Source organism: Gemmatimonadota bacterium (assembly GCA_040882465.1).
Classification (GTDB): domain Bacteria; phylum Gemmatimonadota; class Gemmatimonadetes; order Longimicrobiales; family Gaopeijiaceae; genus JBBEBG01.
The window spans coordinates 57,075-114,745 of the sequence record JBBEBG010000001.1; the positions used below are offsets into that span (position 1 = coordinate 57,075).

46 protein-coding genes (1 of these 46 only partly in view) are annotated in these 57,671 nt (G+C 65.4%); 21 read left to right on the forward strand and 25 right to left on the reverse strand.

The features are described 5' to 3' along the window. Positions 1 to 258: 258 nt before the first annotated feature. Positions 259 to 1,209, forward strand: coding sequence for a hypothetical protein (locus tag WEG36_00275; protein ID MEX1256030.1), 951 nt, complete (start codon positions 259 to 261; stop codon positions 1,207 to 1,209). A 91-nt stretch (positions 1,210 to 1,300) separates the two neighbouring features. Next, complete coding sequence (locus tag WEG36_00280) at positions 1,301 to 1,750, forward strand: hypothetical protein (GenBank protein ID MEX1256031.1); 450 nt, start codon at positions 1,301 to 1,303, stop codon at positions 1,748 to 1,750. Positions 1,751 to 1,772: 22 nt separating this feature from the next. On the opposite strand, the gene WEG36_00285 is transcribed toward WEG36_00280, so the two are convergent. Further along, complete coding sequence (locus tag WEG36_00285; protein MEX1256032.1) at positions 1,773 to 2,528, reverse strand: polysaccharide biosynthesis/export family protein; 756 nt, start codon at positions 2,526 to 2,528, stop codon at positions 1,773 to 1,775. Positions 2,529 to 3,026: 498 nt separating this feature from the next. Here WEG36_00285 and WEG36_00290 point away from each other — a divergent pair, with 498 nt between their 5' ends. Further along, a complete protein-coding gene (locus WEG36_00290; protein MEX1256033.1) occupies positions 3,027 to 3,998 on the forward strand; it encodes a response regulator in 972 nt (323 codons plus the stop codon). Between the two features lie 182 nt (positions 3,999 to 4,180). Here WEG36_00290 and WEG36_00295 read toward each other — a convergent pair whose 3' ends face one another. Beyond that, the gene (locus WEG36_00295; protein ID MEX1256034.1) at positions 4,181 to 6,637 is read right to left on the reverse strand and encodes a polysaccharide biosynthesis tyrosine autokinase; all 2,457 of its coding nucleotides are present in this window, start codon (positions 6,635 to 6,637) and stop codon (positions 4,181 to 4,183) included. A 386-nt stretch (positions 6,638 to 7,023) separates the two neighbouring features. On the opposite strand from WEG36_00295, the gene WEG36_00300 reads away from it, so the two are divergent. The 3 genes from WEG36_00300 to WEG36_00310 all read left to right on the forward strand — a co-directional run bounded on the left by WEG36_00300 (position 7,024) and on the right by WEG36_00310 (position 10,730). Next, positions 7,024 to 8,556: a sigma-54 dependent transcriptional regulator gene (locus WEG36_00300; GenBank protein MEX1256035.1), complete on the forward strand. Its 1,533-nt coding sequence runs from the start codon at positions 7,024 to 7,026 to the stop codon at positions 8,554 to 8,556. A gap of 5 nt (positions 8,557 to 8,561) precedes the next feature. Next, entirely contained in the window at positions 8,562 to 9,704 is a 1,143-nt protein-coding gene (locus WEG36_00305; GenBank protein ID MEX1256036.1) for a HAMP domain-containing sensor histidine kinase, read from the forward strand. 252 nt (positions 9,705 to 9,956) lie between these two features. After that, on the forward strand, positions 9,957 to 10,730 hold the full coding sequence (locus WEG36_00310) for a sugar transferase (protein ID MEX1256037.1): 774 nt from the start codon (positions 9,957 to 9,959) through the stop codon (positions 10,728 to 10,730). A 5-nt stretch (positions 10,731 to 10,735) separates the two neighbouring features. Here the strand turns inward: WEG36_00310 and WEG36_00315 are convergent, their stop codons facing one another. Both WEG36_00315 and WEG36_00320 read right to left on the reverse strand, forming a co-directional pair. Beyond that, entirely contained in the window at positions 10,736 to 11,920 is a 1,185-nt protein-coding gene (locus WEG36_00315) for a glycosyltransferase (GenBank protein MEX1256038.1), read from the reverse strand. A 4-nt stretch (positions 11,921 to 11,924) separates the two neighbouring features. Continuing rightward, positions 11,925 to 13,034, reverse strand: a complete 1,110-nt coding sequence (locus tag WEG36_00320) for a glycosyltransferase family 4 protein (GenBank protein MEX1256039.1) — start codon at positions 13,032 to 13,034, stop codon at positions 11,925 to 11,927. Between the two features lie 65 nt (positions 13,035 to 13,099). On the opposite strand from WEG36_00320, the gene WEG36_00325 reads away from it, so the two are divergent. After that, the gene (locus tag WEG36_00325; protein MEX1256040.1) at positions 13,100 to 13,663 is read left to right on the forward strand and encodes a hypothetical protein; all 564 of its coding nucleotides are present in this window, start codon (positions 13,100 to 13,102) and stop codon (positions 13,661 to 13,663) included. 19 nt (positions 13,664 to 13,682) lie between these two features. Beyond that, entirely contained in the window at positions 13,683 to 14,891 is a 1,209-nt protein-coding gene (locus WEG36_00330; GenBank protein MEX1256041.1) for an ATP-grasp domain-containing protein, read from the forward strand. 164 nt (positions 14,892 to 15,055) lie between these two features. On the opposite strand, the gene WEG36_00335 is transcribed toward WEG36_00330, so the two are convergent. Genes WEG36_00335 through WEG36_00355 form a run of 5 tightly spaced genes read right to left on the reverse strand, consistent with a single transcriptional unit; the run spans position 15,056 to position 20,302 of the window. Further along, positions 15,056 to 16,294 carry a DegT/DnrJ/EryC1/StrS family aminotransferase gene (locus WEG36_00335; GenBank protein ID MEX1256042.1) on the reverse strand — a complete coding sequence of 413 codons (1,239 nt, stop codon included), beginning with the start codon at positions 16,292 to 16,294 and terminating at the stop codon, positions 15,056 to 15,058. A 55-nt stretch (positions 16,295 to 16,349) separates the two neighbouring features. Beyond that, positions 16,350 to 17,414 carry a FemAB family XrtA/PEP-CTERM system-associated protein gene (locus WEG36_00340; GenBank protein ID MEX1256043.1) on the reverse strand — a complete coding sequence of 355 codons (1,065 nt, stop codon included), beginning with the start codon at positions 17,412 to 17,414 and terminating at the stop codon, positions 16,350 to 16,352. Positions 17,415 to 17,463: 49 nt separating this feature from the next. After that, positions 17,464 to 18,474, reverse strand: a complete 1,011-nt coding sequence (locus tag WEG36_00345; protein ID MEX1256044.1) for a hypothetical protein — start codon at positions 18,472 to 18,474, stop codon at positions 17,464 to 17,466. Then, positions 18,471 to 19,424, reverse strand: coding sequence for a glycosyltransferase family 2 protein (locus tag WEG36_00350; protein ID MEX1256045.1), 954 nt, complete (start codon positions 19,422 to 19,424; stop codon positions 18,471 to 18,473). Before WEG36_00350 ends, WEG36_00345 begins: the two co-directional genes overlap by 4 nt. Further along, the gene (locus WEG36_00355) at positions 19,421 to 20,302 is read right to left on the reverse strand and encodes an XrtA system polysaccharide deacetylase (GenBank protein MEX1256046.1); all 882 of its coding nucleotides are present in this window, start codon (positions 20,300 to 20,302) and stop codon (positions 19,421 to 19,423) included. Before WEG36_00355 ends, WEG36_00350 begins: the two co-directional genes overlap by 4 nt. 564 nt (positions 20,303 to 20,866) lie before the next feature. Here WEG36_00355 and WEG36_00360 point away from each other — a divergent pair. Together WEG36_00360 and WEG36_00365 are read left to right on the forward strand one after the other, a co-directional pair. Beyond that, positions 20,867 to 21,697 carry a hypothetical protein gene (locus WEG36_00360; protein MEX1256047.1) on the forward strand — a complete coding sequence of 277 codons (831 nt, stop codon included), beginning with the start codon at positions 20,867 to 20,869 and terminating at the stop codon, positions 21,695 to 21,697. Further along, positions 21,694 to 23,196, forward strand: coding sequence for an FAD-dependent oxidoreductase (locus WEG36_00365; GenBank protein MEX1256048.1), 1,503 nt, complete (start codon positions 21,694 to 21,696; stop codon positions 23,194 to 23,196). Before WEG36_00360 ends, WEG36_00365 begins: the two co-directional genes overlap by 4 nt. Here WEG36_00365 and WEG36_00370 read toward each other — a convergent pair. Beyond that, a complete protein-coding gene (locus tag WEG36_00370) occupies positions 23,193 to 24,779 on the reverse strand; it encodes a GMC family oxidoreductase (protein ID MEX1256049.1) in 1,587 nt (528 codons plus the stop codon). The two genes, WEG36_00365 and WEG36_00370, sit on opposite strands and share 4 nt — an antisense overlap. Before the next feature lie 68 nt (positions 24,780 to 24,847). On the opposite strand from WEG36_00370, the gene WEG36_00375 reads away from it, so the two are divergent. Both WEG36_00375 and WEG36_00380 read left to right on the forward strand, forming a co-directional pair. Beyond that, positions 24,848 to 25,951 (forward strand): glycosyltransferase family 2 protein, encoded by a 1,104-nt coding sequence (locus tag WEG36_00375; protein MEX1256050.1) that lies wholly within the window; start codon positions 24,848 to 24,850, stop codon positions 25,949 to 25,951. Next, positions 25,951 to 27,123 (forward strand): glycosyltransferase family 4 protein, encoded by a 1,173-nt coding sequence (locus WEG36_00380; GenBank protein ID MEX1256051.1) that lies wholly within the window; start codon positions 25,951 to 25,953, stop codon positions 27,121 to 27,123. The genes WEG36_00375 and WEG36_00380 overlap by 1 nt, the downstream gene beginning before the upstream one ends. Here the strand turns inward: WEG36_00380 and WEG36_00385 are convergent. Beyond that, positions 27,090 to 28,676, reverse strand: coding sequence for an alkaline phosphatase family protein (locus WEG36_00385; protein ID MEX1256052.1), 1,587 nt, complete (start codon positions 28,674 to 28,676; stop codon positions 27,090 to 27,092). The two genes, WEG36_00380 and WEG36_00385, sit on opposite strands and share 34 nt — an antisense overlap. 332 nt (positions 28,677 to 29,008) lie before the next feature. Between WEG36_00385 and WEG36_00390 the strand changes: the two genes are divergently transcribed. Continuing rightward, positions 29,009 to 30,484, forward strand: coding sequence for a flippase (locus WEG36_00390; GenBank protein MEX1256053.1), 1,476 nt, complete (start codon positions 29,009 to 29,011; stop codon positions 30,482 to 30,484). A gap of 39 nt (positions 30,485 to 30,523) precedes the next feature. Here WEG36_00390 and WEG36_00395 read toward each other — a convergent pair whose 3' ends face one another. Then, positions 30,524 to 30,892 carry a cupin gene (locus WEG36_00395; protein MEX1256054.1) on the reverse strand — a complete coding sequence of 123 codons (369 nt, stop codon included), beginning with the start codon at positions 30,890 to 30,892 and terminating at the stop codon, positions 30,524 to 30,526. 639 nt (positions 30,893 to 31,531) lie between these two features. On the opposite strand from WEG36_00395, the gene WEG36_00400 reads away from it, so the two are divergent. The 5 genes from WEG36_00400 (at position 31,532) to WEG36_00420 (ending at position 39,204) form a co-directional block, all read left to right on the forward strand. After that, positions 31,532 to 32,776, forward strand: coding sequence for a glycosyltransferase family 4 protein (locus WEG36_00400; GenBank protein MEX1256055.1), 1,245 nt, complete (start codon positions 31,532 to 31,534; stop codon positions 32,774 to 32,776). Beyond that, a complete protein-coding gene (locus tag WEG36_00405) occupies positions 32,766 to 34,037 on the forward strand; it encodes a VanZ family protein (protein MEX1256056.1) in 1,272 nt (423 codons plus the stop codon). Before WEG36_00400 ends, WEG36_00405 begins: the two co-directional genes overlap by 11 nt. 130 nt (positions 34,038 to 34,167) lie before the next feature. Beyond that, positions 34,168 to 37,173: a carboxypeptidase-like regulatory domain-containing protein gene (locus WEG36_00410; GenBank protein MEX1256057.1), complete on the forward strand. Its 3,006-nt coding sequence runs from the start codon at positions 34,168 to 34,170 to the stop codon at positions 37,171 to 37,173. Beyond that, positions 37,170 to 38,210 (forward strand): hypothetical protein, encoded by a 1,041-nt coding sequence (locus WEG36_00415; GenBank protein MEX1256058.1) that lies wholly within the window; start codon positions 37,170 to 37,172, stop codon positions 38,208 to 38,210. The genes WEG36_00410 and WEG36_00415 overlap by 4 nt, the downstream gene beginning before the upstream one ends. Positions 38,211 to 38,220: 10 nt before the next feature. Continuing rightward, positions 38,221 to 39,204: a GDP-mannose 4,6-dehydratase gene (locus WEG36_00420; protein ID MEX1256059.1), complete on the forward strand. Its 984-nt coding sequence runs from the start codon at positions 38,221 to 38,223 to the stop codon at positions 39,202 to 39,204. A gap of 15 nt (positions 39,205 to 39,219) precedes the next feature. Here the strand turns inward: WEG36_00420 and WEG36_00425 are convergent, their stop codons facing one another. Beyond that, positions 39,220 to 39,648, reverse strand: a complete 429-nt coding sequence (locus tag WEG36_00425) for a response regulator (protein MEX1256060.1) — start codon at positions 39,646 to 39,648, stop codon at positions 39,220 to 39,222. A 363-nt stretch (positions 39,649 to 40,011) separates the two neighbouring features. Here WEG36_00425 and WEG36_00430 point away from each other — a divergent pair, with 363 nt between their 5' ends. Beyond that, positions 40,012 to 43,248, forward strand: coding sequence for an EAL domain-containing protein (locus tag WEG36_00430; GenBank protein ID MEX1256061.1), 3,237 nt, complete (start codon positions 40,012 to 40,014; stop codon positions 43,246 to 43,248). A 281-nt stretch (positions 43,249 to 43,529) separates the two neighbouring features. Beyond that, a complete protein-coding gene (locus tag WEG36_00435) occupies positions 43,530 to 44,726 on the forward strand; it encodes a glycosyltransferase family 4 protein (protein ID MEX1256062.1) in 1,197 nt (398 codons plus the stop codon). Positions 44,727 to 44,754: 28 nt separating this feature from the next. Here the strand turns inward: WEG36_00435 and asnB are convergent, their stop codons facing one another. From asnB to dusB, 7 genes are all read right to left on the reverse strand, one after another. Continuing rightward, positions 44,755 to 46,674, reverse strand: coding sequence for an asparagine synthase (glutamine-hydrolyzing) (gene asnB / locus WEG36_00440; protein ID MEX1256063.1), 1,920 nt, complete (start codon positions 46,672 to 46,674; stop codon positions 44,755 to 44,757). A 3-nt stretch (positions 46,675 to 46,677) separates the two neighbouring features. Beyond that, positions 46,678 to 48,114: an oligosaccharide flippase family protein gene (locus WEG36_00445; protein ID MEX1256064.1), complete on the reverse strand. Its 1,437-nt coding sequence runs from the start codon at positions 48,112 to 48,114 to the stop codon at positions 46,678 to 46,680. A 13-nt stretch (positions 48,115 to 48,127) separates the two neighbouring features. Then, entirely contained in the window at positions 48,128 to 48,655 is a 528-nt protein-coding gene (locus tag WEG36_00450; protein ID MEX1256065.1) for an acyltransferase, read from the reverse strand. Beyond that, complete coding sequence (locus tag WEG36_00455; GenBank protein ID MEX1256066.1) at positions 48,655 to 48,879, reverse strand: acyl carrier protein; 225 nt, start codon at positions 48,877 to 48,879, stop codon at positions 48,655 to 48,657. The genes WEG36_00450 and WEG36_00455 overlap by 1 nt, the downstream gene beginning before the upstream one ends. Beyond that, the gene (locus tag WEG36_00460) at positions 48,876 to 50,732 is read right to left on the reverse strand and encodes an HAD-IIIC family phosphatase (protein MEX1256067.1); all 1,857 of its coding nucleotides are present in this window, start codon (positions 50,730 to 50,732) and stop codon (positions 48,876 to 48,878) included. The genes WEG36_00455 and WEG36_00460 overlap by 4 nt, the downstream gene beginning before the upstream one ends. After that, positions 50,729 to 51,733, reverse strand: a complete 1,005-nt coding sequence (locus WEG36_00465) for an NAD-dependent epimerase/dehydratase family protein (GenBank protein MEX1256068.1) — start codon at positions 51,731 to 51,733, stop codon at positions 50,729 to 50,731. The genes WEG36_00460 and WEG36_00465 overlap by 4 nt, the downstream gene beginning before the upstream one ends. A 305-nt stretch (positions 51,734 to 52,038) precedes the next feature. After that, positions 52,039 to 53,070, reverse strand: a complete 1,032-nt coding sequence (dusB, locus tag WEG36_00470) for a tRNA dihydrouridine synthase DusB (protein ID MEX1256069.1) — start codon at positions 53,068 to 53,070, stop codon at positions 52,039 to 52,041. A 187-nt stretch (positions 53,071 to 53,257) separates the two neighbouring features. On the opposite strand from dusB, the gene WEG36_00475 reads away from it, so the two are divergent. Further along, positions 53,258 to 53,710 (forward strand): PTS sugar transporter subunit IIA, encoded by a 453-nt coding sequence (locus WEG36_00475; GenBank protein ID MEX1256070.1) that lies wholly within the window; start codon positions 53,258 to 53,260, stop codon positions 53,708 to 53,710. A gap of 148 nt (positions 53,711 to 53,858) precedes the next feature. Here WEG36_00475 and WEG36_00480 read toward each other — a convergent pair whose 3' ends face one another. The 5 genes from WEG36_00480 to ahcY form a co-directional block, all read right to left on the reverse strand. Next, positions 53,859 to 54,314, reverse strand: coding sequence for a hypothetical protein (locus WEG36_00480; protein ID MEX1256071.1), 456 nt, complete (start codon positions 54,312 to 54,314; stop codon positions 53,859 to 53,861). Between the two features lie 153 nt (positions 54,315 to 54,467). After that, on the reverse strand, positions 54,468 to 55,238 hold the full coding sequence (gene recO, locus WEG36_00485) for a DNA repair protein RecO (GenBank protein ID MEX1256072.1): 771 nt from the start codon (positions 55,236 to 55,238) through the stop codon (positions 54,468 to 54,470). Further along, the gene (locus WEG36_00490) at positions 55,235 to 56,398 is read right to left on the reverse strand and encodes a hypothetical protein (protein ID MEX1256073.1); all 1,164 of its coding nucleotides are present in this window, start codon (positions 56,396 to 56,398) and stop codon (positions 55,235 to 55,237) included. The genes recO and WEG36_00490 overlap by 4 nt, the downstream gene beginning before the upstream one ends. A gap of 23 nt (positions 56,399 to 56,421) precedes the next feature. Beyond that, entirely contained in the window at positions 56,422 to 56,955 is a 534-nt protein-coding gene (locus tag WEG36_00495) for a bifunctional nuclease family protein (protein MEX1256074.1), read from the reverse strand. Positions 56,956 to 56,981: 26 nt separating this feature from the next. Further along, on the reverse strand, positions 56,982 to 57,671 hold the 3' portion of the coding sequence (gene ahcY / locus WEG36_00500) for an adenosylhomocysteinase (protein ID MEX1256075.1). It continues 654 nt past the right edge of the window; only the last 690 of its 1,344 coding nucleotides appear in the window; its start codon lies beyond the right edge, outside the window; its stop codon occupies positions 56,982 to 56,984.

Below are 57,671 nucleotides of genomic sequence, written 5' to 3' on the forward strand. Positions count from 1 at the left end.
ACTCCCGTACGCGCCCCCTGGGGGCGGTGCGGGAGTCCGGTCTTTCCTTCTCTTGAGGATGTCCACGGAGCTTGTGCGCCCTGGAGGGAGCCTTGCCCTAAGTCATCCGGGGTCGAGATGGGCTCTGTATTTTCGAGTTGACCAAGTGGTGAAACGACCGCCCAGGGTCCGACAGGTCTCCCCGCGACCGATCCGGGCCCAGCTCCAACTCCCCGTCCCCGAGGGGACGGGGGCCCACCCGTCCGACTGAGCTTCCCGGTGCCCGATTACGAGGTCTTTGGCCGCCTATTTCGCTCCGAGCTCCCCTTCCCCGAAGTCGCCCCCGCTCCCGCCGGTGCGGCCCACCCTCCTCTTACGCTTCGCGTGGCCCCCCCCGAAAGGTTTCCCGAGATGCCCGCCGCGCCCCCCATCGGAGAAACAACCGTGGGCAAGGGCGCGACCGTCCGTCTCTTCCGCGACGCTTCCGGTTTCCTCCTTCAGTTCTCCGACACGGGCACCTTCCGGATTTCGGAAAAGGAAATCGTCTGGTGGCCGGGTTCCGACGGTGCCTCGGAAGCGGCTCGCGTGGATGTCAAGGGACGGGTCATTCCTCTGGCCCTTCACCTTGGAGGCACCCTTTGCCTTCATGCGGGAGCGGTCATGATCGCCGGAAGTGTCATCGCCCTCACGGGTCCGAAGAGGGTCGGCAAGTCCACTCTGACCGCTTCGCTCGTGGCGGCCGGCGCGGAATTCGTGACGGATGACGTGCTCGCCCTGTCAGGCCCTCCGGAACCGAAGGCAGTCTCGGGCTTCGGTTCCTTTCGCCTCTGGGTGGATTCTGCCAAACAGGTCTCCCTTTCCTCGGCGTACAGTGAACCCGGCCTCGGAGGAAAGTTGAACGTGCGCGCCGCCGAGCCGACGGGCCTCCTCGCCCGCGAAGGTGTGCCTCTCGCGGCGGTATACCTCCTCCGTCCGGCCGATCCGAAGATCATGGAAACGCCGAAGCGCCAAAGGCTCTCCGAGCGGGACGCGGCAGTCGCGCTCCTCGGGAGCGTGAAAAACGGTGAGATCCTCGGGGGCGATGAACAGACTCGTGTCTTCGAGCTCGCCTCGGCGTGCGCCCGTGCGGTCGCCTGTTACGAGTTGGCCGTGCCTCGCGACCTCGATCTCCTCTCACATGCGGCCGAGGAGATCTTCGCCTGGCACTCCGGGTCAGGGGATCGCAAATAACCTCAGGACGATGCCATTGCCCTCGAACACAATCCCCCGGGTGGGCGTCGGAAGTCCCCTGCGGGCCCGCCGTACGAGCAGGAGAACGCGGGTGACCGCGCTCCGCCTTGCCCCATCTCGGCACGCGGCTCTAAGCTTAGCCATCATCATCCCCAAGTTCGTTCGCTCCGCCCCGACGACCGTCGGCACCGCGGGACGATTTCTGCCGACGCCCCGCATGCCAGACGACCCTGACCTTCGCAACCGTGCGCTCGAGCTGGAAATTCAAGCCCGCACGACCCTGACACAGCTTGCGATCGCGCCCGACGGTGCGATGGCCGAAGAGCTTTCGGCGCTCGACCACAAGCTCGAAGAGCTCGATCGGCTTCGAATCGAAAGCGAGGGAAGGCTCCGCTGGCCCCCGGATGCCGCACAACGTCTGGCCGTCTGCCGACTCGAGACGCGAAAGTTGCGGGAGGGGAAGACCCGCAGGCGGGACGCCGTCGGGAAGATCCGCCTCCTCATCCCGAGATTCGGGGGCGAGACTTCGGACCGGAAGTGACGAAGTCGGCGCGAGCGCGCCGCTAGAAGAGCGAAAACCCGAAAGCGACGCTCGTCGCGACGGCGACCCCCCACCGGAGGACCGAACCCCAGACGGACCCTGTCTGCTCGGGAATGACGACCTGGTCGCCCCCGCGTAGGTTCATCTGATCGAGCGTTCTCCCCTGGGCGAGGACGACTCTCAACTCGTCCCCGGTCCAGAACTCCTGACCCATCCGTTCGATGCTAATGTCCTCGAGATTCGCGTTCGATCCGGGGCCGCCCGCAAGCTGGATGAACTCGCTCAGGAGCATGTCCGACGGGGCCGTATAGAAGCCCGGAGCCCCGACGGCGCCCAGGATCGACAGCCGAATCTGGGAACTCGCCTGTACCTGGGGGTTCGTGATGAAGCGGCCGAGCTCCTGCGTGAGGTGGGGAATCACCTCGGAGCGGAGGACCCCACGCAGCGAAATGGGGCCGAGCTGCGGAAGGGTGATCCGCGGCCCACCCTCCACGGGGACGGTGACGGCCTGGAGTGCGGGTTCTCCGAAAACGGTCAGGGTGACCTGGTCCCCGATCTGGAAGTCGCCCTCCGAGAGACGCTGCTGAATCAGCGCGGCGTCTCGCCTTGCCGCGTCTCTTTCCCGTCCGCTGTACACCGTGGACGACGCTACGGCTTCGGTTCGCTCGAGGAGGTCGAGGAGTTCGGTGCGTCCGGCCTGGAGGCCGGAAGGGTCCCAGGAAGCCGCTGCCTGGCCCGAGAGACCCCCGGGAAGTGCCGCGAAACTCGCGATCGCCATGGCCGTCATCCATTTCATCATAGTCCCACCTTACCGTTGGTCGTCTCCCCAGGTTCCAAAGGGGCCTCTCGCGGTCCCGAGGTCGGAACCGCCCTCTACTTTTCCATGTTCAGCAACAAAGAAGCCAGCGCCGCTAAGCCGGCCAGGCGACTTCACATCCTCCTTAGAATGTGGACATTTCGGACCGGATGGCCAATCTTGTCCCCTTGCGAGGGACGATTTTCCCCAAAAGGACGTTGCGTACGTCCTACGAGGGCGTGGCGCCGCGCATCACCTCGGTGTACGGCGCGCGGGGGTGTCACCCGCCCCGAATCCCAAGACGCCACCCGCACCAAGCGGCCCAGATGGCTCCAAAGCCGCCGTGCGAAGCCCTTTTTACAATGTTGGCGGAGTAATGAGCACGTTTCCTGCATACCGTGGTGAGATGATCCGGTGCGCCAATTCGCCCACTCTAAAGTGACTCCCGCCGGAGACGTGCCCCCGGGAGCCGGAGCCTAGATGCAAGACCCCTCGAAGTCGGCGGGAACCCCCCTCGTCCTCCTGATCAACGACGAGGAGTGGACCACGCGTTCCATCGAGAGCATCCTCAAGCCCGAAGGGTACGCCGTCCTTCGGGCCTACACCGGACGCCAGGGACTCGAGCTCGCCTCCAAGATGCGCCTAGATCTCCTTCTGATCGATCTTCGCCTCCCCGATATCACGGGAATCGATTTGTGCGCGCAGATGCGCCGACTTCCCACCGTGCGGCCGAGCACTCCGATCCTCATCTTCAGCTCGGGATCGGTGCGCCGGAGCGACCGGCTTGCGGGGTTTCAGGCAGGTGCCTGGAGCGTCATCGAACCCCCGCTCGACCCTCAGGAGCTACTCGCTCTGCTCCATCCGTTCATCGCGGCCAAAAGAGACGCGGACGCGGCACTCGAGATGTCTTACGTGGACCCCCTGACCGGATTCTACAACGTGCAGGGACTCATTCGGCGGGTGACCGAGATGAGCGGGGACACGACACGCAGCCGGCGACCTCTGGCCTGTGTCGTTCTTGGCCCCTCGGGGCCGGGCGCCCTGGGTCCGGAAGCGAGGGACTTCCCGCCCGACACGGCGACACACCCCGCCAATCCGGACGTTACGCGGAGCCTCGGGAACATGATTCTCTCCGCCACGCGGCTCTCCGACGCGGTTGGACGCGTAGGGGAAAATGACTTCGTGATCATGGCTCCGGGAACGGATCAGGAAGGTGCGCTCCGGCTCGCCGAGCGCGTCATGGAGGCGGTGGATCGGGCATCGGCCCAAAACGCCGACCTGCGGGACATCGAGCTCAAGGCCGGGTTCTACGTGGTCTCGGGGTCGGAGCCGGACACCCTGATTCCCGAGGAGTTTCTCCGGCGGGCTACCTCCGCGCTGCGAGGGGCTCAGGCGGCGGGAGGCAAGAGTGGAAACGGCCTCTCTCGGATTCGTCCCTTCCAGCCCAACTGATCCGCGCTCCCCAAGACCGACACCGTGGCGACCCGCTCGAGCGCGGTTGGCTATCGGGCGCAGCGCGCCAGTCGTGACTCTCGGGCAGGCGCCGATGAGCGGGAGCCAATGCAAGCGAAGGGGGTGGGACCCACACCGCGTGGGTCCCGCCCCCTTCGCATTCCTCTCCCGGCCCCGTCCGGTCAGCTCTGCGAGCCTGCCCCCACGCCCGCAATGATCCGTTCCTCGCGGGGCTCGGCCTCTGCCTCGCTACTCACATCGTATCCGGGGAGGTAGGAGCCGTAGTACCGGTAGGCACCGATCTTGTCGGGGACGTAGTCGTTCAGGACCACACCCATGACACGGATCGGGAGACGGTCGAGGGGCTCCAGCTTCGCCATCGCGAAGTCCTTCTCGGTAGTCCCGCTCCGGACCACAAAGAGCATATGGCCGGTGATGGACCCCAGAACCAGAGGATCCGCTCCGGCCCCGAGCGGCGGACTGTCCACAAGAATCACGTCGTACATCTTTCGAAGGGCCGCGAGCAGATCCCCCATTCGGCGCGATGACAAGAGCTCCGGCGAGTGCGGAACGCGTGCCCCCGACCCGATGAAGTCGAGTCCGGGGTGGCTTGTGCTTTGGATGACCTCTTCGCCGGACGCGGACGACTGGAGGAACTCGGTGAGCCCAGGGGTCCTCGTCCCGCCCAGGAAGTGATGCACGTCGCCGCGGCGGGTATCGGCATCGAGGATCACGGTGCGCAGCCCCAGCTCGGCAAAGGAGACGCCAAGGTTCGTCGAGACGAGCGTCTTCCCTTCTTCCATGCTCGAGCTGGACACGGTGAGAAGCATCGGCCCGGCGGTTCCGTATGCATATTCGAGGCTCGTCCGCAGCTGGCGGAAGGCCTCCCGGATCTGCCCGAGGTTTCGGATCTGTCCGCTCCCTCCCCTGCCGTTGCGAGCGCCCTGGATTCGGGGGATCGCACCCAGGACCGGAAGCCCGAAGGCGCTCATCACCTGATCGGGCGTCCGAATCCGAGAATCGAACCGGTCGTACAGGAGCACGCCGGCCACGGCGAGCCCAATGACGCCAAAGAAGATCAGGAGGCCGATGCTGATCGGCGCACCGTCGACAGGATCGTTCGGCGGCACTGCACGGTCGAGCACGCTCACGTCGGGGATGCTGCTCCGCCGCGCGAGCTCGGCCGCCATGTACCGAGTCTGAAGGTCCGCATAGAGCTCCTCGGTGATGGCCACCGTTCGGCCCAATTGCGCCTCCTGAATCGTCCTCGGTGGGATGCTGCTGAGGCTGGCGCCGGATGCAGACCGTCTTGTGGCCAGCTGCTGCTCATACGCTCCGAGCTGTTGCACAAGTTCGGTCAAGATGCCAGGAATCATGGTCTCTTCGAGCCGATTGATCCTCGTCGAGACCTCCTGGACCAACGGATGCTCCATCGTATAGCGGTCCAGGAGCCCGTCCCGCTCGACTTGGGCATCGAGGAGGGCATCCACCATGGGGCGCAACTGAGGAGAGGCATCCGCGGCGGGAACAAACGCCAAGGCTTCGACCTCCAGTCCGCCCGTCGGTATCGAGGTCAGAATTTCCTGCAGTCGTTCGCGATCACGCCGGGCGGCGTCCGCCGCGGCTGTAAGGTCGAAATATTCTTGGAACGCCGGATTCCGCGTCATCTCCGTTCCGCCCTGCACGCTGTAGGGACGATCAGAGGGCAATGTGACGGTCTGGATCTGATGGGCTTCGAGGGCCTGCTCGGCGGCGGTCAACTCCGCCTCGGTCGCACGGAGCTGACCCAGCAACACTTCCGCTTCGGCATCGAGGTTGCTGCTCTTCAGGTCTGCGGCCACCGCAACGAACTGATCCATGACCGCATTCACGACATCGGCGGTTCGCTCCGGATCCGGCCCCTGGAAGTCGATGGTGAGGAAACTTCCGCGCGGGTCGATCGTCGGCACGAGTTCTTCGCGGAGATCGCGCGCGGCGTCCCTGAGGGTCATGAGTGTGAACGCGATGTCGCGGCCTTCCCGGAACGCTTCGGAGGGAGGGGCCCAGATGAAGCCCATTCCGGTGCCCAGCACGGTTCCGGGACTCACACCTCGAGTGACCGTCTCGTTGTCGCGAACGAGGATCCATCCCTCACCCGTGGGGGATGTGAGCCGGTAGCTCCCGGCCCGCACGGGACCGTCGAGCGTCAGATCTTCGAGGAGACCTGCATCCGCAGGATCGTGTGCCCGCACGTACAGCCTTTGGTCCGTGACGACCGGATCGAGAACGGCGTAGGTCTGAAGGAGATCGAGCCAGGAGCTCTGCTGAAGGAGCTCGTCGGTGACGATGGGTCCCTGATCCCCGCGTCCACTTCCCTGGATCCAGATCCGCCCCTGGGCCGCGTATTGCGGAACCGCCGCCATGAAAGTGGAATAGCCGTACCATGCGGCCGCCCCGATCAGTGCGGCAGTCAGAATCACCCACTTTCCGCGGTAAAGGGCAGAGAGATACGCCCGAATTCCCGGACCCGCCTCCTCATCCATCGGTGCGGCGAATTCCGTCGGAGCACCGGCATAAGGGGAGGTCACCGCCCCCGACGGGCGAGATTCCTCAGAGGGGACGTATCCCCGGGAAAGGGGGGAGAGGTGGTGATCGCTCATGTCGAAAACGTCCGCCTTAGTGAGGGTTCGGGCTCCTCGTCCAGACTCCGGTCCCGTCTCAAAAGTTCGGGAAATCGGAGGCCCACTCGGAAACAACGTTGCACAAGAGATACCGCTTCTGCGTTCCCCAGGGCAAGGTTTCTCTCCGGGGTCTCACCGGCCCCTTCCGACCTTGCCCCGCATCAATTTTTCCCCCGACCGGCCCCGAGAATCGGTTTCGGGACCCCTTCGAGCCAACCCCTTGCAAGTGTCGTTCCAAGACGTCAGGTGATGCATCCGCGCAAATTTGAGCCTTGCGTGCCGGCGCGCCGGGTGGAGATTTAGGCGTCAGGCGCCGCAATTCCACAATTCCCGGCCGCAAGGCCGGCCGGCCGAGAGGGGTAAGGGTGGGCGACGCAAATCCAGGAATGCTGGAACGCACGGCAGCGGGAACCTGGAGCGATCAGGGCTCGCCCGTCGAGGTGGATCCCAAGGACAAGGAGACGATTCGAATCCTCGTCGTGGACGACGAACGCACGCTCCGCGAGAGTTGCGCATCGATCCTCGGCGCGGAGGGATTCCCGGTCACGGTGACGGGGAAGGCCGACGAGGCCCTCCAGATCCTGCGCAGATCGCGTCCCGAAATCGTCCTCGTGGACCTGTACATGCCCGAAATCTCGGGCATGGACCTCCTCCAGGAAGCCCTCAAGCACAATCCCGATGCGCTCGTCATCGTGATGACGGGGAAGGCCTCGGTCGAGTCCTCGATCCAGGCCCTCCGGGCAGGGGCGTGGAGCTATATCCCCAAGCCCTTCTCCGCCACCCACCTGAGCATCCTCATCGGCCGGGCCGCGCACGCCATCATGATCGGGCGCGAGAGCAAACAGCAGCGCGCCGAGGAGGAAAGCTCCGGTGGCCACAGCGACAAGATCACCCTTCTCGGAGTATCTGCCGCTTTTAATCGAGTGATCCAGTCGGCCCGCCAGGTCGCGCACACGGATGCATCGGTCTTTATCAGCGGCGAAAGTGGAACCGGGAAGGAGATGATCGCCCAGTTCATCCACCACAATAGCCGCCGCAGCAGCCGCGAGATGGTGTCCATCAACAGCGCGGCCATCCCGGAGAACTTACTCGAGTCCGAGATGTTCGGGCACGTGGAGGGCGCGTTCACCGGGGCAATCCGGGACAAAAAAGGGCTCCTCGAGGCCGCAAATGGCGGGACCCTCTTCCTGGACGAAGTGAACGAAATGCCACACCCGATTCAGGCCAAGCTCCTCCGCGTGATCCAGGACGGTGTCGTGCGGCGCGTCGGGAGCGTCTCGGTGGATGCGGTCGTGGACGTCCGGTTCATCGCGGCCACGAATCAGGATCCTGGGGATGCGGTGCGATCCGGAAAACTTCGGGCGGACCTTCATTACCGTCTCCGCGTTTTCCCGATCGAGATCCCTCCCCTCCGCGAGCGCCCCGAGGACATTCCCGTCCTCGCGAGGCACTACCTGGAGAAGTTCTGGAAGGCGCATCGGCCGAAGGAGGCTACCGCGCCCGAGATCAGTGACGACGCGATGGCGGCGCTGCAAGAGCGCCCCTGGCACGGAAACGTGCGCGAGCTCCGCAACGTGATCGAGCACACGGTTGTCGTTCTTCCTCAGGGTGCCCGTCGGGTCGAGGCGGACGTCCTCCCCTTCCTCGAGCACGACGGTCCGATGCACGGCACTCCGTCTCGGCTCGGGGGGTTCCCTCTCGGCCTCGGTTATCACGCGGCGCGCGACCACGTCCTTGCCGACTTCGAGAAGGACTACCTCCGCCACGTGGTGCGGCGGGCCAACGGAAACCTCTCGGACGCGGCGCGCTTCGCGGGAGTGGACCGGACGACCCTTTACCGGCTCATGGATAAGCACGACCTCCGGAAGGAGGACCTCATGAGGACCGACGGCGGCTGAGTCGGATGGCCGTTCGCCTTCCGTCCCGGCGTGAACCGGATACGCACGGTGCCTCGGGCGACGCAGGTCCCCTATCGTCCGACAACGCCGATCCGCATCCCCTCCGGACGATCGCCGAGGGCATCGTCGCCCACTGGGACGACCGATCGTCGGGCTGGATGGCGCAAAAGGAGGAGGTGCAGGAGGCCCTTACGCGCATCGAGGTGGAGATCGAGCGAATCCGCGCCGGACGGGGACTTCCTTCGATCGGGGAACCCCCCGCGCGCCCCCTCCTCGATCACCGCCTTTGCGAGGCGATCCGGATCGAGCTCCTTCGCGACTGGGCCGGGACACAAAAGGGTTGCGGGCAGTGGCCTCCTCAGACCATCCTAGAGATCCTCGCCGCGTTGGAGGAGTATCGCGGGCTCCTGCGGCCGGGAGGGACCGAGGAGCTCGCCGCGCGCCTCGCGGAACCGGACGCCTTCGAGCTCGTGGTCGAGTTGGCGCACGATCTCCGATCTCCGCTCAACTCGATCCTCTTCCTTTCCGAGGTGCTTCGATCCGGGCACAGCGGCCCGGTCACGGACCACCAATGGAAGCAGCTCGGGTTAGTCTACAGCGCAACGTTGGGGATTGTGTCGGTCGTGAGCGACGTGATGGATCTCGCGAGCGAGCAGAAGGGCACGGTGATCGAGGACCCGAGCCCGTTTTCGATCGGGTCCGTCTTCGACTCGGTTCAGAAAATGGTGGGGCCCATGGCGGAAGAGAAGGGAATCTCACTCGAGTTCCGACTTCCGGATTACGACCGCTGTCTCGGAACCCCGGGGCCGCTTGGCCGCATCTTGCTCAATCTCACCACCAACGCCCTCAAGTTCACCGACGACGGATGGGTTCGGGTCTCCGCGGAGAAGCTCGGGCGCTCCATCGTGGAATTCTCGGTGCAGGACACGGGGCGGGGAATCCGTGAGGAGGAAATCGGACGGCTCTTCCAGCCCTTCAGGAAGTCCCCTCACCGGAGCGGCTACTTCTTTTCGGGGAGCGGACTCGGCCTGTCGATCGTGAAGCGGCTACTCGCGGCTCTCGGATCAGAGCTCAAAATCGAGAGCACCATGGGCGAAGGGAGCCGCTTCTCCTTCCGGGTGGAGCTTCCCACGGTGCCTGCTGTATGAGAGATTCATCGCATTGTGGCGCCATCGCATCAGACGTTGGCTCACCACGCCAGATTTTGGGCTCGACACGAGAAGACCAATCAATGGAAGTTTTGCCGATAAATGACTTACAGATGGTTAGGGTCCATGCGTAGGCCTGAGAACGGCCCTTGCATGGATGGGTCGACGTCCGGAGGAACGCGTCCCGCGCCACCACCGGAGGACCGGCCCCAGAGGGGGCCGATCCATGTCCGACTCGGCCAAGTGAACTCCATGTCCAACTCCTCGTCCAGCCCCGAAGACGCGATTCGGTCCGCCACCTTGCCCGAAGGCGACCTCCCGATCGCTTCCACCGCGGCGATGCGGGAGTTTCGGCGCGATCGCCGCGCACGCAACCGTTGGAACAGCGTGGGCGACCGGAACATTCGGCGGCTGAACGTGCTTGTGGCCGCAGTGGGGCTCGTCCTGGCGATCCCGCTCATCACGATCATCGCGATGGCTGTGAAGCTCACGTCGAGAGGCCCCGTGCTCTACCGGCAGCAGCGGGTCGGACACGACCGGCGCGAGTACCGCGGCCCCGGGTGGGAGAACGGACGACGCCAGTCGGACACGGGTGGGAAGATCTTCACGATGTACAAGTTCCGAACCATGTACACCCGCGCGGTGGATCAACAGGTCTGGGCGCGCCCGGACGATCCCCGGATCACGCCCGTCGGGCGGATCCTGCGGAAGTACCGGCTTGACGAGCTCCCGCAGCTCGTCAACGTGATTCGCGGCGAGATGAACATCGTGGGGCCCCGTCCAGAGCAGCCCGAGATCTTCCAAAAACTTCGGAGCCACGTGGAAGGATACGCGGAACGGCAGGCGGTTCTCCCCGGAATCACAGGGTGGGCACAGGTCAACCACCACTACGATCAGTGCCTCGACGACGTGCGGAGGAAGGTGGGGCTCGACCTGGAATACATCCGGAAGCGCTCTCCCGCCGAAGATCTCCGTATCATGGCCCGAACGCTTCCGGTCATGGTCCGCCGGAAGGGCTCGGTTTGAGGCGGTCAGGCTGACGCCGGCCCCTTTTCCCTTCGCGTAGGCTCCCAGACGGCGTCTCTCCGTCCGCCGAGTGCACGTAGCGCGGCATGCATCGCCGCTACGTTGCCCGCGAGACCGAACGCCGGAACCTGAAGGAGTTTTGGCAGGGGCCGCCCGTCCCCGAGTCGCCAACCCACCGCTCCCAGCGCGACCCCGAGGACCCCCGCGGCCAGAACCCCCCACAGTACGGGAAATTCCGGCGCAAGGAGGGCTACACCCACCGCCCCCATCAGCGCCACCCACGGGACGCCCCAGCGGCACACTTTGTGGCTGAAGAGCATCCAGGCGAAGGCTCCGTGACGGATCGGGTTCAAGAGGGCCCGCCGGTCCAGGAGCGTGGTCATCCCTCGCGTCATCGTCCTGACCTTGCGCCCGTACTCCCGGCGGAGCGACGAAGTGCGAGGGACGAGGCAGACCGCACGCGGGACGGAAACGGCGCGGTACCCGTTTTCACGACACTTGAGTGCCGCCGCGAAGTCCCGGCTCAGATGAGGTGCGACCGGGATTTTGTGAAGATGGGTCCGGATGGCGTAGAAACATCCGGACGCCCCCACGATTCCCGACACTTCGGTTTCGAGGTCGCGGATCCACATTTCGTACCCGACGTAGCCCGATTCCCCGAGGTTGGCGGGCTCGTCCGTGCGGCTCACGCTCAGGTCTCGCCCCGATGCGAGCCCGACCGACGGGTCGGAAAGGGCTGCGATCAGCGGCTTGAGAGCGTCCGGAAGGATCCGTGTGGACGCGTCCGTGTTCACTACGATCTCGGCCCGGATGCAGCCGGAGGCCGCGTTCTCGGCCGCCGTCTTTCCGCCTCGTTCGGGAAGGCGGAGGAACTCGACGCCGCGGTCAAGGTACCGGCTCACGATCTCGTCGGTTCGATCCGTCGAGCCGTCCGACACAATCAGGACCTGCCGCTTGCCGGGGGGATAGTCGAGCGCCGCGAGGCTCTCGAGGAGCCCTTCCGCCTGGCTCTCTTCGTTGTACATCGCGACCGTGATCGTCACGTCCGGCCAACTCCCGGGAGGCGCTTGGAGGAGCCCCTTCCCTCGACCCAATGCGGAGAGGATCTTCAGGGCCAAGGGATACCCGAGATAGGTATAGGCGACGAAGGCCGTCGCGAAGACCACGGCGGCCGCGCCGAGTAAGGTCATGACATCAGCGGGGTGCAGGATGAGTCCGGAGGAGCGAAGAATACAGGGCCTCGTACCGATCCAGCCAGGGTCCGGGAGCGAAGTCCAGGTCGAGGCGACGGCGGGCGCGGGCCGCGCGCACCTTCGCGGCCTCCGGTTCATTTCGGACCGTCTGGATTGCGGCGGCGAGCCCTTCCGGATCGTCGGACGAGACGAGAAGGGCTTCCTTCCTCACCACATCGGGGACCCCGCCCACGGCCGTCGCGACGATCGGAACCGAGGCCTCCATCGCCTCGAAAAGCGCGATCGGCGTCCCCTCGGTCCGGGAGCTGAGAACGAAGAGATCGAAGGCGGTGAAGAGCCTGCCCGCGGACGGGATCGCACCGTGGAATCGAATCGTCGCGTCGGCCTTTCGGCTCGCGATCCCCTCCCCCACTTCTCGAAGGGGTCCGTCTCCGATGAACGAAGCGGAAAGCTGTGCATCTGCAATCCTCTCGAGCGCGCCGAGGAGGACATCCGGACCCTTCTCCCGACTCAGGCGGCCCACCCAGCCGATGAGAAAGGCCTCGGGCGGCACCCCGAGGATCCGACGCGCCTCCTCCCGCGAAACCAGGGCGTGCCGGGTGCTCCAGGCATTCGGAATGAAGTGGACGCGATCCTCGGCAACCCGCCGCTCGCGGAGCCTTTCCTCGATCGCGCGGGAAACCGCGACGACCGCGTCCGCCTTCCGCACCGCCCTCACCTGCAGCACCTCGTAGATTCGATTCTTCCAGTTTCCTCCAGTGAACCCGTGGAGGGTGGTGACATGGGGAATCCCCAACGGACGGGCCGCGCCAGCGTGGAGAACGTCCGGCCGGTAGCCGTGCGTGTGGAGCACGTCGGCGCGGAGTGCATCGAGTGCCTCGCGGACACCCCGGATCTCACGCAGGTAGGCGCGCGAGGAGACGACCAGGGGGATGACCTGCACGCCCGCTTCCTGGAGGGGAACGATGAGAGGGTGGGCCGCGTCGCCGGGCGCGAGAACGAGAGCGGCGGCGACTTCGTGACCGCGCGCGCGTTGTCCTCCCGCAAGGCGGATGACGACCTCCTCCAACCCACCCGTCGTCGCGGGGGCCAGGGTGTGGAGAATCTTCATTGAAGCTGCACCCCGTCTCGCTCCTTCGTTCTTGGGTGCGCGCGGCGCGCTCGTTTCGCGACGGGATGTTGCATCCCCTCCGACGCCGGAGGGCGCGAGGGATCTTAAGGGGAACTCAGCACCCTCGCTCGGTCCTCTTTCTCTGCACGGGAAACATATGCCGGAGCCCTTATGCCGAGAAGGTGTTCGGGCGCTTCCTTTCCGATGGAGAGAAGGCCGCAGTGGAAGTCTTCTCGGCCGGTTTCCTCGGCGCGGACCGGCGTTCCCCGGAAGAGGCCGTCGTCGCCGCGGCGCTCCGCTCGGTCTCGCTGGATTCCCATCGCTCTCGTACGGTGGACCGAGCGCTCCTTTCCAGGGCCGACATCGTGGTCGCCATGGAGGTGGACCACTTACGCCGGCTTCGAAGTGTGCAGGGGAGCGAACCGCTTCCCTCGATTCTTCTCGGCGATCTAGACCCCGAGACTCCCAGGCGGCGCGAGATCCAGGATCCTTGGGGGCACCCTCCGGAAGTGTTCGACGCAAGCTTCGACCGGATCGATCGCTGCCTCGGAGAACTTGCGAAGCTCGCATACTCCCGTGCGGCCCCGGAAACACCCGCCTCGCCGGGGCTCGGCCACCCTGGCGACTGACCCAAACCGACGGAGGGCGATGCACTCCGCCCTCGTGACCGACGGAAACGAGCGAGCCGCGCTCGCCACGACTCGGGCCCTGGGAAGCGCCGGGTTCCGGGTCTTCGTGGCATCCCCCACTGGCCGGTCACTCGCCGGCGCCTCCCGCTTCTCGGCGGGCGACTTTCGGGTCCCCGATCCTCTTGAGGACCCGGACGCCTTCCTGGCGGGGCTCGCGGCATCCCTGGAGAGCTCCGGGGCGACCATCCTCTTACCGATTTCGGAGGCTTCGCTCCGGGCCGTCCTCCCCGCCAGAGAGCGGTTCGGGCCCACGACGATCCCCTTCCCCGCCGCACCGCTCTTCGACGCCGTCTCCGACAAGGCGAGGGTCGCCGAGCGCGCGCGGGAGATCGGGGTCGCCACCCCTACGATCGAGGTGGCCGAAGACGCGGAAGGGCTTTCTGCGCTCGCCGAAAGGGCGGGAATGTCCTTCCCTCTGGTCCTCAAGCCCACCCGGTCCGTCGTCGAGGGGTCCTCGGGGCGGCTCAGGACCACGGTCTCGTACGTTCGGAGCCCGGCCGAGCTCCGCGAGCTCGCTCCCCAACTCTCCTCGGCCACCTTTCCCATCCTCGTGCAGCGACGCGTCGTGGGCCCCGGGGTCGGCGTCTTTCTTCTCATGCACAAGGGCGAAGTGCTGGCGCGCCTCGCACATCGTCGCCTTCGGGAGAAGCCGCCTTCCGGAGGCGTGAGCGTCCTCAGGGAAAGCGTGCGTGTAACAGAGCCCCTCTTCTCGGCCTCGGCGGAACTGCTCCGCTCGTTCGGCTGGGAGGGTGTCGCGATGGTCGAATACAAGCTGGACCGCGACTCCGGAGAATACCATCTCATGGAGATCAATGGGCGGCTATGGGGATCGCTCCAGCTCGCCATCGACGCCGGAGTCGACTTTCCGACCCTGCTCGTGCGATGTGCCTCGGGAGAGGCTGTGGCGGCATCGCTCGACTATCGGATTGGGGTGCGGACCCGATGGATGCTCGGCGACCTGGATCACCTCCTGGCCCGCCTGATGCGGACGCGCGAAAGGCTCGGGCTCCCTCCCGGCGCCCCGGGGCGGATTGGCGCTTCGCTCGCCTTTCTCAGGGGCTTTTTTCCACCGATTCGAGACGAAGTCTTCCGGATCAACGACCCGGCGCCGGCCTTTCGGGAAGCCGCGGGTTGGCTCCGGGATTCCTTCCGCCTCCTCGGATCCTAGTGTCGTGGAGCAGAAGTCCTGTTCAGCACCGAGAGCGCTGATGCGCCGTTCTGGCAAGGCGCGCCGACGAGGAATGGCCGGGCTATTGCGAGCGAGGTGCAACACAGCCAGAGCGGATGCAGCGGCGCTCGAATGCGACAGGACTTCTGCTCCACTGCACTACGCTAGGAGGGCCTCTCGAAGCCGTGGGCGGGTGGGTCGCCCTTTCGTCCCCCGAGGGCTGACGCGATTCGCTCCGCGATCTTGGGCGTGACGAAGCGATGCGTGGGCAGGGTCAGAAGCTCCGCCGCCAGTCGCCGGGCCACCGGCATCTCGGAAGTCGGTTCGAGGATGCAGCCCTTCAGGGCGGGAAGTTCCGGGAGCGCTAAGGGATACCCAGGCATGATTCCGAGCGCGCGAGCCGTCCCGGGGTCTCGCAAGGCCCTGCTCCCCCCCTCGACGAGAACGGGAAGCCTCAGATACCCGGGCTCCCCTCCCGAAGCGGGCCGGACCCGAGACACCCCCGGCACCTCCGCGATTCTGGCCTCCAGGTCGAACGCGCAGGCCCGGCGCGAGGCCGCCTCGGTGGCGGATGATTCGGCCGTGCGGCGGGCCAGCTGGAGGGAGAACTTCGTCATCTTCCTCACTGGAACCGGCGGGTGATACATCGTTTCGCCCAGCGCGAGGCCGGGAATCGCCGCTGGGATCGCATAGAGCCCCGGACGCCCGAGGATCCACTGAGCGGTCGTTGTTACAGCCGCGCGTCCACCCCACCCCGACACGGCACCCCGCGCGCCCTTCGCGTGGCGAAGCCGACCTGCCATCTCCCCGCGAGCGAGGAGCGCGCCTCCTCCCCCTCCGGTCCATCCCTTCCCCCGGCCGAAGCTGAGGACGCTGAGCGCACCTAGCTCACCGATCAGACGGCCTGCCCAGCTCCCGCCTCCTCCCTGCGCCGCGTCCTCGACGAGCACGACTCCGTGCTCGTGCGCCAAGATCTCCAGGGGCTCCCATGCGACGGGAAGGCCGAAGAGGGGCGCCGCCACGAGGACCCCTGCTCCGCGAGCGAGGGCCGCTTCGACACTCGCGAGGTCCGGACCAAGCGTCACGGGATCGAGGTCGTAAAAGATGACCGGGGAATCGCTTCCGATCGCCGCGCTCGCCAGATCGAAGCAGGCGTAGGCCGGGAGCGCCACGGCGGGATTCGAACCGCGTGGGCGGGCGGACGCGGCGATGGTCAGGGCGAGTTGAAGCGCCTGAGTCCCGCTTCCGCAGGTTGCCACTTCCATTGCGTGGAACCGAAGGGCCAGCGCCCTCTCGAGCGCCCCTTCAGCTTCCTTCCGGGAGGCGGATGCTACAGCGAGCGCGGCCCCGATGATCTCACTGCCCCGGACCGGCGAATGCGCGGGCGGAATCGGGAGGGTCACGGCCGGTGAGCCCGGCCGCCGCGCGGTGGACCCCTCCAGTCGCGGGGGGTCTTCGTCACGGAAGCCGACGCGCGAGAAGGGGACCGATGCGGTTGGCGATCGCCAGGGGCAGCCGGCTCCAGACTCGCGTCGCGAGCTGGAATAGGGGGCGATCCGGATTCGGTGTCTCGGACACCTCGGTCGGGGACCACTGCCCCCAGGGGAGCGGCTCATCTCGCCCGCCCCACTGGCTCTTGAACCGATGTGTCCCCCCTCCTGGCGTACATCGCCCGAAATTGAACGCGCGGTTTCCACGGCCGATCATCTCTTCCATGAAAGTCCAATAGAGCAGCATGTTGGGCGCCATCGCGTTGTACTTCCGAATGGAAGAGGCCCAGGTGATCTCGAATTCCCCTTGCCAGGCGAAGCCGCATCCCGCGGCGACCGCGGTGGCGCCCTTGTACACGCAGCCGAATTCCACGATGCCGGGAAAGATGTCCGCCACCCTTTCGAAGAAACGGGCGGGAAGGACCGGCGTGCCGAGGTCTCGCATGTTCTCGGCGAATATCCGATAAAAGGGCGCTCTCTCGCCCGGGCCGAATCGAGCGGTCATTCCCTCCTTCTGCGGACGGCGAATCTGACTCCGCACCTTCGATCGAATCCCCTTCTCCCAGAGCTCCGCCGGATCCTCCGGAAGGTCGAGCACGACCGTGATCTTCCGGTCGAATCGCTTGAGCGGGGGTGCCGAAGGGGTTGCACGGTTCCGCAACTCGAGGAGCTTCACCCCCGTGGAGCGGGCGATCTCCACCGCGCGCTCCCCAAGGACCCGCCGTGCCTCATCGGTGCCGACGGCACCTCCATAGTTCAGGAAGGGCATGGAAAGGAGGTAGTTTCCGAAGAGTGCGCTCTGCACGTGGAAGAGGGGGAGAATTCCCTCCCACTCGCCACTCTCCTGCGATGCGACGAGGTAGGCGTGCTCGTGACCGAGCACGTCCCGAATAACTTCCCTCCACCCGGCCAAATGACAGAAACTGGCCGCCGGAGCGCGGCGAACGTAGTCGTCCCAGTGGGCCGCCTCCCCGTCGAATTCCCGGACGGTCAGTGTCCGCCCCGACAGTCCCTTCCCCTCACTCCCCGTCATCGGATGGACCTCCCGCGGGGTGACAGGTCCGAGGCCCTCCCCCTCGCCCTCAGATTTTCTCCCGCACGGATTCCTCCACGCGATATTCCCGTCGTCCCTGGCCGGCGCTGAGATGGACGATGATCTCACCGATCAGCCCCATGGCAATCGCCTGGACCCCCGTCACGAAGAAGAGGACGCCCAGGAGAAGGAGCGGACGGTCGGCGATCGCCTGACCACCGATTCGTTGGAGGAGAAGGACGATCAGGATGAGCGTGCCGATCCCGGAAAGGAGCGTCCCGACGAGACCAAAAAAACGCAACGGCTTCCGGGTGAAGCGGACCATGAAAAAGAGTCCGAGGAGATCAATGATGCGTCGCACGTAAATCCCGGGAGAATAAACGCGGGGTCGCGAGTCTTCCGGGTGTTGGGGAACGGGGACCTCCTCCACTCGGAATCCCTCCCGCTGCGCGAGCACCGGGAGAAATCGAACGAGGTCGCCATAAACGGGAACCTCGTCGAGAACCTCCCGCCGCATGGCGCGCACGCCGGAAGCCACATCTTCGAAGGAGCCACCGATCCCCCATCGGAGGAGCAGGTGAAAGGCCCCGCGCTGCAGCCGACCGAGGAATGACCCTCCGATCGCGGTTCGCTTCGCCGTCGCCAGATCCACCCCCTCATCGACCTTTCGAACGAGAGCGGCGAGCCCCTCGGCACGAACCCGCGGATAGGCGGGGAGGGTCACCACGACATCTCCGCGCAGATGGGTGCGCACGGCCTCCAACATCCCCGACTCTCCCACGCCGTGTCCTGCCTCGAATACCCGAATCGGCTCCCCTTCCTGACGAAGCTCCGCCAGCGATTGGGCGAGCTCGGTACCCCAACGATCCACCACGAAAACGAATTCGAAGGGTTCGCCCAGGGCACGTATCGGAGGAGAGTATTCTCGATAGAGCCAGTCGAGGGACGAAGGCCGTTCGGTTACGGCGACCACCACGGAGACGCGGGGTCGGTCGGCGGCTCCGGGGTGCGACGCGGACGCGGTCTCGACTTCGAACACCGGTCGAAGGGTGGGGGTCATGTGTGGACCTCGTGTAGAAGGGGGCCCGGATCCCGCCCGGCTCTCTGCTTCGTGCTCACCGCCACCTGCGCCACCAATCCCAGCATGAAAAGGAAGACGCCCAGAGAAAACCAGAGTAGCGTCACCCCGGCGAAAATGACGGATCCCGCGATCTCGGCATCGAACGCGCCGTACGCTCGAAGGGCGAGCCCAGCGGTCACGACACCGATCAGGGCGGCCGCGAGGGCTCCGCCTCCGAACAGGCGGGCGGGATTCATGCGAAAGGAGCGAATCATCTTTACGGTGAGCAGGTCCACGAGAACTTTTCCCACCCGCGAGAGGCCGTACTTGCTTTCGCCCGCGATTCGGGGGTGGTGGCGAACCGGCATCTCGGAGATCCGGGCACCGGCCATCCCTGCCGCGAGAGCCGGGATGAAGCGATGCATGTCCGAATAGAGGTGTACGCGCTCCAACAACTCCCGCCTGTACGCCTTGAGCGAGCATCCGTTGTCGCGGATTTTCACACCTGTGATCCCGGCGATGATTCGGTTCGCGATCCAGGAGGGGATCTTTCTGCGAACGAGGAGATCCTGACGCCGTTCCCGGTATCCCGCGACGAGATCCCACCCCTTCTCGAGCTCCGCCACGAGGACCGGGATATCGAGCGGATCGTTCTGGAGATCGCCGTCCATCGTGACCAAGATCCGGCCGCGTGCGTGATCGAAGCCCGCCTGCATGGCGGTGGACTGCCCGTAGCGGCGCGCGAGCGTCACGAGCCGGATTCGGGGATCCTCCGCGGCCGAATTAGCGACGAGCTCGGCGGTCCGGTCGGTGCTCCCGTCGTTCACCAGCACCAGCTCCCACTCAGTCGCCACCCCGAGCGCCGCTCTTACGCGATCGATCAGCGGGAGGACGTTTTCCTCCTCGTTGAGGACCGGGATCACGACGGAGAGTTCGGGGACGGAGCTCATGCCTCTTGGGCGCTCGGTGAGGACGGTGCGGGTGGCCGCGTCCCATCGTGAAGGAGCGCATCCACCGTCTCGGCGACTCGCTTGAATTTGTAGTCCCGGAGGAGGCGCTGAACCCTGGACCAGAGGTCAGCGGAACGCCCGCGAGTCCGAAGCCTCTGGCGCCACGGGATCCCGTGCCGGGGGAGCCCATCGTCCAACTCCCAGGGATGGATGTAGAAGGTCCCCGAGGCTCCCCTCGACTCTGCACTTTTCAGCGCCGCCTTCAGGACTCCATAAGGGAAGAACCGGAAGTAGGCGCCGCCCCCCGCGGGAAGGTTTGCACCGAGGACCCGGAGGGTTGCCGGCGGTACCTCCACCAGGGTCCCGGAAAGTCGTTCCATCCTATGGGGGTCCGGGTCACACGGATAGCCGTAGGACGGATGCACGCGGACCGGGAAGAGGCTGGAATCGTATCGGTACCCCTCCTCCAGCAGGACGTCCAGAGCCCATTCGCAACCTGGAACGATGGAAAAGCTCGGGGCCCGGTACCCGATCACCGCGGATGCCGTCAGATTCTCCAGGATACCCTTGGTTCTCCGAGCTTCCTCCCGGAAGGCCTCGGGGGTGAGGCCCGTCGTGACGAGGTGGTTCCATCCGTGCGAAGCGATCTCGTGCCCGCCGGCGGCGATTTCCTTCACCATCTCCGACTCCCTCTCCGCAAGCCACCCGAGGATGAAGAAGGTCCCACGTGCGCCGTTTTCGTCCAACAACTCGAGGAGCCGCCGCACCACTGGGGCGGAGCGCCGCGGGAGGTCGGGCCACATGGACCGCGGAACCCAGGGCTCGAGTGCGGTCGAGTGAAAGTACTCCTCGACGTCTACGGTGAAGTGATGTTGCATTCAATTCCTCTCGTGGCGGTGCGCACTAGCACTTATCTTCGGGGGCGGGCCATCCGGCGTTTCCAAGGATCGGCGCGTACAGGTTGCAAGGCGCGTGCCCGAGCCCTTCCGATGCGGGAAGGGCCCTATGGCCGCCCCCTTCGAGAGAATTCCCGAACCGCGATTGAATGACCGCATGGGCGCACCGCTGAAGATCTTGATGGTGGCTCCCGAGCCCTTATTTTTGCCCCCCGGGGAACCCCTTCAGTGTCCTCCACCGAATCCGCGCTCTTCTTGGGCTGGGCACGGGGTGGAGCTTGTCACCAACCCCTTCGGCGCTGCGGCTCCATCTCCCCCTCTGCCTCGCAACACGACCCGAATTATGAAATGGCACCTACGACCGGGTTCATACCCATGAGGAAGCCGGAGTCTTCGGCGAATGGCTAGCCCAACCTTACGGAGTCCCTCACGTCTATGATATGCACTCGAGCCGCCCGGCCCAATTCACGAGCGGCGGAGGGTAGACGATCCCGTGATGCGACCGAACCAGCGGCGTCCCTCACCCGCCCCCATTAGTTGAATCGGGTGGCGACCCCGCTTGTCGTGGACAGTCATGTGCACCTCCACCCGGAGTTCGGGATCGGCGACTTCTTTTCGTCCGCCCATGCGAACTTCGAAGCCGCCGCGCGCGAAGCCGGCATCCCGAAGTGGCAAGGAGCCATTCTCTTCACCGAATCCGGCGGCGTCGAGCGCTTCACGGAACTCCAGGTCAGCGGGTCCGAGACTCACTCACGCGGGAGCTGGACGTTCGAGCCCACCGACGAGCAAGGTTCGCTGGTCGCCCGGAACGCGACAGGTGCGGAGCTCCTCCTGATTGCGGGAAGGCAGATCCGGGTCGAAGGGCGCCTGGAGGTGCTGGCGGTGTGCACGGCCAAATCTTTCCCCGACGGAGGACGGCTCGAGGAGGTGGCGCGCAACGTGAGGGCGGCGGGTGCCGTCCCGATCCTCCCCTGGGGATTCGGGAAGTGGTGGTCCAAACGCGGCGAGATCGTGGAGTCGGCGCTTCGACGAGCGCATCCCGGTGACTTTTTGCTCGGGGACTCCGGACAGCGGCCTCGAAGCCTCCCCCAACCGAAGCTCTTTCACCTCGCGCGCGAGCGCGGGATCCCGATCCTGAACGGCACCGACCCCCTTGATTATCCGGCCCAGGCCCGCCGCGTGGGGACATACGGATCGTTTCTCGATCTGGGTGGGGAAAGCGGCGGCCGGCCCTCGGAGATGCTCAGGGACACTCTCCTCGCCCTCTCCGCGACTCCTCCTTCCGTCGGTAGGCGAGTCTCCCTCGGCGGCTTCGTCTCTGCCCAAATCCGCATCCGAATCCCCATCGGGGGCTCCGGCACGAGGAGGCACCGATGACGACTCGAGAGGCGCCCTCCCGGGGGATGATCCACCGCGATCCGACCGCCACCGAGCGCGAGCGCTTCGACCTGATCATCATTGGCGGCGGCGTCTACGGGATTTCGCTCGCGCTCGAAAGCGCCGCACGTGGCCTTCGTCCTCTCCTCCTCGAGCGGGGAGACTTTGGCGAGGAGACGAGCGCGGCTACGCTCCGCATCCTCCATGGGGGGCTCCGGTACCTCCAATCGCTGGATCTCATTCGATTCCGGGAGTCCGTGAGGGAGCGCCGATGGTGGATCCGGACTTTCCCCACTCTCGTCGCTCCCCTTCCCTGCCTCCTCCCCCTCTATGGCGACGGTCCCCGGCGGCGGGTGATCGTCGCTCCGGCACTCCTTCTGAACGACCTTCTCTCCGCCGATCGGAATCGCGGCGTCGCCCCGGAGCTCGTTCTCCCCCCCTCCCGGACCCTCGGTCGCAACGAGACGATCGACCTCTTTCCATCGGTCCGCGCGGAAGGGCTCGAGGGCGCCGCCCTCTGGTACGATGCCTCCATGGAGAGCCCTCACCGCCTCCTGGTGGAAATGCTTCGGTGGGCCGCCCTCGAAGGGGCAGTCGCCCTCAACTACTTGGAAGCCACCGAGCTCCTCCGCGAAGGTGACCGGATTGCCGGTGTGCGAGGGCTCGACCGCCTGCACGGCACGGAGCTCGGATTCCGAGCCCCTCTCGTAGTGAACGCCGCCGGCTCCTCGACCCCTCGGGTCGCGCAGCTCGCAGGGGCCGCGGACGCGGCGCTTTTCCGGCCGTCCCTGGCCTTCAACGTCCTCCTCCGCCGATCGCCCCCCTCCAAGTTCGCGGTCGGTGTTCATGCTCCGGATGGCTCGGCCCAAACCTACTTCCTCCGGCCCCACGGAAAATTCACCTTCGCCGGAACGGGACACGTGCCATGGCATGAACGGTCGGAGCCCCCCACGCGGACACCAGACTCCATGATCGCTACGTTCCTGGAGGAAATCCGACGTGCGGTTCCCTCGTTCGACGTCACACCCGCCGATGTCGTGCGGGAGTTCCGCGGGCTTCTTCCGGCGGCGAAAGAAGGAACTTCCGTCCTTGCCCGCCGCCCGGTGATCCGGGATCACTCCAGGAACGGTGGCCCGACCGGCCTCTATTCCGTGGCGGGAGTGAAATTCACGACTGCCCCGGGGGTGGCGCGCCTAGTCCTCGACCGCGCCTTCGGTCCGGCCCCAACTCGTCGCGAGGAGTTCCTGGCTCACCCGCCCGCGTTTCCGGCACGTATGACCCCCAAGCTTTTCGGGCGGCTCCGTGAAGGGTCACCCGAGCGGGCCGCGGCCTACCTGCGCTCGACGGTCTCCGAAGAGAGTGTCGCGTTCGAGGAAGATCTGGTGCTCGGCAGGCTCGACTGGGGTCTCGACCTCGAAGATGCGGAAAGCGCGAGCCTGGATCTTGCGGGTCTTCCCGGCGCGCCCGCCCTACCTCGACGCACCACGTCACTACCCTAAGAAAGGTCCCGCAGGCGGACCGCGAGCCGGCGTGCGAGTGCAACGACGGTGAGCGTGGGATTCGCGTACCCCACGGTCGGAAAGACCGAGCTTCCGGTCAGGTAAAGATTGTGGAGGCCATGGACGCGGCAGTCTTGGTCAACGACTCCCTGGGCCGGATCCACGTGCATTCGAGTAGTTCCCATGTGGTGCTTCGCGGGCACGACGGCGGCGCGCCAAGCATCGGTCTCGCCCCGGATGCCCCACTCGATCCGTCCGAGCCCCGCCGTCCTCACCGAGCTCTCGAACCGAGCACAGGCCTGGCGCATGCTCCTCACGTCCAGGTCGCCCAACCTCCATTCGACCCGGGGGAGGGGTCGGTCGAAGGCGTCCCGACGGCTGGAGAGGACCACCCGATTCTCCGGACGGGACTCGCATTCGGCGAGGAGCTTGAGGGGCCATCGGCCGGCTCGTCTCCCGTGAATCGTGAGCCGCCGCCAGAGTGCGACCGCCGCGGCACCCGGGGATCGCAGGACCCTCTTGGCATGCGTGACCGTTCCGCCCGGAATCCCTCTTCCTCGCGCCTTTTCCCAGAGCTCGAGCATTGCCTGGACACCCCCGGAAGCAAAGACGGGGTGAGCTTCGTACGCCGGCCGAAAAGTCACCGCGATGTTGAGAAGGGCTTCTCTCTGCTGGACTTCCGGCGACAGCGCGAACCCACCGCGGACAAAAGAGCTCGGAGGCATCTCCGCGCCTCTCCAGGGGAAGTAGAAGTCCATCTCCACTCCCCTTCCCTCTGGGACGAAATGTCCCGGGTAGAGGAAGGCATGCTCGGTGAAACATCGGCCTACCCGCCCGCGGGCGTTTCCCGGGCTCCTCTCCGGAGAATCGCCGGAGAGGAGAAGGAGGCGGGGGTTCTCGATTCCTCCTGCGGCGAGCACGAAAGTCTTCGCCCTCACCTCGACTCGTGTCCCTCCCAACGCGGCCGCTGACGCCGACTCGATCACATCACCGCTCGCGCCCACATGCAGGCGGAGCGCGATCGCATGGAGAAGGACATGGATCGTACGCGAACGCTCGAGCGTCTCCCGGTACGTCGTCCCGAAGTGGACCGGGCTCACCTGAAATAGCGCGGCAGGAAACTCGCCGCCCGGGAGCGGGAGGGGCGCCAGCCCAGAGCGTAGCGCCCACCGCTCCGCGTCGTAGTCGTATGGTCCCAATCCCAGGACTCCGTGGGCTTCCTGGTAGTGCGGGAGCAGTTCGTCCAGGCCGAAGGGCCAGCCCCCGGCCGGAACCCAGGTGCGCGCCGCGAAGTCGAGTGGGTCCAGTGGGCGGCACCAACCGGCCCAGACTGCGGTGGAGCCCCCGAGTCCGGCCATGCGGGTGTCTCGGAGCGGTGGATAGGGGTCTCCACTCACTTCGCCTTCGTACAGCTCCTGGGTCGGCCCGTCATAGCCGAACCCGCCGGATTCGAGGACCGCGACTCGCTTTCCGCGACCCTCGAGGCCGAGCGCGAGACTGATCCCGGCGGCGCCGCCGCCGACGATACAGATGTCGAATTCGTGCGTGGTGCCGGTCTCGAACCGCCGCGCATCCGCGATCATTCGAGTCCCCCGCCGATCGTGCCGCCGGGAAATTGTACGCCCGGACTCGATCGGCGATATTCGGTCCCATGCCTTCCCCGGACATCGAACGTTCTCCCCGCCCCGCGGTCTGTGTGGTGAATTACAATGGGGCTACGTACCTGCCGCGGACCCTCGGCAGGATCCTGGAGCTCCGTGACCAGTTCGACACGGTTCTTCTCGTGGACGACGCCTCCACCGACGCGAGCGTCGAGGTCGCCCGCCAACATCTGACCGACGACGGCGTAATCGTCCTCCCGAAGAACGCGGGTCCGGGAGGGGCGCGAAATGCCGGTTTCGTGGCCTTGAAGGCCGACCGAGTCCTCTTTCTCGACAACGACGTCTTCCTCGGGTCCGATACCGTGCGGATCCTCTCCGAGGCTCTCGACGAAGCTCCAAAGGCCGTCATGGCGCTTCCGCGAATCGTCTCCGACGATGAGCCGGATACTGTCGAATACGAAGGCGGCGAAGCCCATTTTTCGGGTCTGGTTACGTTGCGGGGCGCGGGGAAATCTCGAAGCGGGAGTCCCGCCGGTCCGCCCGTGCGGGTCGGCTCGATGATCGCCTGTTGCTTCCTCTTCGACCGGCGCAGGTGGGGCCAGGAGCCCCTCTTCGATCCCCTCTTCCCGATGTATCTCGAGGATCATGAATTTGGTCTCCGCACGAATCTCATGGGCCATGACGTGCTCACCGTATCCGCTGCGGAATGCGGACATGGAAAAGGAACGCCCGGCATTTCGATTCGGGCCACCGGCGGCCACACTGCCATCCGGGTCCGGCAGACGATTTTGAACCGCTGGCAGCTGATGGCAAAACTCTATCAGGGACGCACGTTCCTTCTGATGGCACCCACCTTCTTGTTGTTCGAGATAAGCCAGTTCCTCGGCTGCCTCGTTCTCGGATGGGGTGGTCACTGGATGTGGGCCGCGGGCACCTTCGTGAGGAGGACGCCGGAGCTCCTGAAGCGGCGAAAAGGTTTTCGCGCATCGCGCGCGCGAAGCGACACGGAGGTTCTCACCTCCGGGCCCCATCCGCTGAACGCCGCGCTCGCCCGGCGACCGTTCGCGCGCCTCGCGTTTGCGGTGCTGGACCGCCTTGGGCACGTCAACTGGCGGCTGGCGACCTTTGCCCTCGCCCGGTCGCGGAGATCCTGATGCGCCCTCTCCGCATCTGCGTCGTCGCGGCCTGTCCCGTGCCTTACCCCCGCGGAACCCCGATTCGCGTCACCCGACTTTCCGAGGCGGTGGCTCGGCTCGGCCACGAAGTTGATCTCGTCACCTATGCCACCAGCGAGGGGACCATGGACCCCGCGGTCCGAATCCATCGAATCCGCGACGTCCCCGGGATCCGGGTCGGGCGCCCGGGTCCCAGCGTGGGGAAGCTTGCGGTCCTGGACCCCCTCCTCGCGCTTCGTTTCCGGCGGCTCCTCCGTGAGCACTCCTTCGATGTGATCCACGCGCACCACTATGAGGGGCTCCTGATCGCAAGCCTGGTGAGAGATCGGAAGATCCCCCTCATCTACGACGCACACACGGTCCTCGAGACAGAGCTTCCGACGTACGCCCGATGGATTCCCACAGCGGCCGTCCGCGCGGTCGGCGCGGTCCTGGACCGCCGCCTCCCCTCCCGTGCGAACTTCATCGTCGCCGTATCGGAGCCCCTCCGAGATCACCTGGTCGCGCGACGTGCGGCGCCCCCGGAGCGGGTCAGGGTCATCGGAAATGGGGTGGAGTTGGGGACGTTTCCCGTCCTTCAGGCTGCGCCTAATCCGCCGTCGGACGGGGGCACGATCGTCTACGCAGGGAATCTCGCGCCCTATCAGGGGATCCCCCACCTGCTCGAAGGCTTCCGAACCGTTCTCGAACGCCGCCCTCTCGCCAGCCTGCGGATCATCACGACCTCCTCCTTCGAACCTTTCGAGCGGATGGCCCGAGAGCTCAGGGTGCGCCACCGGATCGAGATCGAGGGCGCCACCATCGAATCGCTGGGGGCGGCCCTCGGCCGCGCACACGTCGCGGTAAACCCACGGCCGAAGTGCGAAGGGGTTCCCCAGAAGAATCTCAACTACATGGCCGCAGGGATTCCGCTGGTGGCCTTCACGGACTCGCTCCACCCGGCCCGCGACGGCGAAACCGGGCGGGGAGTCCGCCCCGTCTCGGGAAAGGCGTTGGGACAGGTGATCCTCGAGCTCCTCGAGCGCCCTGAAGAACGAAGGCGTCTCGCCGCATCCGCGAGAGCCGCCCTCGACCCCGATTACACTTGGAGCGGACAAGCGGGGCGCCTCGTTCAGCTCTACGAAGAACTCTCCCCCCGTGCCGCCGGCTGAGACAGCGTCTCTTCCGCATATCCCGCGAGCTCCGGGATCGGCCGGCCTTCAAAGCGGTCGGGAATGTTGGCGCCCATCCATGCGAGGAGCGTCGCGGGAAGATCGGCGGAGTCGACCGTCGAGAGAGTGCGGTCGGGCGCGATCCCTGGCCCGGCCGCGACGAGCCAACCCCCCGGTGTGTGGTTCCCGGAGCGGCCGGAAGGGAGGGGGGCGAGCGGATCCAACGCAAGGGTTCCGTAACACGATTTGAGCCCTGGGCAACCGTGTGCCACCCGGTCCGTCCATCGGACCACGAGATCAGGGAGCTCGCTCCGCCGGGGCGCGTCCTTCCCCACGAGGTCGTCCACCCGTTCCACCGTGGAGACGATCGCGCCCCCGTCCCGCATGTCGCGAAAGCTCAGGAATTCTTTCGAGAGCTGTTCGATGAGCGCCTCGTATTCCTTTCCTGGATCGACGATTCCGGCGGCGTCGCGTCCCCGAAGGTTTACGCGGAGGTATCCGTTGAGGTCAACGGGCAGAGCGAAGAATTTGGTGGCGGACCAATCCAGCATCTTCCGGGACCAAAGAGGAACCAGGGAGTGTTTGATGGAGCTGGGAAGACGCATGGTCACTTGACGGACCCAATTCCAGGGAAGCGCCTTTTTTATCCGATAGACGAGACCCACTCGGGGGGCGGCGCCCCGGCCCCGCGCGTGAAGATGCCTGACCATTGCCGGAAAGTGTTCCGGCCAGCCAGGGTTTCGCTCCATGCCGTGGAGCGCAAAAACGAGGATGCGACCATCCGGCGGCACCGCAGCCAGAACCTCCCCCAGCGCGCGGTCGGCCGCCTCGTAGATCTCATCACGGGCGCCGGCGAGTCGCGCGCGCGTTGCCTCGTCGGTCCCGCTCAGGTCGGCCTCGTCGAGGCTCCACAGGTAGTGCGCCGCACGATGTGATCCTCCGAACACCGCGACGAGGAGGTCCCATCGTTCACGGCTGAGAAAGTCGCGGACGATTCGCGCGAACTGATGGAGCGATTCGAGGCCTTCCTTTCGCTGGCGCTCGAGTGTGCGTCGATTCTGCGGACCGAAGATCTCGGGGCCCATGGCGGGCGCGCCGAACTTGCGCCGAAGCTCGGCATGGAGACCTGGCGGATGCGAAATCGTTCCGAAGTCATCGTGAGCCTGCCAACCCCCGAGGAACACACCGTTGAGATCCGTAGGGGTGGACGTCGAAAAAGGGACGTCCAGGAGTGCCATGCGGAACCCCTTTTCCACGTCGTTCCAAAATGGCTCGATCGGTATCCACGACGGGTCCACGAACCGGAGCCGCTGGTCCTTCCGGCTCCAGGGCTTGTTGAAATACCAGCCATGCGCGCCAAGAGTCTGGCCCGTGATGAAGGTCGGCCACACCATGCTGAGAAATCCCTTGGGGCGGCTCCGCACCTCCGCCCGGGTGCCCCGAGCCCGAAGCGCCGAGAGATTTGGCATCCGACCCTGCGCGACCAGCGACTCGACCAGAGGTCCTTCCATCGCATCGAATCCAAGTGCGACGACTGGTGCGCGCTTCGTCATGAGATGGCAGCTCCTGCTTGTGTGGCGCGGCTCGGGTCCGCCCGCTCCTTCAACCGCGGCGATGCGGTTGCACCAAGTCTTCCCGATCCACCGATCATGTCCAACCCGTCCTCCCCATGCAACTCCCGGGACCGCGGGGGAGGTGGGCGACGCCCGTGCCGCTTTTCCGCGACGGGCCGCGCCACAAGATTCCTATCCGCGGCCCGGAAGGCATCCCGCCTCGGACCGACCCCTTGCACCGGTGAGGCTCTCGTTCGAATGCGCGGCACCCCGCACTTCCGCTCCGCCATTGCGCCCCCGGCGCCCGATTCCAGCCCGAACGGCGCACCCACTTGACCGCGCAGCCGCGTTCGAACTTGCACGAACCAGGGGCAAAGCGGCTCTTTCGTAATTCCCTCTACGTGACCCTCGGCCAGGGGAGTGTGGCGCTCCTCTTTGCCACCTACATCCTGGCGGCCCGAATCCTCGGAGGTGACGGGTTCGGAGACTTTTCCCTCGGGCTGAGCATCGCCACAATCCTCCTGATGCTCCCGGCCTGGGGATCGAACCGGTACTCGTCCATCATGGCGGCGCGGGACCCCGAGCGGACCGAGAGCATCCTCGCAACGCACCTCGGGCTCACCATCCCGCTGGCCCTCCTCTACTTTCCTCTCGTCGCGGGCGTGGCCTTCCTCGTTTCGGGAGAAACGGTCGTCGCCTGGATCGCGATCCTGCTGGCGGTGGATCTCCTCGCCCGAGAGTTCGGGAACGCGCTCCGCCTACTGTTCAGGGTGCATGGGGAGTACCCACTGGAGACGGTCACCGCCTTCGGGGAGCGGGGATCCATCGTGGCCCTGACTCTGGCGATCCTCTTCGTGTCTCCCGATCCGGTGCATCTCGCAGCCGGCTTCGCCGGGGGCCGGATCCTCGGCGCGATCGCGACGGCCATCCTCTTTCGGCGCCGCGTCGGACGGATTCGGGCACGGTTCGCCGTCCGCGAGATTCTGGAATTGTTCGCGGCGGGAACCCCGATCGCGCTTCGGCGCGGAATCGGGCTCGTCACCTTTCGCGTGGATATGCTCTTCCTCGGGGGGATGCGTCCCGCCCGGGAGGTGGGTTGGTACGCGTCGATTTACACCATCATGGACGGGGTCCTCATGCTTCCCCAAGCCGTAAATGGCGGCTTCGGACCAACCCTGTCCGCGAATTTTGCTGCCGGTAGAACAGACGTAGTATCAAGACTTTACCAGCGTGGATTAAAGTATCTTCTCATTATCGGGCTCCTCCTGGCCTCCATTCTCGGCGTCCTCTCGCGATCCATCGTGGGGATCGTCTTCGGGGAGGAATACCTTTCGGCGGCGCCGGCCCTCACCATCCTTTCCCTGTCGGTCGTCTTCCTCTTCCTGCGAAGTCTCGCGACGGAAATCCTCGACAACGTGGACCTTCGTGGGGCGGCGGTCCGCATCTTCGCGGCGGGGCTCATTCTGAACGTCGTGCTGAATGCGATCTTGATTCCGCCTTACGGAATCCTTGGGGCCGCCGCGTCCACGGTGGCGACCGAAGCCCTTCTCATGGTCGGCATGCTTCGCGCCCTGGCGCGCTCAGGATTTCCGGGACATCTCTTCCGGCAGCTCCGCTCGCTCCTTCCGGCGATTGTGGCGCCCCTGATGCTGATGTGGTGGCTCGATGATCTCCCCTTCGTCGCACTTTCGGCGGCCGTGCCGGCGTATGCGGCGGGACTCTTTCTTTTCCGCGCATGGGACCAAAAGGACATGGAGCTCTTTTGGGCGCTGATCGCGCGGCTGCGCCTACGCCGGCGCAGTGGGTAACCGGCACAGGTGAACGCGAAGGCATCCCGAAGGAGCCGCTCATGTCTCGCCCGAAGGGATCCGGCCGTACCGGTCTTCGAGGCGAACGACATCGTGTAGGTGAGGAGTGGACACCTCCAGAAGGACCGAATCCGCCAGCGCTTCGATCCGGTGCAAGGTCCCCGGAACGAGATGGACGCTCTCCCCGGGGATGAGATCCAGGTCTCTCATCGCGCCTGCCGATGTCCCGATCCAGAATCTGACCCGTCCAGAGATGAGGTGGAGCGTTTCCTCCTTCTCACGGTGGTATTGAAGCGAGAGCGACTCCCCGGCCTTCACGAAGAGGGTCTTCCCGGCGTAAGACCCACATTCCGCCCAGATCGTCTCGCGTCCCCACGGCTTCTCGACATGCTTGACGGGGACTTTCATCCTCCATCCTCCTTCGGTCGTGCCGCAAGGTCTGACACCCATTATGATGGGGCATCGCTTTGGTCTCTCGATCACCCCTCCGGATCCCACGAGGAGCATGCACCGTACCACGCTCGCAAACGCCACTTCCCGGTGCTTTGGTTCCTTGATCGCCGGACGACGGGCGACGGCTTCCCTGGTCCGCGCCCTGGATGAGGATGGCCCGAGGCTCTGACTCAGCATTAAATCCATCGTGGCGTCCGCCGCGCCGTCGCCATAGTTGTGGGAAGTGGGCGACATGCAGCTCGGAACGCGGGAGAACCGTTCGGGGACCATCGGCGGATTCCACAGTTTCGAAGGGCTGGGAGCCCTACAAATCCCGGCTCAGGGGATGAATGGCGCGCCCGGAACCGCGATCCGGGGGAAACGGCACGCCGAATTCGAGTTACTTTCGTCGCCGGCAGCGGGAGACAGGATCGGCGATGCGCCATGCGGATAGGTGTGGCGAGGGGAAATCCCACTTGGCCTCGCGCGTCGGCGCTGTCGGCGGCACCGTTGTTGCTGGTAGGGAGTCAAGGCACACTTACGCCGCATCCATTGCGGAACAGGGGAGAGGGGAGACCCTCTCCCCTGATCGTCCGCTATAAGGAGGCCACGCCGATGCGATCACCGGAAGCGAACCTTCCGGCGAACACGGTCCGGGGCCACGATCCGCCGAACGCGGAGCCGTCCTCGGGGGATCGAGTGCTTATCGTGGTGCCCCAGCCCTTTTACTCCGACCGGGGCAGTCCCATCGCCATCCGGGAGGTCGTTCGCGGGCACCTCGACCTCGGGCACCACGTGGATGTGGTGACGTTCCCCGTGGGAGAAGATTTTCCGGGCGAGCGGCTTCGATTTTTCAGGGCGGCGAATCCTCTCCGCATTCGGCAAGTTCCGGTAGGCTTCTCAATCCGTAAGGTCCTACTCGACCTGACTTTGGTCCTCGAGATGCGTCGGCGGCTACGCTCGCAGGCGTACCAACTCGTGCATGCCCTCGAGGAAACCGCGTTCCCCGCAGTCTTCCTGGCCAGGCGCGCCAGGATTCCAGTCCTGTACGACATGCATTCCCGCCTGACCGACGGGCTCGTCCGACTTCCCGGCATGAAGCGGGGGCCTCTGCGACGGGCCGCTCGCCGGTGCGAGGAGTGGCTGTTCCGGAATGCCGACGTCGTCGTCACCAGCAAAGGCCTCGCGGATCAGGTCCGCGCGGTGTGTCCCGAGGCGCGGCTCTTCGAGTGGCACTTTTCGGGGACCCTCGGTGACGGCTCGAAATCGGGCCAGGTCTCCCTGCGGGAATCCTTGAAAATCCCGGCCGAAGCCCCCGTCGTCCTCTACTCGGGAACCTTCTCCGAGTACCAGGGAATCGACCTCTTCCTCGAAGCCGCCGCGCTGCTTCGGGAAAGTGCGCCGAATGCCGTGTTCGTCCTCGTGGGTTGTGAGGCCGGTCAAGCCGGGGGCGCCTTAGCGATCGCCCGAGGTTTGGGGGTCGAGGACCAGATCCGAATCGTGGATCGCCAGCCGCGTTCCCGGATGCACGCGTACTTCACCATGGCCGACATTCTCGTGTCCCCCCGAATCTCTGGGGACAACGTGCCCCTCAAGATTTTCGACTATCTCGCCGCCGATCGCCCGATCGTCGCCACCGACATTCCGACTCATCGAACGGTTCTGGACGAGAGTATGGCCCTGCTCGCTCCCCCGACGGCCCCGGATCTGAGCGAGGCAATCGCGCATGTTCTCCAGGACCCGAACGTCGGTGAGCGCCTGCGGAAAGGCGCCCGCGAATACGCCGCCAAACACCTCGGGTGGGCCCTCTTCGTGGACTCATTGAGCCGCATTCACCAGGCCGCGGTGAATGGCCGGTAGGGCGGCCTCTCGTTGGGCCGGCCCAGGCGCAGTCCTCTGGACCGCCCTCATCTTACTTCTCTGCTTGGTTCCTACGGGCCAGACTGTCCCGGTGGGAATCTCTCTCTGCCTCCTCTGCGCGGACCGGGCGTCGGCCGATTTCATCCGGAACGCGATGTTGTACCTCCCGCTCGGCATTGCCGTGCGGCGAAGCACAGGATCCCTCGGACTCACGATCACCCTCGGAGTCTTGCTCTCACTTGGCATCGAGGTGACCCAGTTCTGGATTCCGGGGCGTTTTCCCGCACTCTCCGACCTTCTGGCGAACGGCTTCGGGACCGCTGCGGGAGGGTTCCTCGCCGGGGCCCTCGCCTCACCGCCCGAGGCTCTCCAACGGAATGTCGCCTTCTTGGGGATTGGTGCGCTCGGCTTGCTGGCCTTCACGGCGCCCGGGTTCCTGTTCGTTCCCACCGTTCCGGACGGCGAGCTCTTCGGCAACTGGACTCCCAGGATCCGGGGCGCCGAGGCCTACGCGGGGAGCCTTCTCTCGGCAGAGCTGGATGGTGTTCCCCTCCCTGCGAGACGGGCGGAAGACTCTGCGAGGGTTCGAGCCCTTCTGGAGGCGGGAAGGCCGCTCGCCCTCCAATTCGAATACCTTCCGCCGCACTCCCCGGCCCCTCTCTTTCGGATTCCCACGGCGCGCCGCCTGGAAGCGCTGAGGGTATCGGTGGACGGCGAAGACCTCCTAGTCGCCGAGTACCTCGTCGCCGATCGGCTGCGCCTGGATCGGCCCACTGTCCGATTTTCCGGAGCATTCACCGGTCTCCTTTCTGGCGATACGATCAAGCTCGTGGTCGATCGGAGCGGGAGCGGAACCCCGCGAGCCTCGGTCGAGGGCGGGGAGCCCGTCGTAGGCGGTTTTCCGGCCGCGCGGGGATGGGGACTGATCCTATCGCCAGGGCGACTGCCCCGCTCGGTCGAGGCGGCAGGCGACCTTCTGTGGGTCGCCTTCATCCTGCTCGCCGTGTCTTGGGCCGCGCCGTCCCCCTGGCGTGCCCTGGCGGCGAGCGGCGGGCTCTTGGCCACCCTCGCACTCCTGCCCCTCTTCACACCCTTGCTGGCCACGCCCGCCGCCCACTACCTGGCGGCCGGAGTGGGACTCGCCTCAGGGCGCGGTCTCCGTGCCCTGCCTGCAACGAGGTGGTGGGGCGACGCAACGGGTCCCCGGGAGGCCACGAGCCGCGATCATATGGTTGATCGCCGGTCCGGCCGCCTGGTATGAATCTTGTGACCAGGCTGGTCCGGGAATGAAAATGCCTCTAACGTTGAACGAGTCACGACTCTTCCGCCGACCACGTAATCCCGGACCGATGCCCTACCTCTCCCTCTCGACGCCCCGGACCAGAGCCAAGATGGCGCTTTTCGCGTCCGCCTGGCTCGTGCTGGCTTTCCATCCCGGAGGAACGCGGCCAATCGCGGCCCAGAGCATCGTGCGCGGAGAGATCGCGGGAGTCGTGCGCGACCAGTTCGGGAGCGGAGTCCCCTCGGTCGGGATCAGCGTCATGCCTGCGAACTCGGACGCCGCCCTCTTTGTCGAGTCCAGCCGTTTGGGGGCCTTCCAGATCTCGATGCTCGACGCGGGCGCCTACGACGTTCTCTTCGAGGCAAGGGGGTACATCCCCAGCCTCGTTCGCGGAGTCACATTGCGGGCCGGCCAACTGGTCGGGGTGAACGTGACGCTCACGGCAACCGCCACCGTACCTCAGGCGATCGACACCGTCTTTGCCGCCAGCGTCGGCCCTTCACGATTCGGCGGGGGGTCGGGACGATGGATCTCTCAGAGCGAGCTCCAGGCGTTTCCCGATCCGCGTCAGGGGCTCGCGCGCATCGCGAACCTCGGGATCGGGATGGATGAGGCGTTGGGGTCCGAGGGACTTCCCGGAAGCCTTTCGGTGATCGTCCTCGACGGCCTTCCGTTCACTCCCGCGCGCCACCCGCTTCAGGCCGGCGCCGGTAACCTCCCGCTCTTCCCTAGGTCGGGGCTCGCTTACGTAGATCTCCATCGGCGCACCGATGTCGAGTGGACGGGCGCGGCCGGTGGCTTCGTGGCGGCGGCGTCCCGTCCCGCATCGGGGGTGAAGACCCTGGAGGCGTTCGCGGGAGGATCGACTGACGCTCTTTGGCAGTCGGACGCCTTTTCGGATTTGGATAAGCCGGGTGCGACGTCGTTTTGGGGCGAAGGAAGTCTCCATCTCCCACTCGACGATTCGGGTACCCGCCTCTTCATCGCCGTCGAGGGTGAGAGCACTGCGATGCCGAGGCCCTCTCCCCTCTCGGAGGATTTCGCGACGAGGCTCGTGCAGGCACGCCCGCCCCAGGAGGGGGTCGAGTCGACCGACCTCACGGCGCCGTGGACCGGGGACTTAACTGCCCTGAGTGCCTTGGCGCGGGTGGACTGGAGGACGGGGAGCGCCGCCGATGTCGCGATCCGTGGCTCCTTCTCCACCGTGAAAGAAACGGGTAGCCCCTTTTTTGGGTCCGACCTCGCGTACGGATCCACCCAGGCCTTCGACGGAACCGACCTCTCCCTTGCAGCCTCCGTCCTCGTGGAAGCACACCCGCTCGTCACGGTCGAGGCGCGGGCCGGGCTCGAGAGGAGCACCCGCGAGTGGAGTGGTCCCGAAGGCGGAACAGAGGCATCGCCGATTCCGGCCACCCGATTCCTTGAGAGTGGGGTGCCCATGGGCGCTGCGCCCGGACTTTCCGGGATGGTGACGCGCACCTCGGTGGTCGGAACGGCGACCGGCCACTACCGCGACGGGCCGCATTGGGTCAAGGGCGGACTCAACGCCACCTTCGCGTCGCACGAATTCGCCCACGTGTACGGATCGGGCGGGTCCTACCTATTCTCGGATCCGGAGTCAGTCGCCACGGGCGAAGGCGCGCTCCTGCAGGCGGGGAGCCCAGCCCCTACGACGTCGTTTTCCGTACCCGAATTCGGGATATTCGCACAGTACCGTTGGGAGCCGGCGATCGGAATCCACGTCACGGCCGGAGCGCGTTATGACCGCGAGCTTCTTCCCACGGACGACGTTCCGCTGAACATCCTGTTGGATTCTCTCACCGGCATCAACAACCGTCTCTTGGCGGAAACGAATGGAAAGATCAGTCCTCGACTCAGCGTGTCGTGGGATCCCGCAGGGAACGGAAGGACGGTTCTGGAGGGCACATTGGGGGCGCAGTTCGGCCGGGTCGATCCGGCCGCGTTGAATGAGGTGATGACGCTCGCGGGCTCGGTTACCCATCGTAGGCTCGTCGGCTCGCTGGGCGCGAGTTGGCCGTCGCTCCCCGCCGGATCCGGCGCGGCCGCTGGCTTCCGGCCGACAGTCGCCATCTTTGGTCCCGATCTCCAGGCGCCGCGGACCGCACGAGGAACCTTCGGGCTCTCTCAACGCATCGGCGCCGGGATGGTGCTTCATCTGACCGGAACCTTCCGACGGACCGAATTCCTCCTCCGCCGCGATGACCTGAATCTAGCGTCCGCGCCCTCGGGGACCCTTTCCGACGGACGGCCGACATACGGGTTGCTCGAGCAAGCCGGTTCAGTCGTTGCCGCCGACCCTCAGTCCAATCGCCGATTCGACAACTTCGGTCAGGTGTGGGCACTCAATCCCGATGGCGTCTCCGAGTACCGCGGGATGACCGTGGCAGTCGAACATGCCGCGAGCGCAGCGCTCGACCTTTTTGCCAGCTATACTTTTTCGAAGACGGAGGACAATCTCGTTGGTGCCGCCCTCGGAATACCCGAGGCCCAACTCGTGCCCGAGGTGCCTTCTTTTTCGGCCGACGCGTGGGAAGAGGGGACCTCCGACTTCGACGTGCCGCATCGCATCGTGGCCGGAATGAGAGTCCGATTCGAATTCCTCGAAGGCACCACCCTGGCGAGTACTTACCGCTTCCGATCGGGCCGGCCCTTTACGCCCGGATTCGCTTGGGGTGTGGATGCGAATGGCGACGGCTCCGCTCACAACGATCCCGCCTTCGTCCCCCAGAACCTGGGTGCGCTGTCCGGCGAAAATGCCTCCTGCCTCAGTCAGGACGTGGGCCAGGTTGCACGGCGGAACGGGTGCCGCGGCCCCTCGATTCACGCGATAGACCTCCAGCTCTCTTCAGGCCTCTTCCGGGTCGGAGGCTCCGTCGCATCTCTCGTCGTGGATCTCTTCAACGTCCTCGATGCGGAGATGGGCTCGCCGGAAAGCGCACTTCTTCACGTGGACCCTTCCGGAGTCGTGTCGCGAGATCCGGTCAGCGGAGTAACGGCGATCCCCGTGACGGTGAACCCCGACTTCGGAGAAGTCACGCGGTCCTTCAAGCCGGGACGGATGATCCGTGTCGGATTCAGGGTGGCGATGCCATGACGCGGCGATTCACCGTGCGAAGCCATCTCGGACTGAGCGTAGTCGGGGTCGCGCTGGCCACCCTGACTGGGTGCGGCGACCTTCTCGTGGATGGAAGGACTCTTCGGATCGAGTCCACGGGGACCGTCGAGGGAGTCGTTTTCCTCGACGCCAACGGAAACGGAAACATCGAGGGGGGTGACCCCCACTATCCGAACCTGCGCATTCAACTTCTGACCGCGGATGGCGTGTCCGTCGTGGACACGGCGACGACGAATTCGTCGGGCCAGTTTCGATTCCCGACCGCTCCTGTCGGAGACCTGCGTTTGGCTGCGGATCCGTTGTCGCTCTCTGACAGCCTGGTCGTCCGCGATCTATCCGACGAGCTGTTCACGGTCGAGCCGGGGCGCACCGTGCCGGTGGTTTTCAGCGTGTCCTTCCCCGCGTATCAACTGCAGGACGTGCGGAATTCGGTCCTCCCCGGACAAAGCATTTTCACGACGGGAATCGTGTTGAACCAGCGGAACCAGCCCGGGGATGCGGTTGTCCACATCCGCGATGGGAACACGTACCTCCGGCTGACCCAGGTCGCCCTCGTAGGGCTCGAGGTCGGGGACAGCGTACGCGTCCGTGGGCGCACCGCGGTGTCGGCGGGACAACCGATCCTCACGGACGCCGCGATCTTCCAGCTCGTTCCCCGAGTCACGCTCGTCTTTCCCGTTGCGGTGACATCGGGCGCAGCGACAACCGCCATGGGCGGGACACTCGACGCCGCTCTGGTCCGGATTCAGAACGCCGCCATCACCAACACTCAGGTCGTCCAGGGAGTCACGGGCCCGTATCTGCACGTGACCGCCGACGACGGGAGTGGTCCGGTGGTCGTCGTCCTCAGGAACTTCATCAACTTCAATCTGGGACAAATCAACCCCGGAACGAGCCAGTTCACCTCGGCCACCGGACTCCTCGTCCCGGTACAGGACGGCGCCGGCAACGTGACCTGGCAGATGACGCCCCGCGCGGACTCCGACCTCGACGTAGACCAGATCGGAGGGGGCTAGGCCACTCCGCATGTCCGTCCTGGTCACCGGTGCCGCGGGCTTCATCGGTTCCCACCTCGTAGACCGCCTCCTCGAGCGCGGGGAAGCGGTGGTGGGGCTCGACAGCTTCGACTCCTTTTATCCGCGTCGCATTAAAGAGGCAAACCTCGCACACGCGCGCGAGTTCTCCCGATTTACCCTCGTCGAGGGAGATATCCGCGACCGAAGCCTGGTGGCGAAGCTACCGGACACGATCAACTCCGTCGCGCATCTCGCAGCGCGCGCCGGGGTCCGTCCCTCCATCCGGGATCCCACGCTTTGCGCGGACGTGAATCTCGTCGGAACATCCATCCTCTTGGACTTTGCGGTCGCGCGTGGAATCCGCCCCTTCGTCTTTGCGTCGTCGTCTTCGGTCTACGGCAACAATCCCAAGACTCCATTTTCGGAGACCGATTCGGTGGATCACCCGGTTTCGCCCTACGCCGCGACGAAACGAGGCGGCGAGCTCCTCTGCCACGCCGCGTCCCACCTGCACGGACTGACCTGTCTGGCGCTGCGCTTCTTCACGGTCTACGGGCCGCGTCAGAGGCCGGACCTAGCCATTCGAAAATTCAGCGGACTTCTTCTCGCCAACGGCGAAGTCCCCCGATTCGGAGACGGGAGTACGGCGCGGGACTATACTTTCATCGACGACATTCTCGAGGGCGTTCTCGCCGGGCTCGAATGGACGCGCCGATCCGATCCTGGATTCGAGGTCGTGAATCTCGGCGAAGCTCGGCCCATTCGTCTCGCCGAGATGATCCGCGTCCTCGGCGAGGCCTTCGGACGGAGCCCGCGCGTGCGTGAGCTTCCCATGGAGCCGGGGGACGTCGAAAGGACCTTTGCGGATCTCGAAAGGGCGAGGGCTCTGCTGGACTACCGGCCCTCGACCGACTTCCCTGAAGGAATCCGAAAATTCGCGGAATGGTACTTAGCGGAGGGAGCCCACCAGGACGAAGTGTTGGGAACCGCCTGAGCGGCAGGTCGTTCGTCAGTCCGTCGACCCTTTCCCCTCCCCACTGACGATGGAACGAATCGCGGCGGCGAGCTCATCGACGGTGAATGGCTTGGCGAGGAAGACGATCTCGCCCTGGCCGGAACTGGCCTGAAGCACGGCGTCCTCCAGTGCATGCCCGGAGATGAAGATCACAGGCGTTTCCGGTCGATAAAGGCTCTGCTCCATCGCCACCTGCGATCCCCACGAGTCCGGTAGGACGATGTCCATGATGACGACGTCAATCGGCACGCCAGGGTCGGCCACAAGGCGAAGGGCGTCGGCCGCGGTGGCGGCGGCGCTCACCTCGAAACCTTTGCGCTTGAGGCCTCGGGCGAGGGCACCCCTGAGCGCGGGGTCGTCGTCCACGAGGAGCACATCAATCGCCCGCTCGGAGCGGTTCGTCGGCTTGTCCATGACTCTCATGAGTATATCTCCTGTCTTGTCACTGGCCTAGCGCATACATTCCTTGCGAGCAAGACCCGGGCCACCCTCGGGAAGCCGTTCGGCCGCGTTCGACCCCAAGTTCCGGGAATGGATTGTCGAACCCGGGATACCCAATGAAACCGTTGCGCATTCGCGACGATTCGGGCTCCGGATCCACAGTTTTCCAGGGGATTCTGCGCCATCGCCCCCGGGGGGGTCCGGCACGGTCCGTGCACCCATGCGCGACATGTAGTTGCGATGACCTCCGACCGGGACTCCCGCACCCGAAATGGCTCGCCGCCCAGGATCCCCATGGACCCTCCGGCCGTGAGTTGTTCGGGTGACTCATGATAGAGGACCTGCGTGACCGAATCCGTTTCCACGCCGCCGGCGCCCCACCGGTCACATGGCGAACACCACTGCCTAATCCACAGGACCGAGGCAGAGTTGCGGGCCGTTCTCGAGTCCTTCGTCCAGGAGGGGATTCGGGCCGGTCGCCGGGTAATTCTCATTGGTGAGGGCCCTTCTTCGGTGGCATTTCGCGTCTTCGAACACCATTTGGACGGGAGTAGCGGGGATGCCCGCCAACACGACCAGATCGAGTTCAAGCGGATCGAGGAATGTTTTGAGGGGGGTGGGCAGTTCGACCGCTACCAGGGAATCACCTTCATCCGCGAGCAGCTCCTGTTCGCGCGGGACGCCGGCTTCGAAGGCCTTCACCTGATTCAGGACATGGGAGCCCTCGAAAAGCGCTCGGCCGGGCTACGCGATCTCACGGCGTTCGAAGCGGGACTGAACGTCCTCCTGGGTGACAAGCCCTGCAGTGTCCTCTGCCTGTACGATCGGACCCGCACCTCCCCCGAGCTTCTGCTCCGCGCCCTCGATCTCCATCCCACCGAGCTCCGTGAGGGGTTGACCCGGCATCAGAACCCCTTTTACCAGCCGGAAGTCGAGTTTCGCGCGGCACATGCCGGCGAGCTCGTCGAGGAGAGGCTCGAGTTGTTGAGGCGCCCCACGACTGTGGGTGCCGCCGCCGTCGAGCAGGATGCCGACACACTGCTCGCCCGTGTGACGCGCCGCATCGATGTGGAAGGCGCCTCACGTTCCGGACTCGCACGGATCGGCCTCGAAGAAATTGGACGCCAGGTGGAAGCCGACAGCGCCCGCTTTTATCTTGTGGACCCTCAGGACGCTTCCCTCGTTGAACGGGGGATGGAGGAAGAGATCGGCGAGCCCGAGCGGCGGGTGCGCGGCGAAGGGGCCGCGGGCCGCGCCTGGTTGGCACGTCGGCCGGTCTGGGCCTCCAGCTCGATGCCGCCCGCCTCGGGGGAGGTCGCTGCCGACGGGGGAAACCAGCTTGCGCTTCCCTTGCTCGCCGGAACCACGGTTCGCGGGGTCCTCGAGTTCTCCATGCCAAAGGAGCGCCACCCGGATCAGGGATCCATGGACCGGCTGGAGCCCGTCGCCCGCGTCCTGGGGGAAGCCCTCGGGCGGGTCCGTGCAGAAGAGCGGCTCGGCGAGGCACGAGGCGGACTCGAAGGACTCCTGGCCACATCTCCCGACGGGATCGTAGTCACGGACCGTGAAGGGCGAATCCAGACATGGAATCTCGCGGCCGTCCGGCTCCTGGGGAGCTCGATCGGCGAGGTGCCGGTGGGGCGTCCGCTGGCCGGATTTCTCCCGTTCGAGCTCCGCGACCGCTTCCAGCGAGCGCTGGACGTAACCGCGGCCTCGGGACTCAGCGAGTCCCCCGCGTCGTACGAGATCCTACTTCCTCCGTCGGACCCGGGCGCCAGTCCGATCACCCTCACCATGACCTCATGGGATGTGCGGGGCGAGGCGTGTTTCGTGGTCAAGCTCCGCGATCACATGGATGATCGCGAGTCGCGGACCCAGGCACGACTCATCGAAAACGTGGCCTCCCGAGCGGGACGCGAAGCGATGCTTGTCACCACTGGAAACGTCCAGTGGGGCGGGCCTTCCATCCTCTTTGCAAATCCGGCCTTCTGCCGGATGACCGGCTTCACCGAGGCCGAGGTACTCGGGCAGAGCTTTCGCGCCTTCACCGGACCAAAGACGGCTCAGGACAAGCTGAAGGTGATGTGGGAGCATCTTCAGCGAGGAGAACGGGCTTCGACGGAGTTCGTGGCCTATCGTAAGGATGGCACGGAGTTTCTCATGCGACTCGAGGTGTCTCCGATCCGGGACGATCATGGCCAGCTGACCCACTTCGTCGCGGTCCAAACCGACGTGTCGAAGGACAACGGGGGCGACGACAAATTCCTGCGCGCCGATCGGGATGCCCTCACGGGGCTGGCGAACCGTGCGCTGCTCAACAAGATCCTCCGGCGCGCAATCGAACGGGTTCAGAGGAATTCCGAGCTCCGATTCGCCCTCCTTTTCTTGGACCTCGACGGGTTCAAGCAGGTCAATGACTCTCTCGGTCACCTCATTGGCGACCAGCTCCTCGTGTCCGTCGCAAGAAGGCTCGAAGAGGCAGTCAGGCCGGGGGACATCCTGGTCCGCTTCGGTGGGGACGAGTTCGTGATTCTCCTCGAGTACGTCGGAGGGCTCGCCGACGTCCTCGCCGTAGCCGACCGCATCCAGGACCGCCTGGCCCAGCCCTTCCGTCTCGAGGGCCGTGACCTTCGCCTCTCCGCCAGCGTCGGGATCGCCCTGAGCGACACCGGATATGCCACAGTGGAGGAGGTCGTGCGCGACGCGGACGCCGCGATGTACCGCGCGAAGGAGGAAGGAAGAGGTAAATACCGCATCTTCGACCGGACGTTGCGGGAAGAGGCGCTCTCCGAAGGCCGAATCCGCTCCGAACTTCAGAGCTCCCTCGATCGGGGAGAATTTCGTCTCCATTACCAGCCCCTGATGGATCTGGGATCGGGGCGGATCAGCGGGGTGGAAGCTCTCCTACGCTGGGAGCACCCGGACCGCGGCCTCGTCGCCGCGACGGAATTCATCTCCTATGCCGAGGCGATGAAGCTCATCCTTCCGCTGGGACGGTGGGTCATCCGGGAGAGTTGCCGCCAGCTGAGGATTTGGCGGGACCGCCTCCCCCCCGATGTTCCACTGGCCTTGAGCCTCAACCTCTCCACACGAGAACTTCTGGATCCCCGGGCACGCGAGTGGTTCGAAGAGAGCATTTCGGACTCGGGAGTGGACCCATCGTCGCTCCAAGTAGAGGTCTCAGAGAGCTTTTTCGCCCGACCCCAGACCGAGATCGAGAACGCCCTCGCTCCCTTGCGCGACCTGGGCATCCGCATCGGCATCGATGACTTCGGAAGCGGCTCGGTTTCCGTGGGCCAGTTACATCGGTATCCGGTGGACTTCCTGAAAATGGACCGCCAGTTCGTGGCCGATCTCCCTCGGAAGGACGGGGGCAACAGTCGGGCCGTCCGGGCAATCCTCGCCATGGCGGGGAGCCTTGGACTCGACGTGGTCGCCCCCGGAGTGGAGACGACCCTTCAGGAGGAAATCCTCCGGCAGCTCGACTGCCCCACGGCGCAGGGGTACCTCTTCTCGGCTCCCGTGGATGCGGAAAAAGCGGGCAGACTCCTCGAAGCGGGGCGACTCGGACCGCGGCGCTAGCACTTGCGTGAGAACGGGGGTAAAATGTCCGCCGATCCAAAGGGACGGGGGATGAAAGGCCTTAACTCGATCGATGCAGCAGGACCGGGACGTGCCAAGGAGTCCGAGAGTGCAGTCCGGGCTGGAGCCGAATAAGCCGCTTGGAGGGGGTGAGATGTGAGAGGGACGACGGGGCGAAAAGCCGAGTCGAATGCCGCCAGAACGTGCCCCGGACTCGGATCCAGGCCGGTAGCAGAGGCTGGCCTGGCCGGCCGCTGCCGGCGCGCACCGCTCCGACTACCATGAGGATCCTGTTACTGGCGCCGCACGAGTTTTACATCGATCGCGGCACTCCGATGGACACGGATCTCCTCCTGCGCGCTTTGGGCGCCGGCGATCACCAGATAGATTTAGTCGTGTACGGTGGCGGGCAACACAGGGATTACCCAGGGGTGACGATTCACCGGGCGAAGACGCCACGGTGGCTCACGGGAATCCGCCCCGGGTTTTCCTACAAGAAGGTCCTGGCCGACTTCTGGCTCTTCGCGGCGGCGAGGCGACTCGTGCGCCGCAACAGTTATGACATCGTGCACGCGGGCGAAGAGGCCGTCTTCATGGCTCTCTGGTTTCGCTTCCGGCATGGGATTCCATACATCTACGACATGGACTCTGCGATAGCTCACCAGCTCGTGGAGGCAAGCCCCTGGCTCAAGCCCCTCAGAAAAGTCTTCGATTGGATCGTCGGATTGGCGCTCCGCCGTGCGATTGCGGTGGCCCCCGTGTGTCAAGCGCTCGCCGAGCTCGCCGAGTCTAATGGAGCCAAGCAGGTGGTCATTCTCCACGATATCTCCCAGCTTCAGAATCCTGGACGCGCTCCGACGGGGGAACTACGGCAGAGTCGAGGGATCCAGGGCCCGCTCGTGATGTACGTGGGAAACTTTGAGCGATACCAGGGGATCGCACTTCTCCTTTCGGCCTTTTCTCGGGCGGTCGCAAACGGATCGGACGCCGCGCTCGTCCTCGCCGGCGGCATCCCCTCGCACATCGCGAAATACCGTGAGGCTGCGGAGGACCTCGGGATCGGTGATCGCACCCACTTCGTTGGCCACTGGCCTGCCGATCGCCTCGACGAGATTCTCGCCGAGGCGGACGTACTTGTATCCCCGAGAACCAGCGGGATCAATACGCCGATGAAGGTCTTCCCATTCATGCACTCGGGAAAAGCGTTACTCGCGACGGACATCCGAACGCACAACCAGATCCTCACCCCGGACATCGCGCGCCTCGCCCCGCCCGAACCGGAGGCTTTCGCCGGGGCCCTCCTCGAGCTCTGCAACGATCCCGCGCTGCGCGAGCGGATTGGACAAGCAGGAAGGGCCTTCGTTGAGCAAAACCACACTTTCGAGGCCCACGTCAGGAGAGTGGAGGCCCTCTACCGCTTCATAGCCGAGCGGGTCGGGCAGTCGCCACTTCATTCGACCGGCGGTCCGATAACTTGACGCCGTCGCCGGGGGCGGCCCCTCGAGCTCAACCCGTGGACGTGCCCGTGAGGGTCCGCCCCGGGTTCTCTGCTGGTGGAGCGGCGAAGAGTCGGTGCCAGACGAGAAGATTCAGGATCGCCCAGAGCACGTGGCTGTGGTTCGCTCGCCGTTCCATGTGCTCCTGGAGGAGGATCCGCACGAAGGCACGATCGAAGCACTCCCCGATCAGAGTCGAGGACGCGAAGGTGTCCTCCATGAACTCCCTGAGCTCTCCCCGGATCCAATTCTTGATCGGGAGGGAGTACCCCTGCTTTCCCCGGCCCCGAATCTCGTCGGGAAGAATCCCCCTCATGGCGCTTCGAAAGATGCTCTTCGTCCTGAACCCCTCCAGCTTGAGGTCGCTCGGTATGGTGCAGCAAAGTTCCGCGAACTCGTGGTCGAGGAAGGGGACCCTCACTTCGAGGGCATGCGCCATGCTCAACTTGTCCGCCTTGACCAAGAGCGAGTCGGGCATCGTCATACAGGTGTCCACGTAGATCTCCGCGGCGACTTCGTCATCCACCTCCGCTCCTTCGAGGATCCTCCGGACCGGGGCGAAGGGCCTGTCCGTCACCTGGGCTTGTACCTCGCGGGTGAAGAGCGACTCCTGCACGCGGGGCGTAAGGAAGTATTGCCAACGCATGTGGCGCCCCTCCTCGGGAAGCAAGCTTCCTTCGATGAAGCGCTTGAGGAGGTTGATGGACCCCTTCTTCTGCGGGCGATCCGGGAGGAGGTCGACGGCCTTCGCGATCGCGCCTTCCCTCAGTACGCGCGGGAGCGTCTCGTAGATTCGGTTTAGCTTACTCGCGCGGAACCGGTCGTATCCGCAAAGCAACTCGTCCCCTCCTTCACCTGAGAGGCAGACGGTGACGTGCTCGCGGACTTTCTTGCACAGGAGGTAGAATGGGACGGCTGAGAGGTCGGTCATCGGCTCGTCCAGGTGATAACACGAGGCCTCGATGGTCTCGGGAGTCACCGGGTCGATCCGGATGACGTGATGCTGGGTCCCGAAATATTTCGCGACAAAGTCCGCATACTCGAGCTCGCTGTACGATCCGTCTTCATAATACAGGGAGAAAGTGTCGATCGGCACATCGGAGAGCCGACTCATCATCGCAACGATGGCGCTCGAGTCGAGCCCTCCGGAGAGAAAGACCCCGAGGGGCACATCGGAGACGAGCTGGCGCTCCACCGCGCGCTGCAGCGCCTCCCGAAGGAGCCGCTCATGCTCCCCGCGGTCGCGCGGGACCGCGCGGACGCGTAGGCGCCAGTAACGCTCAACCCTCGGCTCTTCTCCCGGAGCCCACGTGAGCGAATGGCCTGGCGCAAGGCGGCGCACCTGGCTGAAGATCGTTTCGGGTGAAGGGACGAATTCGTACCCCATGTACTTGTGGAGCGCGGCGAGGTCGAGCGAACGATCCACTTCGGGGCATTGGAGCAGCCCCTTGAGCTCCGACGCAAAAATGATGCGGCTCTCGGGCCCGGGAAGGACTGCGTAATACAGCGGCTTCACGCCGATCTGGTCCCGCGCCAAAAAGAGCTTCCGGCGCCTTACGTCCCAAACCGCGAACGCGAACATCCCGTTGAAGCGCTCGACGCAGCTCGGGCCCCAGGCGGACCACCCGTGCACGATTACTTCGGTATCGGCATCGCTCTGGAAGTCGTACCCGAGCCCCCGCAGCTCCCGGCGGAGTTCCGCGAAGTTGTAGATCTCTCCGTTGTAAACGACCCAGACGGACCGGTCGGCATTCGTCATCGGCTGGCGTCCGCGCTCGCTCAGGTCGAGGACGCTGAGGCGACGGTGACCCAAAGACACCGTCTCGTCCGCGAAGACCCCATCCTGATCCGGACCTCGGTGCGCCTGGACCCGGGCCATTCTCTCGACTAACCGAGGGTCGTGCCAGGTGATGCCCGCGATTCCGCACATGGGTCAGTTAGGCCCTCCGGTGGTCCCGGCGGGCTCCCCGACCAGCCCCCGCCATAGCTCCCCGAGCTCGGAAGGCCGAACGAAGCCCACCCCGGCGAGCCCGGCCGCGGCCGCGGCCATGGCGACGAGGGCGGCGAACGGGCCCTCGAGTCCCGTCAGGCCGAGCGCGAGCGCGGCGACGCCCGCGGCCACGCACACGCCGAGCACGCGTTTCGCGAGTGTCACCCTGAGTCGCGGTTCGCCCAGACCCCACAGATAGAGGAGGAGAAGAAATCCCTCCGCGGCCACGACCGTTCCCGCCGCGCCCGCGGCGCCGAAGGAGGGAATCAATAGGAGGTGCCCGATCCCCGCCCCCGCAGTCGCCACCGCGAGCGCCCCCGTCCTCCAGGCATGCCGATCCCGCGTCGTGAGGACGGTCTGAAAGGCCACGAGGATGAACTTGAGGGCAAAGCTCACGCTCAAGATGCGCAGGACCACGGTCGCGCCGGCGTATTCCGGCCCGAACACGACCCCGATTAACCACTCCGCGCTCGGGTAACAGGCGACGGCGAGGAGGAGCCCCGCCGCAGCGCTCAGTCGCACGAAACCGTCCGCGGAGCGCCGGTAGATCTCGTCGTTCCCATGGCTTTGTTGGAAGAGTTGAGGCGACACGACGCGAGCCCCGAGAATCGGCACTTTCGCGGCCAGGTCGAGGAGCTTATAGGCGGCAGCGTAGACCCCGACCTGCGGCATCGTGGCAAGAACCGACAAGAGGATGAGATCAATCCGGTAGAAGATCTGCCCGAGGAGGCCAGTCAATCCGTAAAGATAGCTCTTCCGCAGGATGGCCGGGGCTCCCGCAAGTCGCACCTTGGGGCGCTCGGCGCGCCAGGTCAGCAGGCCCCAAAATCCGGTCACGAAGATTCCGCCGACGACGTATCCGACCCCCACTCCGAAAAGCCCGGAGCCGAGCCCGATGGCGGCGAGCACACACCCCGCAATAGCCACGGGGGTCCCGCCCTGGAAGAACCCGTTGACCACCATGCGCTCCCTCGCGGCATACACGGCCGAGAGAGAGTCCTGCATGGCGAGAGCGAGGAAGTAGAAAAAGAAGATCAGGTAAAACGAGACCGCCCGGTCGTCGTATCCGAAGGCTGCGAGACCCCACGCCGCGAGCGGATAGAGGACCGCGAAACCGAGGAGCTTCAACACCACGGTCGTACCCAGGAGCTCTGGAATGCTCTTGGAGTCCCGAGACCCCGACTCGATGAGCTGCCAGCTCATCCCGAGATCCACGACGAAGAGGCTGGTCAGCCCGAGCGCGTAAACGGACGAAAAGACGCCGTATTCCTCGCTCCCGAACTCGCGGGCGACGATGACCTCGATCGTGATGAAGGCTACCTGGGCAACGACACCGCCCACGGCGAGGGCGACGGCGTTCGAGGCCATCCGTCTCAGCATCGTGCCCCCGCGCTTATCGGCGGACGAAGATGATCCGGGCCGGATTACCCTGGACGATCGCGTTGTCGGGGACCTTTCCGGACACCACCGAGTTCGCGCTGACGATGACCCCCTTCCCGACCTCCGCCCCGTCGAGGATCACGACATTGGACCCGATCCAGACGTTGGACCCGATTCGGATTCCCTTGGACGGTTGCCCCTGCAGCCGCATCGGCACTTGGATGTCCGAGTAACCGTAGTTGCTCGCAGTGATGGAACAGCCCGGTCCGATCAAGCAGTCATCTCCGATCTCGAGACCCGAGATTCCTGCAGAGATGAAGCAATTCGTAGCCACATGAACGTCGCGCCCAATAGAAATTGGTCCATCGCTCGCCTTCACCTTGGAGAACGAGCCGATCCGGGTTCCCCGCCCCATTCTGAGATTCCCGGTCAGGTCCACTTCGGCTTTGGCGCTCACGAGTGCGCGATCCCTCAGGTAATAGTAGAGGGTTAGGACCGGCCCGAAGACCAGGAACCGTCGGATGAAAGTCCCAGCCTTCATCACCGGCGCCCGGCAACGATCCGCGCGAGCGCGGCAAAGCTGTCCACCCCCTGGATCTCGTCCATGCTGAGCCGGAGGCCGAAGGTCTCCTCGACTGCCGACATGATCTTGAGGTGGCTCAGCGAATCCCAACGGTCGCCGAGCCCCGGTCCGAGATCGTCCCGCACCTCGGACGGATCAAGGTCAAGGATGTCTGCGACGATCGAGCGCAACTCGGGGTTCACATCACCTCGTCGTGGATTCGGATGTGGGGGCAGGGGATCTCGGTGGCGCTCGAGGTTTCGAGCGCATACCGACGGATCCCGTCGTCTTCTTCGGACACGAGCGTGAAGCCCTGGTCCGCAAGGAAGCTCACCGCCGGGGCGTTTCGGGCGGTCGGAACGAAGGTCGCCGTGATGCGGTCCACGCGGGGTCCGTAACGTCCTTTCAGACGGTTCATCAGGGCGGTCTCGGCGCCCCTTCCCAAAGCTCGGCAGCTCATCAGAAAGTTCTCGAGGTCGGCGGCCGCACCCTCGCGGCGAACGAGATGCATGGCGATCACTCCCATGTCTCCGAAGCGATCCTTCAGCCGCGCGATGGTCAGGTCGTAGTTCCCGTCCTCGACGAATCGTTCGAGCTCGGCCGGCGTGTATCGGCGTGTCGTGAGATTGAACTGGTTCGTTTTGGTGACGAGCTGGTGCACGCGGGCGAGATCGTCGCCGGTGGCGGGACGGACGAAGATCTCGGTCTCCAGTGCCGCGAGGAACACCCCCATGTCCGTGGCGCCGCGTTCGAAGCTGAGCCTCCGGCTCTGCTGGACGTACTGCGCCGTCTTGGCCCGGTCGTCCGTGGTGATGTCGAGACGGTCGAAGAGCGCCGACTTGCGGAGGGCCATCGCGTATCCGGCCGGGTCCGCCGGGAGCTCGATGACGGCAACCTCCGGGAGGGCTCCACGGACCATAGTACGTTCCGCGGGATTGTCGTCGACGAATGCCAGGGCGTCCGTCCCGATGTTGAGCTCCGCGGCGAGCGCGACGAGATTCGCCGGCTTCTGATTCCAGTTGATCCGCTCGGCAACGAAATCCTCGCGCCGGAGGGGCATCTCCGGGTGGGCGGCGAAGGCGGCGTCCACGTCCGCGACGTTGTTTTTGCTGCAGAGGGCGAGCATGACCCCCCTTCCCTGGAGCCCCTTGAGCGCTCGCTGGAAGTCGGCGAAGGCCTCTCCCGCCGCCGAGCTCGGTCCGATCTGGAGCCCATGCGGGCCATCTTCTCCGACGATTCCCCCCCACAATGTGTTGTCGAGATCCACGACCAGGCACTTCCGCGCCGCGCCGCGGAGCGCCCCCTCGTATCGGAGGATCTCCTCGGCCACGCGGCCGGTGAATCCTTCCCGCCAGGGAACCTTTGCGACGTGGTAGAGACGGTCGTCGAGGGCACGCTCGGATCCGTACGCGGCGACCAACCGGTCCAAGTCGAGGATTCGCACCCGCCGCTCCGTTCGGTATCTCCGTTGGAGCTCGAGGTTGATCTCGAGGTAAAATTCTCCCTCGCCGAGCTCCTGCCCCGAATCCGCCGGGCCGAAGGCGGCCTCGAGCGGACGCGGAAAGTTCGCGACAAGGAGGAGCGCCTGGGTGGCCCCGAGGGCCGCACGAACCCAGTCGTCCACCTGTCCGAGGATCTTCTCCCGCTCGGAGGTCCGCCGCGTCAGGTCGAGCGAGGCGAACGCACCATGCACCTCTGGAGAGAGCGCTCGCATCGTAAGGCTTAGGAATACGAGCCCCGGCTGAAACTGGCCGAAACCGGACCCTTCGTCCAGGACGGCCTGGATATACTGACCAAACGGCCCAGTCCAGGCGCTCGCGTTCACTCCGCGAATCGCGGCGTGCACGGGAATTCGCACCGCGAGAGGCTCTAGCGTGTGGTTACCTAGAACGGCCACCCGTGTGGGCGCCCCACCCATCGGATGGCGCCGTAGGGCCCGCGATACCAGCTCCACGTCGCGCGAGGTGAGCGCCGTGGCGTCGAGGCTTCCTACGAGGGCGTGGAGCGAAACCGCGCTTTCAGCTGCCCGGATCTCCGACAGCGCTTCGGGTCTCACGCCCGGACCTGCTCCGCGGGAATGTACCCATGGGTGCGGTACCACTTCCCGGTCTCGCGGAGCCCCTCATCAATGCCGACTCGGGGCTCGTACCCCAGGTCGCGCCGCGCGCGATCGATGCGGAAGGCGCGAACCTGGCGGAACCAATCCACGCGCCGCGGAAAAATCGGGGGCTCGATTCCGAAGGGCTTGCAGATTTTTTCGCAGAGATGGCCGAGGACGATCAGCGGGAGAATGGGAAATCTGGGGACGCGGACCGCGACCCCGATCGAGTGGCCCACCCGCTTCACGAGCTCATCAATCGGGAAGTACTCGGCATCCGCGATGATGTACGCCTTCCCGGCTCCCGCCCCCGGCGCCATTGCCAAAACAAAGGCGTCTACCAGGTTGTCGATGTAAACGGGGTGGTAGTAAGTCGTCCCGGACCCGAACATCGGAAAGAAGCCCTTCGCGGCCCGCTTGTAGATCATGACGAAACGGCCGGGGTCGCCCGGGCCGTAAATCGCGGTCGGACGCAGGATCGTGAATTCGATCCCTCCGACCGCGAGGCGGCGCACCTCGAGCTCGCCCTCGTATTTCGTCTTCTGGTAGAAGTCGGCGGGCGCGATGGGGGAGTTCTCGTCCCCCGGAGGAGACTCTATGTGCCCATGCACCCCCTGCGTGCTGCAATATACGAGCTTCCGGGCTCCCGCGGCGATCGCCTCTTCGACGACGACCTGCGTCCCGAAGACGTTGACCTCGCGGTAGAGGGCGTCGGGAACACCGACCTCGCGAAACGCCGCGGCGAGATGGTGGACGACTTCCGCGCCCCGAACGCAGTCGCGGACCATGTCTCGATCCGCCACGGTTCCGTACACGACTCTCGCGCCGGCCGCCCTCAGCTCCGCGTCCATCAGCCCTGGCTGCTTGTCGAGAACTGTGACCTCATGCCCGTCAGCCAACAACCTTCGGACCAGGGCAGCACCCGTGAACCCCGTCCCCCCCGTCACGCAGACCTTCATCCAGACCCCTGAGTCGAATTGCCCTGATCCGTCCCGCGCACGCACCCGCACGCGGTATGGCAGCGCTGCAAGAATCACGCCCTTGAGCTCAACAGGTTCGGATGAGCATGGGAGCGGACTTCACCGCGTCTGACGCGGGAATCGACCGACTAGGCAATGTGGAAGTGTTGCGCCGATTCGGCACCCCAAGAAGGGACTCCACGGGGTAGCCGGTGGGCGATCCAGGTGCCGCTCGCCTGGGCGCTTCGCGGAAGGACGGACCCGGTGACTCGATTATCCTGTGCAGGGGGCCGGCCCCCTGCGGCTCACCTCCCTGCCAACACAGGCGAGTGGACCGGCCGCTCTGCTCGGGATGCGGAGAAACGGCCGAGATAACTCGCGATGCGTTCTCGGATCTCTTCGAGAGACGTTACCCGAAACAACTCCTGCCTGAGCTCTCGGCCCCCGGGAAGCCCCTTCGTGTACCATCCCAGGTGTTTCCGAAACTCGAGGATGGCCTTCTCAGGCGCCCCCCCGAAGTCGATGGCGTTTTGCGCATGTTCGAGGCAGATGCCGAACCGTTCCTCGATGCCGGGATCCGGAGGGACGGGCTCACCCGACAGGGCCGCCCGGGCCTGGCGGAAAATCCAGGGATCCCCATGGGACCCACGCGCGATCATGATCCCGTCGCACCCGGTTTCGTCGCGCATCCGCGCGGCGTCTTCCCCAGTCCGAATGTCGCCGTTCCCGATGACCGGCACGGACACGCCCTCCTTGAGCCTGCGAATCTCGTCCCAGCGGGCTTTCCCCGAGTACATCTCCGCTCGGGTCCGGGGGTGAAGGGTGATCGCACGCGCCCCGGCGTCTTCACACACTCGACCGATCCGGACGGGATCCCGGGTTTGTTCGTCGAACCCGCTCCGAATCTTCACCGTCGTAGGAAGGGGGGTGGACTCCGTCACCGCCCGTACAACCTCAGACACGAGGCCGAGGTCCCGTAGGCACCCGGATCCTCCGTTCCGCTTGACGACCTTCTTCACCGGACAGCCGAAATTGATATCCACGAAGTCTGGCCCGAAGGCCTCGTACACGTGGGCCGCCGCCTCGGCCATCACGGCCGGATCGGCCCCGAATATCTGAACGCCGATCGGGTGCTCCGCCTCCGCGAATCGAAGGTGTTCGAGGCTGCGTTCGTTTCTCCGGCAAATCCCGTCGGCGCTCACGAACTCGCTCACGACCACGTCGGCCCCGAATCGGCGACAGAGGCGCCGGAAGGGGGACTCGCTCACCCCGGCCTGGGGGGCGAGGTAGAGCGGCGTCTCCATGTTAGTCAGATGCTGGAGGACGTTGACGGCCATACACATAAGGTACTCCTCAGGGATCCGGTCGAGAAGCGTGAAGTCGAGGCGTCTCTTCGCGACGGCGTGGCTTTGACTTCGCCTCGGGCATCCTGTAAGGTTCGAGGCTCAAGTGATTCCAGGTGTGACAGTGAGGCCCGTTTGGCGGGACGCCCTTTCGGGGGCCCCCGGCCTTGGAGATGATAGAATGAAGCTACGGGAGTTCTTCACGCTCAGCGCCGTCAAGCTCGGGCTGGAGGCGAAGAGCAAAGACGATGCCCTGAAGGAGCTCATCGGGCTCCTCGGACTCGATGACAAGTCGCAGGCCATCCTCTTCAAGACTCTCAAACGGAGGGAGAATCTCGGCTCCACGGGGATCGGCAAGGGAATCGCGATCCCGCACTGCCGGTCTCTCGTAGTGAGTACACTCCGACTCGCTTACGGGAGGAAGCCGGGAGGGATGGACTTCAACTCGATCGATGAGGAGCCGGTCCATCACTTCTTCTTGATCGTGGCTCCCCCCCTCGAGGTATCGAACCAGTACCTTCCGGTCCTCGGAAAGATCGCTCAGTTCGCTAAGGACCCGGACGTTCCGCGGCGACTTTCCGCAATCTCCGACCCGGAAGACTTCCTTCGCCTCTTGGAAGAACGGGCTCCCTGACGGTTTCAGAGGGAAAAGCCGCGGGAGGCAGGTCGAAAGACTTGAGAGGCGACCCCGACCGAGGTGGCCGGACTTCGGAAACCACGGAGGGAGAGAGTGAAGCGGGGTGCGCGATTGCGGGGCACCGCCAGGTCCAAGGCGGCCCGCCTTATCCGCCGCTGATGAACACGCGACGGCTCTCCGAGCGGCCGTTTACGGTCAACTCTACGATGTAGCTCCCCCAGGCCACCGGAATCCCCGAGGAATCGCGGCCGTCCCAAAATGCCTCAAAACGACCCGGAGCGACGTACTCCAAGTCCAGAACTGGTGTCCCGTCTCCCGCCGGGTGATTCAGCGCCGTGGGGGAGCCCACGTGCTGCAGAAGGATGTCAAATATCCGGATCGTGACCACGACCGGACGGCCTTCCGCGAACAGCACCTCGAAGAGCTCGAAGGGAATCCGGGTTTCCGTGGTGAACGGATTCGGATAGTTGCTTCCGAGCCGAAACCCCGACGCGGGGATCTCCGGAGGCCCGACGGTCGCCCCTCCCACTTGTGCCGCGATGGAGTCCGGGAGGGACAGGGTGGAGAGCAGGACGATCAGGACGCCAACGGCGTGCCTCATCCTCACCTCCGTGAAGCTGTAGCAGTGGGGAAATAGCCCTCCCGGGTACATGCCCGAACACGCATCGAACGTCTTCAACAATGGACACCGCTCCTAGCGGGCGTCAAGCCAAATCGGCAAGGGACCTACGTCGCTGGCCTGTGTGCACGGGCGTCACTCCCCCACGGTCGCCGGATCCAGGAGCGGACGGAGCATTGCGACGGAACGAAAAGTCCGCCCTGGGGCGAGATGATGGAGGGCGAAATCCTCCAGCAGCGCCAGATGCGCACGACTCCCCTGAAGCGCCGATGGAGGTGCTCCGCGAACGAAGGTGGCGAGGTCTCTCCGCGCCGTCTTTCCAACCCGGGGGAGAGGTGACCCCTCCGAGCAGCCCGGGCAACGCAGGCCTCCCGCCGCGGCATCGAATCGGTCGAACAGACCGTCGTCGGCCCCCCCGAGGTCTTTTCCACAACCGGCACAGTGGTCCAGGTCAGGCGCGAAGCCGAGGAGCGACAACGTCCTCCATCCCCCGGCCAGGATCCACCCGGCCAACTCACTTTCAGGAGCTGTCCCAAGGTGGATCAGGACCGATCGGATCCAGGCATAAAGCGGCGGATCTCCCTCTTGTAACGCATGGGCCAGGAGAAGTTCCACGAGCAGGGATGCTCCAAGAAACCGTCGCAAGTCTCGCCCGAGTGAGGTCGCGCCCGTGGTCTTGTGAAAGTCGCGGAGGGTGTGGAGCTCCCGGTCGGGTCGGTGCGAGAAGGTCAGGAGCCCCTCTCCGAACGTATCCGGAAGCCCTCCGGATGAGGCACCGCGCCGGGCGATCCCTTTCCCGATCAAAGCGACGACACCGAAGTCCGGGGTCAGGAAACGTAGAATTCGCGAAGACTCGGAATAGGGGTGGGAGCGGAGGAGGATCCCGGGAGTAGTGACGAGCCTCATCGCCTGGGGCCCGGCGGTCTCGGCCCCGCCTCCAGCTCGGCCAGGAGCGCCTCCCGGAGTCGGCGATACCGCCCCTCACCACCCTTTTCCTTTCCGGCCGAAGCTCTGAACTCTTCATCCAGGCGGGCAATCTCGACGAGGACGTCTCTACGGAGGCGCGCCGGGGCGACGGCCGGTCCCGGTCCGGAGGCCGCCGCCCCCTTCGACGACCCCCTCCCCCCCCGCTGAACGACCCACACGCCCGCGAGAACGAGGAGGAGAGCGAGGGCCACCGAGAGCCATCCCATGACCTGCGGAGTCTCTCGGCCCGACCGGATTCGCACGACCTGATCCCGAAGCCCCTGGCCGAACCAGACGCGGTCGGTCGAGAGGAGCCCGATCTCCTCCGGGGCGATTCCCGCGAGCCCCTCGACGGTGAACGGGGGTGTGGACTCCCGCGCGATCAAGAGCGCCGTCTCGACCTCGCCGGGAAGCGGGATCTCCACGGAAAGTGAATCCAGCTCGTACTGGATCCAGTAATAACTTCCGTCGGGGGTCACGGGGTTCGTCGTCAGGAGCGATCCCCCCTCGAAACGAACTTCTCCCGCAGCCGGACCGGCTTCGATCACGCGAAATGTCCTCAGACTTGCCGGGAGCGGGTACCGCCACACGACCCCCCCGGCTCCGTCCGGGACATAGGTCACCGACCTGGGATTCGCGAGGACGAATCGGTCCGTCACAACCCACCCCATGGGACCCTGCTCGATCCAGAGCTCCCGGGTCCGGACCGGGAAGGCGATCCCTCCCGGGGGAGCGGGCTCCGTATTGAAGGTGCGGATCGTATAGAGGGAGTCCAGATCGGCGGGGGCTTCGATGATCCGACCGTAGTAAAGAATGCCTTCGAAGCGGCTCGCGGCGAAAAGCGTCTCACCTGACCCGGAGACCGGGACCCCCGGAAGGGTGAGGGTGAACCGCCCCTCATTTCCCACGGTCACCGAATCCACGGCCCCGGCTTCTTCCGGCGTCACGCGGTGGAGGACCACCGTCCCGGTGTCGGCAGGAATCGAATCCCAGAGGAGCTGGCCGGAAATCACGGCCTGAACTTCTTCCTGACCCTGAGCGGCCCAAGGGATCCCGAGGAGGAGGATGCCCGAAATAAGGAGCAGGGCGGACCGGCGCATGCCGGAGGTCGGGCGAGGCTTCCTCAGGGGGAGAAGCGCCCGAAGTCTTCTGGATTCAGGCGCCTCAGGTACTCCTTGAGCTCTTCGGCGTTCGTGAAAGGAGAGGGCTCCGCCTCGGGTTCGGCCTCCACCTCCTTGGCCGAGGACTCCTCCGAGGCAACCTCGATAGACGCGATCTCCAGGAGGTCGTCTTCCGCGAAGATCCGGGCATCGGCGCGAAGCGCCACGGCGATGGAGTCCGACGGCCGTGCGTCCACGCTGATCGTGTCCCCGGTCCGCTGGATGACGAGCTCCGCATAATAGGTGGCATCCGCCACTTTCGTGATGACGACCCGGTCGAGATTTCCGCCGAGTCCGGCGACCACGGAGACGAGGAGATCGTGCGTCAGGGGGCGGGAAAACTTCATGTCGGCGAGCTGCATCGCGATGGCGCTCGCTTCGCCGGGGCCGATCCAGATCGGGAGCACGCGATCCCCAGAGACCTCTTGGAGGATCAGCACGGGCGTGTTCGACGCTCGGTCCAGCCCCAAGCTCTGCACCTTCACTTCGACCAACACGGTTCTCTCTCCTCCGCAGGTCTCCGCTACGTCCCCAGGTGCCAGGACGCGAGATACTTCTCCTGCTCCGGGGTCAACGAATCCACCCGCACCCCCATCCCCGCGAGCTTGAGCGCGGCGATCTCCCGGTCCACCCCAGCCGGCACGCGATGGACCTCGCGCGCGAGCGAGGTTCGGTTTCCGAGAAGGTACTCCGTAGCGAGCGCCTGGTTCGCGAAACTCATGTCCATGACGGAAGCGGGATGCCCTTCGGCTGCCGCCAGATTGATCAGCCGCCCTTCCCCCAGGACGTAGACCCGTTTCCCTCCGACGCGGTACTCTTCGACGAACTCGCGGACTTCCGTCGGCGCCCCTTCCGCGATCCTGGCCAGTCCCTTGAGGTCCAGCTCCACATTGAAGTGACCCGAGTTGGCGACGATGGCACCGTCTTTCATCGCCTCGAAGTGTTCGGGACGGATCACGTTGATGTTCCCGGTAAGCGTCACGAAGAGGTCTCCCTCGGGCGCCGCGTCAGCGAGCGGAAGGACGCGGAAGCCATCCATCGCCGCCTCGAGCGCCTTGATCGGATCCACCTCGGTGACGATGACGCTCGCCCCCGCGCCGCGGGCCCGCAGCGCCACGCCCCGCCCACACCACCCGTACCCGACGACAACCGCCGTGGAGCCGGCGAGGAGGAGGTTCGTGGCGCGAAGGATCCCGTCGATCGTGGATTGGCC

Bases quoted from the DNA above. Each gene is read 5' to 3' on its own strand.
- WEG36_00285 (MEX1256032.1), bottom strand. From the start codon at position 2,528: ATGGCGATCGCGAGTTTCGCGGCACTTCCCGGGGGTCTCTCGGGCCAG.
- WEG36_00290 (MEX1256033.1), top strand. From the start codon at position 3,027: ATGCAAGACCCCTCGAAGTCGGCGGGAACCCCCCTCGTCCTCCTGATC.
- WEG36_00295 (MEX1256034.1), bottom strand. From the start codon at position 6,637: ATGAGCGATCACCACCTCTCCCCCCTTTCCCGGGGATACGTCCCCTCT.
- WEG36_00305 (MEX1256036.1), top strand. From the start codon at position 8,562: ATGGCCGTTCGCCTTCCGTCCCGGCGTGAACCGGATACGCACGGTGCC.
- WEG36_00310 (MEX1256037.1), top strand. From the start codon at position 9,957: ATGTCCAACTCCTCGTCCAGCCCCGAAGACGCGATTCGGTCCGCCACC.
- WEG36_00315 (MEX1256038.1), bottom strand. From the start codon at position 11,920: ATGACCTTACTCGGCGCGGCCGCCGTGGTCTTCGCGACGGCCTTCGTC.
- WEG36_00320 (MEX1256039.1), bottom strand. From the start codon at position 13,034: ATGAAGATTCTCCACACCCTGGCCCCCGCGACGACGGGTGGGTTGGAG.
- WEG36_00325 (MEX1256040.1), top strand. From the start codon at position 13,100: ATGTTGCATCCCCTCCGACGCCGGAGGGCGCGAGGGATCTTAAGGGGA.
- WEG36_00330 (MEX1256041.1), top strand. From the start codon at position 13,683: ATGCACTCCGCCCTCGTGACCGACGGAAACGAGCGAGCCGCGCTCGCC.
- WEG36_00340 (MEX1256043.1), bottom strand. From the start codon at position 17,414: ATGACGGGGAGTGAGGGGAAGGGACTGTCGGGGCGGACACTGACCGTC.
- WEG36_00345 (MEX1256044.1), bottom strand. From the start codon at position 18,474: ATGACCCCCACCCTTCGACCGGTGTTCGAAGTCGAGACCGCGTCCGCG.
- WEG36_00350 (MEX1256045.1), bottom strand. From the start codon at position 19,424: ATGAGCTCCGTCCCCGAACTCTCCGTCGTGATCCCGGTCCTCAACGAG.
- WEG36_00355 (MEX1256046.1), bottom strand. From the start codon at position 20,302: ATGCAACATCACTTCACCGTAGACGTCGAGGAGTACTTTCACTCGACC.
- WEG36_00365 (MEX1256048.1), top strand. From the start codon at position 21,694: ATGACGACTCGAGAGGCGCCCTCCCGGGGGATGATCCACCGCGATCCG.
- WEG36_00370 (MEX1256049.1), bottom strand. From the start codon at position 24,779: ATGATCGCGGATGCGCGGCGGTTCGAGACCGGCACCACGCACGAATTC.
- WEG36_00375 (MEX1256050.1), top strand. From the start codon at position 24,848: ATGCCTTCCCCGGACATCGAACGTTCTCCCCGCCCCGCGGTCTGTGTG.
- WEG36_00380 (MEX1256051.1), top strand. From the start codon at position 25,951: ATGCGCCCTCTCCGCATCTGCGTCGTCGCGGCCTGTCCCGTGCCTTAC.
- WEG36_00385 (MEX1256052.1), bottom strand. From the start codon at position 28,676: ATGACGAAGCGCGCACCAGTCGTCGCACTTGGATTCGATGCGATGGAA.
- WEG36_00395 (MEX1256054.1), bottom strand. From the start codon at position 30,892: ATGAAAGTCCCCGTCAAGCATGTCGAGAAGCCGTGGGGACGCGAGACG.
- WEG36_00400 (MEX1256055.1), top strand. From the start codon at position 31,532: ATGCGATCACCGGAAGCGAACCTTCCGGCGAACACGGTCCGGGGCCAC.
- WEG36_00405 (MEX1256056.1), top strand. From the start codon at position 32,766: ATGGCCGGTAGGGCGGCCTCTCGTTGGGCCGGCCCAGGCGCAGTCCTC.
- WEG36_00410 (MEX1256057.1), top strand. From the start codon at position 34,168: ATGGCGCTTTTCGCGTCCGCCTGGCTCGTGCTGGCTTTCCATCCCGGA.
- WEG36_00415 (MEX1256058.1), top strand. From the start codon at position 37,170: ATGACGCGGCGATTCACCGTGCGAAGCCATCTCGGACTGAGCGTAGTC.
- WEG36_00420 (MEX1256059.1), top strand. From the start codon at position 38,221: ATGTCCGTCCTGGTCACCGGTGCCGCGGGCTTCATCGGTTCCCACCTC.
- WEG36_00425 (MEX1256060.1), bottom strand. From the start codon at position 39,648: ATGAGAGTCATGGACAAGCCGACGAACCGCTCCGAGCGGGCGATTGAT.
- WEG36_00435 (MEX1256062.1), top strand. From the start codon at position 43,530: ATGAGGATCCTGTTACTGGCGCCGCACGAGTTTTACATCGATCGCGGC.
- asnB (MEX1256063.1), bottom strand. From the start codon at position 46,674: ATGTGCGGAATCGCGGGCATCACCTGGCACGACCCTCGGTTAGTCGAG.
- WEG36_00445 (MEX1256064.1), bottom strand. From the start codon at position 48,114: ATGCTGAGACGGATGGCCTCGAACGCCGTCGCCCTCGCCGTGGGCGGT.
- WEG36_00450 (MEX1256065.1), bottom strand. From the start codon at position 48,655: ATGAAGGCTGGGACTTTCATCCGACGGTTCCTGGTCTTCGGGCCGGTC.
- WEG36_00465 (MEX1256068.1), bottom strand. From the start codon at position 51,733: ATGAAGGTCTGCGTGACGGGGGGGACGGGGTTCACGGGTGCTGCCCTG.
- dusB (MEX1256069.1), bottom strand. From the start codon at position 53,070: ATGGCCGTCAACGTCCTCCAGCATCTGACTAACATGGAGACGCCGCTC.
- WEG36_00475 (MEX1256070.1), top strand. From the start codon at position 53,258: ATGAAGCTACGGGAGTTCTTCACGCTCAGCGCCGTCAAGCTCGGGCTG.
- WEG36_00480 (MEX1256071.1), bottom strand. From the start codon at position 54,314: ATGAGGCACGCCGTTGGCGTCCTGATCGTCCTGCTCTCCACCCTGTCC.
- recO (MEX1256072.1), bottom strand. From the start codon at position 55,238: ATGAGGCTCGTCACTACTCCCGGGATCCTCCTCCGCTCCCACCCCTAT.
- WEG36_00490 (MEX1256073.1), bottom strand. From the start codon at position 56,398: ATGCGCCGGTCCGCCCTGCTCCTTATTTCGGGCATCCTCCTCCTCGGG.